The sequence below is a fragment of the Domibacillus sp. DTU_2020_1001157_1_SI_ALB_TIR_016 genome (genome assembly GCF_032341995.1).
In the GTDB taxonomy this organism is placed as follows: domain Bacteria; phylum Bacillota; class Bacilli; order Bacillales; family Domibacillaceae; genus Domibacillus; species Domibacillus indicus_A.
Map to the genome: position 1 here is coordinate 115,343 of NZ_CP135438.1, position 57,671 is coordinate 173,013.

Here is a 57,671-nt window from a genome sequence, read left to right on the forward strand (position 1 = left end):
AACCACAACCTTTTGCCCGACGTTTAAGGATGATTTTGTTCTTTCATGAATTTTATTTAAGTTAAATACATAACCTTTACCATCATATTTTTCTTTTATAAGGGAATCTATCTGTTCCTCGTTCCCCATTATTTCTTCTTTCTTTATTTCAGTAATTACCCGTATTTCATCCTCGGTTTTTTTCACGATATATCCTTCTGCCACATAGCTTTCTGGTGCCTCTGTATCTTCATTTTTAAAAAGCAGCTTTTTTAATTTTTCACTTTGTGCTTTACTTAGTTTTCCGTAGCCTTCTTCCTTGCTCTGCAGAGAGATGATTCCATCTTTCAGATAGACTTCATACTCAAATAATCGTTCAGGCATGTTTTTTTCATAGGTATAGAAAAAAGTAGCTTCTAGCTTTCTATCCGGTTGAATTTCTGCCATTGCCCCTGGCTCCCATTGGACTTCCCTAAATGCTTTTCTTATGATATCTAAATCTTTCTCTTCCGTAATAATAGCAAAGTCAGTCTTTGATTGCGGAATTGTTTCCCGTATATCTACCCTGGTAAGCTGGTCCAAATCAAATTCTTCTGGTGCTTTATTGGAGCAGCCGATTACAAAAAGTGCCATAAGGCTGATAAAAAGGCAAACGAGTCTTTGACGCAATAAATGTTCCTCCTGAAGTTTCTGGAATAATAGTGCATTTAAGTTTAACACAGGAATTTACTCACAGAAAATAGAGGACCCCATCTTTTGGCCAATCTTTTTTTATGCCCTGGATGCTAATAAGCTTACTATGTAAAATCGTGAGGCCATTTGATAGTTGACCCTTACCGGTTAAACTCTTCTTTGCGGTAAAGTATTTTTAAAAAATAAACATCGATAACTAATTATCTAACTGGCTTTTCGAAAATAAAAACCGAAATTGCCAGGTCCTCTTCTATTTTAATATCATTAAATAAATGCAGTAATTTAGATCCAACCAGCTCTTCTAAACCTTCAGGCATATTTTCTTTGTATAATTCTTGTATCATAACCGTTCGTGCATTATGAATCATTTGCTGCCCTTCTGCTGTCTTTGAAATGAATTTTTCCGATACGGTCAAATTTCCATGCATTTTGGTGACAGCCATATTTTCAACGAAATAAGTGTAAATTTTTTCTGGTCCTTTTCCGAATAAATCTTTTCTTACTTTTCGAATAATCTCATTGAAAGCGGCTTCTTTTTTCATCATCCCTCATCCCTTCTATCAACTATTATACGGTGAAAAACAAAAAAACGAAAAATAAATTCCTTGCCATCTTGTCTTTTCAACTAAGAGAGGTATAATTATCCTTATAATAATGAAAATACAATGGAATTCTTAATAATTTTTTGTTAAGGCTCTATTACATAATTTTATGGTGGAATGGCACATTAGTAGGCATATGCTAATTGGTTAATCCAGCACAATAAGCACCCTAGAGGTGTTTGCTGTGCTGGATTTTTTTATTCCCTGATAAAAAGGAGAGCACTGCAATGAATCAGGAATACATAAAAATCTATGTGGATCATCAAGAGTACCATGTACAGCCTGGTACAAGTATTTTAGAAGCCGTTAACCAGACTGGCCTTGCCCTTCCGCAAGTGTGTTACGTGCCGGAAGTAGATCCTATCCAAACCTGTGATACATGTATTGTCGAAGCGGACGGGAAATTAGTGCGTTCTTGTGCCACACCCGTATCTCATGGAATGAATATCTCGCTTTCGTCTGAGCGGGCGAAGGCTGCCCAGACAGAAGGAATGGACCGGCTGCTTGAAAACCATATGCTGTACTGTACAGTGTGTGATAACAATAATGGAAACTGCACACTGCACAATACGGTCGAAATGATGGGCATTGAGCATCAAAAATATCCCTTTACTCCAAAAGCAGACCTAACAGAAGTAGACATGACCCACCCTTTTTACCGCTATGACCCAAACCAGTGTATCGCCTGCGGCCAGTGCGTGGAAGTATGTCAAAATCTGCAAGTCAATGAAACTCTCTCGATTGACTGGGAAGCAGAACGCCCACGCGTGCTATGGGATAAGAAGGGTACGACTATTAATGATTCTTCCTGTGTAGGCTGCGGCCAATGTGTTACGGTCTGCCCTTGTAATGCGTTAATGGAAAAATCAATGCTCGGTGAAGCCGGATTTATGACAAAAATGGAACCTAGTTTATTAAATCCGATGATTGATCTTGTAAAAGATGTGGAGCCTGGATACAGCGGCATTTTTGCTGTTTCTGAAATTGAAGCAGCAATGCGTGAAACAAGAACGAAAAAAACAAAAACCGTATGCACATTTTGCGGTGTCGGCTGCTCTTTTGAAGTATGGACAAAAGGCCGGAAAATTCTTAAAGTACAGCCAACGTCCAAAGCACCTGTTAATGCCATTTCAACTTGTGTAAAAGGCAAATTCGGCTGGGATTTTGTGAACAGCGAAGAACGGATTACCACTCCTTTAATCCGCCAAGGCGATGAGTTTGTAGAAGCAACATGGGAAGAAGCATTGAATCTTGTTGCAAGCAAGCTTGGAGGTATTAAAGAGCAGTACGGCAGCGATGCCCTCGGCTTTATCTCTTCTTCTAAAATGACCAATGAAGAAAATTACTTGATGCAAAAAATGGCCCGCCAAGTATTTGAAACGAATAACGTGGATAACTGCTCACGCTACTGCCAGTCTCCTGCTTCCTGGGGATTGCAGCAAACCGGAGGCATTGGCGGTGACTCAGGCACCATTAAGGATATTGCGTCCGCCGGTCTTGTGATTTTAGTCGGCTGTGCGCCTGCTGAAGGTCACCCGGTGCTGGCGACACGCATTAAACGCGCACATAAACTGCATGGGCAAAAGTTAATTACGGTTGACCTGCGCAGACATGAAATGGCGGATCGTGCAGACCTGTTTGTTCGCCCAAAACAAGGAACGGATTATGTATGGCTTGCCGCTGTGGCAAAATATATGATCGACCACGGCTGGCATGACCAGGCGTTTGTTGACGAAAAAGTAAACTTCTTTGATGAGTACGTTAAAGGGCTGGAGCGCTTTACGCTTGAATTTGCCGAAAAAGAAACAAATATCCCAAAAGAAATACTCATTCAAATGGCTGAAATGATCCGTGATGCGGACGGAACGGCTATTTGCTGGGGTATGGGTGTCACGCAAAACGTAGCGGGCTCTTACACATCTGCCGCTATTGCAAACCTACTTCTTGTTACCGGCAATATGGCGCGTCCGGGCGCAGGCGCGTACCCGCTGCGCGGCCATAATAATGTCCAGGGCGCAGCGGATATGGGGACAATGCCAAACATCTTCCCTGGTTACCAGTCTGTGACAAACGATGAGGTCCGCGCTAAATTTGAACAAGCATATGGTGTTGCCATTTCCCCAAAACCGGGCCTTGATAATATCGAAATGCTTGCCGCGATTGATAAAGGCGATTTAAAAGGCATGTATATTGCAGGCGAAGATATGGCATGGGTAGATGCGGACTCTAACCATACACAGGATATGCTGGCGAAATTAGATTTCCTCGTTGTGCAGGAGATTTTCTTTACGACAACGGCTCAATTTGCCGATGTGATTTTGCCAGGTGCGCCGTCATTAGAAAAAGAAGGAACCTTTACAAATACAGAACGCCGTGTGCAGCGTCTGTACCAATCACTTGAGCCGCTTGGAGACAGCAAGCCGGACTGGTGGATTTTTATGCAGATGGCGAAGCGGTTTGGCTATGAATGGAACTATGCTTACCCGAGTGAAATTTTTGCGGAAATGGCAGGCTTAACACCATTTTTCAGCGAGTGTAATTACGATGTATTGGAAGGCTGGAACAGCTTTAGCTGGGGTTCTCCAGACGGAACAGATACGCCGGTTCTTTTCTTAGACGGCTTTAATTTCCCGGACAAAAAAGCGCGTTTTGCCCTATTTGATTACGTACCGCCAGTGGAATATCCGGCAGAATTTGATTTAACACTTAACAATGGCCGGCTGCTGGAACAGTTCCATGAAGGAAATATGACCAACAAATCAAACGGCATGAACAAAAAGCTGCCAACCGTTTTCGTCGAAGTTTCACCGGAACTCGCAAAAGAGCGCGGTGTAGAAAGCGGCTCACTCGTCCGCCTTGTGTCACCATACGGTTCCATTAAGCTGAATGCCCTGGTAACCGACCGTGTTCAAGGTACGGAAGTGTATGTGCCTATGCACTCGACGAGCCATGAAAATGCAGTGAACCTTCTAACCGGAAATGGATTTGATATTATCACCCATACACCGGCTTATAAGCAAACAAAGGTACGAATGGAAGTATTGAGCGTCAACGGAGAAAATCCGCTGCCGAAAACAAGCCCAAGAAACAAAAAACGCTACCCTCAAAACGGAGTGGAAGTTGAGCGCAAGTGGAAACGGCCAGGATATGTTTCACTGGTTGACTAATTAGAGGAGGCAAAAGAATGGCAAGTCCAATTCGCACACTTAAAAAGCGCAAGTGGAGTGAAGAAGAAAAAAAGCAGCAGTCACTTCATAAGCTGACAGACAGTTTAACAGAAAACGAAGAAGCCCTTCAAAAAACAATGGCTGTTGTCCGCGAGCTGCACGACAGCGGTATTCTTGAAGCGGCAGAATCCATGCTCAAAGCGAAAGAAAATATTGCAGAGGTAGCATTAGGCCAGGTAAGCCGGAAAGAAGTCACCTCCCTCATCAACAATGTAATGGCTGCGGCCGGCATTTTAACCGCCATTGATCCGGAACAAACGAAAAAGTTATTAGCAGGTATCGCCAGCGGGCTGGAAGAAGCAAAAGAAAACAACGATCAAAAAGTCCGCCTGTTTGATTTAATGAAGGCATTGAAAGACCCGGATGTGAACCGGGCGATGAATTTTGGTCTTCACTTTTTAAAAGGTTTAGGAAAAGGAATAAAAGAATAATTCATATATGGGGAAGGACATGCTCCCCCTTCCCTCTCTATATGTAAGAGCTATAAATCCAGCAGAATGCTGGAGTGTTTCGAGTACATTATACATAAAGGGATGGAATGACCGTGGCTCTAACTGAAACAAATCGGAAGATTCTCCGATTCAGCAGCGGAGAGACTGAGTATAAAGAGGATCGTATTGTCACTGAATACCCCGTAACTGTAAAAATTAATAATGAGGAATTTGTTACAATGGTCTGTACGCCAGAGCATATAGAAGATATGGTGATTGGCTATTTAGCTTCTGAAGGGGTTATCCGCAAGTACGAGGATATTCAAGAGATATGGCTGCAGGAAGAAGGATACGTTCATGTAAAAACGGCCAGAATCAATTCTTACTATCAGCAGTTTCATAATAAGCGCTATATTACCTCCTGCTGCGGGGCAAGCAGACAGGGATTTGTTTTTGTAAATGATAAGTTCACCGCAAAGAAGATAAAGAATAGGAACGTTAAAATCTCCGTAGAAGATTGTTTCCGCTTAATGAACGAAATGCAAAGCTCTGCCCAAACGTTCCAGCAGACTGGCGGCGTCCACAACGCAGCTCTCTGCGACCGTAATGGGATTGTTCTAAGCAGAATGGACATTGGGCGTCATAATGCGCTTGATAAAATTTATGGGTATTGTTTAAAAAACCGAATTACAATGCTTGATAAAATTCTTGTTTTCAGCGGCCGCCTTTCATCAGAAATATTATTAAAAGCAGCTAAAATCGGCTGTGAAGTAGTACTCACTAAATCCGCTCCAACAGAATTAGCCCTAAACCTAGCAGAGGAGCTGCAAATCACAACGGTAGGCTTTATCCGCAGCCAATCTTTAAACATCTATACCTGTCCAGAACGAATTTATAACTGTTAAAGCTTGATGTAAAAGTGCCCTGTTCCTTTTCTGCTAAAAACCGATGGACCGTTTAATGCGCGATTAAATGGTGCGTCGGTTGAATCATCAAACACTCAACTAAGCAGTGTGATATATTCCGGAATAGGACACGCTCAGCATTGAATCTCAAGGAGAGCTGCTGTTCGTTTTGTTCTCGTTTAAACGAAAATAATATCAATTAACTATATAAATTTCCTTTTAATAAACGGCTCTGTTAAATGAGAATGTTCATCTCGTTAAACTAACAGTGCCGTTTATTTTGCGTTCTTTCGTATTAAACATAAAAAGAAGGGCCTAACCTCCCCTTCTTCTGTATTTCATTATGTAAACATCACGATTATAAGGCTTAGTTACCAATGATATTCGATACTTATGGTAAGCTTGAATAAGAAAAAATATTTGAAGAGAGGAATTATATGAGTAAAATCAAAAAGCATAAGCCCAGTAAACTTAAAATGATGATGCGAGGATTATTAGTCATCCTCGGGGGATTTATCGCTGCATACGGACTAGAAACCGTATTGATCCCAAACAACGTGTCAGATGGAGGTGTAACAGGCCTTAGTATCGTCGGCTCACAATTATTTGGCTTGCCCTTAGGCATACTTATTGCGGTTCTGAACCTTCCTTTTATCTGGCTAGGATATAAACAAATTGGAAAAAGCTTTGCCATTTTTTCGGTTATCGGCATCGCTTCACTCGCGATTGGCACAATCCTCATGCACCATACACCCGCTATTATTGAAGGCGATACATTGTTAGTGACAGTCGTTGGTGGTATTATCCTTGGTTTCGGGATGGGGTTGGCCTTGCGTAATGGCGGCGCACTAGATGGAATTGATATGCTTGCTGTACTGCTTTCTCGAAAATTACCGTTCGGGACGAGTGATCTTATACTTTTCTTAAACATCTTTGTATTTATTATTGTTTCCACTGTATTCGGCCTGCAAGGAGCTATTCTTTCGGCTATTGCTTACTTTATTGCTTCTAAAGTCATACATATCGTGGAAGAAGGTTTAAGCGGCTCTAAAACCTTCCAAATTATCACCACTGAATCTGAAATAATGGTAGAGACCATACGTGACCGCTTAGGCCGAAGTGCCACGTATAAAGAAGCGTATGGCGGTTTTTCCCATGAAAAATTCAAAGAAATTACATGTGTCATTAACCGCTTAGAAGAAACCAAATTAAAGGAAATCATCAATGAAATTGATCCAGGAGCTTTTGTTACTGTGTATGATGTAGCAGAAGTGAAAGGCGGCAATTTCAAAAAGAACGATATCCATTAAATAAAAATAGCAATACTTACATGGAAAAATCAGCAATAATATTCAACAGAACCAAATAAAAAGAATAGCCCGTGATGGCTATTCTTTTTTATACCCTCGCATTTTTTCTTTTCGTTTAGCCTGAATACACCATACAATTAAATAGGTTACCCAAAAAGAGATAGTCACCATTGGAGCAACCCATTGTCTTATAGCTGAGTGAACCTCTCCACCTAAATCAAAGATTTTGATAGAGCATCCCTTATCTTGAATACGGTACAACATCAGCGGGTTAAGCTTCCTTCGGAAGCCCGAGTGCATGATGGAGACTAATGAACGAAGACAAGGTCTGGGATGTCCTTATTGCCAGCTCAGGAACTTTTGCCTGAAGTGACAACCATTTCGTTTCCGAAATGGTTTTTTGAAAAGCCCGAATGAAATAACGGGCCCCGATATTATAAGAAGCGGACAAATCCGCGTGATAGACTTTGCCCGTTGAAAACGTGGCAAGGTCTTTTTTCCGGTTCCGTTCCACTTTTCCAGAGCCATCAAATGCCAGGGCGCTGGTGTTTCGCGGATTGATCCGGGATATACGCATGCCCTGGCAGCGCGCCATTTCTTCCACTTTGTTCTGGATGCCTATTTTTCGCCATCCGTGAAGCTTGAAACGAAGTTTCCTGGCTCCATAAAATCCTTTTGGGATTTTTATTTTGCCCAGATATTCGAATACGATGACGTCACAGCCATGCTTTGCTGCAAGTTTTATAATTTCCTGGCTTGTGTGGCGGACAATATGCTGCTGGTACCCACTGATCTGCCGCCAAAAATTCGGTGCCTGAATGCGGCCGCTTGCCCGCTGGGCTTTCCGCAGCTTGTTCGTTAACGTCTGCAGACGGTCTTTTTCTTTAGGCTGGTCAATAAACTTTCGGCCTAAGACAGTGCCTCTTACATCGATAATTGAACAAACCGCAGAGTTCGTCAGTCCGAGATCTACCGCGTACACTTTTTGTTCTTGAATAGGCGTTTTTGCTAAAGTGACTTTGTTTTCATAGCTGATGGAAAGGAAGAACTTCTTTCCCCGCTTAATCAGCTTAGGGTTGTTCTCTTTCCATTCCCAGACACCCCGTTTATAAAGGTCCTGCCCTTTAAATTCGATATCTGTCCATACCCAGTCATTCTGGTAGAATACTTTGATTTGCGCAGTGGTAGCGGATGTTTTGTTGAACATATTCCCTTTATAAAAAACAGGAAATTCCTTATGTTCCGTCTGCAGGCGGGGAGGCTGTTTCCTGAATTTCTTCCCTGCGGAAAGAGCATACTTCTGCTCTTTTTCCCAGTTTTGATAGTTAGAGCGGAAGCTCTTGACTTTGCCAAAAGCGGAAGCAATGGCACTTCTGCGGAAGTAGGAAGGAAATTTGTAAAAACGTTCGTTAAATTCTTTGTATTTCGGAAGAGGGTTTGATTTGGTTGCGTGAATCAGTTTTTCTACTGCCGGCACAATTGATTTTGTTGTCAGGTCGTCGGTATGATCAAACTCTTTGTCGATCACTTGAATAATGAAAGACAGGGCGTCATTATAAATATCCAGCGTATCATTGAAGATTTCGGTCCGGTTTGTAATTTTGTGCAGCAGTGACTTCGCAACTTTCATGACCAAACCCTCCTTTCCATTTTTTAGTCCTTATGATACGTTGATCGTATCAAAATGGAAATCAATTGTAAAACAAAAAGAGAATCAATATGAGTGATTATAAATAAGCAGCGGCAATGGGTCTAATGAAAAAATATATAGAAGAGTAGGAAGAATTAAGACCTTAGCGCCTAACCCCACTAAATCGGAGATTTTGAAGGGGAATGCGGCGCTAATTTTTTGTTCAAAAAAATCACCTTTTTCAAGGTAACCATCCATCACCTCACAAAGCAAGTTTAGCTACTTTTTTCAAATCGGCACAAATTTCTGGAGTTATATATTCAGGAATTTTAATGCCCCAATGACTAGATACTTCATAAACGTACGGTGTAGTGAATTGATGATTCTTTACATTTTCCAGGTTATCGACATCTGCAAAACAATTACCAATATACATCAAATCATCTGTATATTCGTCGTTAACGGGTATTTCTTTATTATAGCCTATGTAACTGGCTAAACTCATTCCCCATCCCCTCCTTCAATCCTCTCTTAACAATACATATCGTTAGCTGAACACGGAATGGTTTCACCACTCTTCAATTATAAATAGGTGTTACTAGCGGATTTTAGTTTAAAGAAAGGCCGCTTCCAGCTTCAGAAGGACAGATAAAAGAGCGAATCCTACATTAAAGAGAGCGATCTAAAAGAATTCAATGAGCGGCACGAAAGGAAAATTTGGGAAGAACCACGCTCTCACACTACTACAATAAAAAGCCAAAGAAGCTGTGTGCCAGTGCTTTTCTTCCCCCATTCCAGAAACGCTGCTTATACATAAAGGTTTAAGGGAATGGTACTTTATGGTACCCGGAACCGTTCATACTCTCAAAGAGCTGCTTCGGTTTCCCTGTCAGTCGATATGAAGGACTGGCTGTGAAAAAAGGCGAACAGAGAGGAAAAGTATCTAGGGAATTACCTCTGACATTCTTGAAAAAGTGTATCAGCGAGAAAGAAGTCGAACTCTCTATTTTAAGTATGTTTACACCAGGTCATATCAGGAATTTATGAACTATAAATAACATAGAAAGGAGAAATTAGATGATTGAAGATAATAAAGTAGCACTGATAACCGGGGCTAACTCTGGCGTTGGGTTGGAACTGGCAAAGAAAATATTATCAAAAGGCTGGGAAGTAGCTGCCTTGATCCGATCTGACTTTCCAAGCAATGATCCACTTATCCTACAAGCGCTTAAAACGCGGCATTTAAGGATATATAAAGCTGATTTAGCCGACTTTTCCAGCCTTAGGAACGCACTTGCCCATATCAAGACCCATGAATCCCGTATCGATTTACTTTTCAACAATGCAGGGGTTTATTTTGATGAATACAAATATTCCAAACAAAAACGTGAGATGCATTTCGAGATGAATACATTGGTGCCTTATATTATAGTGATGGAACTTAAAGAACTGTTATTAAAGGGCACGATGAAAACGGTGATCAATACTTCTTCAAATACTTTACTGGTTTTAAAGAATTTGAATTTAGATACATTAATGAAACCCGGGACAACTCGTTTCAGAAAAATTATCGGTCCTTACGCACACAGTAAGCTGGCGCTCTCTCTTTGGACAAAAAGAATTGCTTCAGACCTATGGACAGAAGGAATAAAGATTCGCAGTGTGTGCCCTGGTCCAAGCAGAACGAAATTGACTAAAGCTAAAGGGCTGCCCACTTTTATGAGGCCGATCCGGAATTTGATTTTTGCGCCTACCAGCAAAGGAGCTTCCCGCTTATACGATGCTGCCTTTAACTTTAGAGACGAAGCAACTGGGATTTTCATAAATAAGGGCAAAGAAACGAAAATAAAGTTTTCAGGGCATGAAGAACTGGTGCTCACTAAACTACATGATATTTACAGAAAGGAATTTGTTGTTTAGTTTTTCACTGCACTAGTGTGACTGTTTTTGTTTGCGGCTCTGTACTGCCAAACTAAGCAGCTGTAAATAATAAAAATCATGAAAGTTTGACTCTTCTAGATAAAAAACCAGAAAATAGGATGACACGTGCAGCAAAGGACAAAAAATGAAATGAAAATACTATCATACTATCCATCAACAGAATCAATTTAAACTGTATGGAATTAGTTTTGAGAGAATACTGAACATTAAACTCGAAGAAAAGGTACTGTTGGCTTCCCTGCCCGTGGATATTAAGGATGAGCTGTGAGAAAAGGCGAACAAACTGGCAAGAGTATGCAGAACATTGCTGCGAAGATTCTTGAAGAGGGATATGAGTAAGAAAGGAATTGAAGCAGGAATTAAACTAGCCAACAGTGTGACTTTAAGAAAAAGGAGTTGATCTACTTTTCGAGTTTAAACAAAACCATAATACCTGTAAATTTTTTTATATTCTTTCTTTTTTCAACTTCTCTGTCATCCAAAATATTGTGATATTTTTTGCAAATAATGTTTTTGGGTCATCCTCAAGAGTTTTTAAAGAGGTATGTTCCATGTCAAGAATACCGTGAACCACACAAGCTTCTACAAAATTTAAATAAATATCCTATACCTCTTTCGTCCATCACAAATTCATCAAACTAGATCATAAATAGCCATGAAAGGACTTAGATTGAGAGACCCTTGATTTCAAATCATATAAAAACCACCTGCGTACAGTTTATTATTTATAAAATAAAAAGGCAGTCGAACGTTTAATTAAATAAAACCTTCAACTGCCTTATAGTATATTGGACTTTTCAGTGACCTCAGGGGCAGCGACGAGGATGTTCACCGCCGCCCCGGGGAAAGAGGAGCGCCTGAAGCAGAAATCACCAGACTTGTAAATTCCTATACAGGTTAGCAGGTAGTTAGTATGAGAAAGAAGAGAACTACAAACCGGATTTTTTACGTACCTTGATCCATTCTTTCATTTCATCCACATTCCCTCTTCTTTTAGCGTATTCTTTATATAATTTATGATTATTTTCAAAGTTGGGATTTCCTTTAGCTTCTGTTCTCGGATGCCAAAGATGGTACAGATTATATTTATTGAGTCTCTTATAAGGACCGCATAAGGTGTTCATTGCATCCCTGAATGCATTGTCCTCTCTGCCCCATCCTACAAATCTTTCATCGAATCCTCCGACCAGGTCGAAGTTTGCCCGGCTAAGCACTGCAAATGCACCTACAGGTTTGTGATCCTTCAACTCAAATCGATCCTTACATTCTACATTGACGGGCAGGGGCCACTGGGCATTGGTTTCCAAAAGTGCTTCGGTACTCGTTTGTGATAAATCCATAATTTTACTGTAAGGAATGAGCCAGGGATGTTTATCAAGCAGTTGAACCGCATCAATTAATAACTGTGGGTCGTATACGACATCTGTATCTATAATCGCAAATACATCTCTTGTCGCTATTTTAGCAGCATTATTTATAGCAAGTGATCTATTAAACAATTCACTATTGCACTCGCCGATACAAATTTCAACCTCGGGCATCATATTTCGATAAAAAGATTGTACCCATTTACATAAAACATCTCTGACCCCATGATCTGGTTTGTAAGGCATCAGCACAGATACTTTTTCTAACATCTCCATTCCTCCAGGTGTCGATCAACCAGCAGCCTGATGTGGTGCTGTGTTCGAAAACATATGATCCAATTCCGCTCCCACAATCTTTCAATGTAGTTTAAGATTGATACATTTTCTTGATGTAATCCCATTCATTTTGGATGCCCTCATGCAAGTTGGTTTTCGGGTTATATCCCAGCTTTTTGCGTGCATGGGATATATCAGCCCATGTATGGAGCGGATCACCAGGCTGCATAGGCTGGTGATCGATTTTTATTTTCTTTCCTGTGACAGCTTCTATTACAGTAAGGACTTGATTCACGGAAGACCTTTTTGCGCCGCCGATATTGAACACATTTCCATGCTCCGGGTGATTCATTGCTAGGATATTTGCTTCAACGGCATCACTTACATACGTGAAATCCCGGGTTTGCTGGCCGTCGCCAAAGAGGGAGATGGACTCGTCTCTTAGGACTGCTTTCAGGAATTTGTGAAAGGCCATGTCAGGACGCTGCCTTGGACCGTATACGGTAAAGTATCTCAGCGAAGTTGCCGGCAGCCCAAAATTCAAATGATACATACGAAGTAAATGCTCACCAGCCAATTTACTTGTACCATATGGAGAAATCGGCATTGCAGGTTTGTCTTCAGAGGTTCTGCCGTCCGTTATACCGTAAATGGAGGAAGTCGAGGCGTACACGAATTTCTTGAGGGGCAGATCCTTGCATGCTTCCAAGAGCCTCTGAGTCGTTAGGATATTTAGTTCCACGTATTGCCGAAAGTTAGCTCCCCAGCTATCGCGGACGCCTGCGATCGCTGCCTGGTGGAAGATGACTTCGATCCCCTCTAGGAGTTCTTTTAAATCAAGCTCGAGGAGATTGCCGTTGACTAACTTGAAGTTAGGATTTTGTAAAAGTTCTTTTACGTTATATTGCTGTAACCATTCCCGTTCTTTGAACAGGAACATATCAACACCCACCACATCGTGACCTTCAGCCAACAGCCGTTCACATAGGTGAGAGCCTATAAAACCAGCTGCACCCGTAACCAGTACCTTCATGCTTAATTTCCCCTCCCTAATGCTAGATAGGTTATGCCGGCTGCCTTCATTATGTTTGGGTCGTAAATATTCCGCCCATCCAACAGGATCGGGTTTTCCATAAAATCCTTTGCCTTATTCCAATCAATGCCGGTGAAGGTATCCCATGCTGTACATAGGATTGCTGCATCAGTTCTGACTAATGTCTCTTTGATTGTTTGGCAGACTTTGACTTTACTGTCATGAGGCCATGGAGTTTGCAGGTTTGATTGAATGGTAGGGTCGAGGATGCGGATCTCTTTGCATACAGGCAGAAGTTTGTTCACAATCTTAATCGCAGGAGATTCTCTTTGGTCATCCGTTTCAGGCTTAAAAGTGAGGCCGAGTATGGAGATTGTCCAGGGTTCCTTTTTAAGACTAGCAGCCAATTTTTCCAGGTATACATCAGGCATTGCTTCATTAACGGACTCTATTTCTTTCAAAATATGAGTTTTAACACCGATCAGGTCCGCTGTAGAAATCAACGCCTTTACATCCTTAGGAAAACAAGAGCCACCATAGCCAATTCCCGATTTAAGAAATTCTGGGCCTATCCGCGAATCTAGTCCGACTCCGTAAGCGACTTGAAGGATATCGGCTCCTGTCTTTTCTGCGATTTGGGCTATTTCATTGATGAAGGAGATTTTTGCTGCAAGGTAAGCATTTGAGGCGTACTTAATTAATTCAGCTGTTTCCCAATCGCATAGAACGTATTTACTGTTAAGCTGGCGATACAGCTTTTTTATAATGGTAATGGCATTCTGACTGTTTCCGCCAATGACGATCCTGTCAGGATTAAGAGTATCATAGACGGCATGGCCTTCCCGCAGAAATTCGGGATTAGAGATCACATCGAATAGGGTGTGGTCAGAGATTTTTTTTCTCAGATAATCTGATAACCAGCGATTTGTGCCAATGGGAACCGTACTTTTGGTAACAATGACCTTGTAATCATTAATGGAAGCGGCAATTGTATCGGCTACTGAACGGAGATATTTTAAATCGGCAGTACCATCTTCACGGGAAGGAGTCCCGACGGCAATAAACAAGATGTCACTTGCCTGAATCGCTTCTTTGATCTGATCGGTAAATTTTAATGTGCCCCTGATGTTTTTATCATTCAGCATTTTGTCCAGACCAGGCTCTACAAATGGGAGAATCCCGGCCGATAACTTTTTTACTTTTGCAGAGTCCACATCCGCACCGATTACGTGATGGCCTAAGGCAGCTAATACTGCAGCTGTCGTGGTTCCAACGTATCCGGAACCAATCACAGTAACTTTCATGATCCATTTCATCCCTTCAAAGTCCTCCGTCTTATGAGGACGAATTTGTCCCTTGCTCACTGCTTTCAAAAAGTTTTGTATAGAGGAGTGCGATATCCGAGGTGACCCGGTCAAAGTTATATATATTTTTGACGTCTTTTCGGCCCGCTTTCCCCATTGCGATAGCCTTATCTGGGTCATTAAGGATGTCAATCGAAGCGGCTGCGAAGGCCGCTGGATTTTTATAATCATCTATCACAATCCCATTTTTCCCATTACGCACTACCTCATGATTGCCGCCCCGGCTGGTTGTAATGACTGGCAATCCTGCCGCCATTGCTTCATAATGCACTCTTGCAAGCGGCTCCTTCCATTGTGATGGACAGATGAAAAGGTCTGCGGCTGCGTAATACTTTGGAATTTCCTCCACTGGTACATAGGAAGCGAATACGATACTATGTTCATGTTCCCTCGCTAGCTTCTTCAGTCTCTCTATATATTTGCTGGTTGATTTATCTGCATACCACTTGCTTCCAACTATCAGCAATTTTGCATGTTTGACGTTTTTCAAAATCTCGTTCATTGCACCTAAAATAAGGTGGCATCCTTTGTCCGGAACAAGGCGGCCTACAAAGAGAATGACAGGATCCTTTGAATCGAGATTATATAATGAGCGAATTTTGTTTCGCCATTTTCGTCCTCTCTTTGACCAAATGGATGAGTAATCATCCAAATCTACACCCGTGTAAAGGGGCTGGATTTTAGCGGAAGCGACCGGGAACTTTTCAGCGGTATCTTCAGCGATGAACCTGCTGACTGTAAAAATCCAATCTGCTTCCCTGAATGCTGCTTCGGCAAGAGATCTTTCTACTTTTAATGTGTTATATACAAGGTTGTGGAGTGACAGGATGATCTTTGAGCGGGGGACGGCCTCCCGAATCAATGGAATATAACCTGGCCTGTTGTAAACCTGGATCACATCAAACTGAACTTGCTTTACCCTTTCACAAACTTGCTGGAAAAACTGGTCCTTATCATAGCGTTCGAAGCAAACACCATTTGTACACTCTGTATCGGGGAGGGAAGGATCAGTGACGGAGAAAACCGTAACTTCATATGTTTTTGCAAGCAATGGCGCAATTTTGCTGATTAATAATTGGATGGCTCCGCCCTTCACAGGGGGGGCGGGGCCTCTGTCTGAACATATTAAAGCAATTTTCATCTAGAGTTACCCCCGTTGATATCAGGGTTATTTGATCCGTTTCCAGGATTTTTTGACGGGTATTGTCCCCCTTGACTTCGCCTTTTTCCATACTTTTCTTCTAATTTAGCAATCTTCTCATCATCCCATCCATAAAGCTTTAGTGTCGACTCGATAATTTCAGGATGATAGATTCTAACCCTGAGGCTGCTGCGATTATCCTCATGGAGCCAATATTCAGCTAAAGGCTCTTCCAGACAATAGCCACGATAATAGGCAGCCAACCGAAGCCACATATCCCAATCCTGTGAATACCAATATTTTTCGTTAAAAAGCCCCGTTTTTTCAAAACAGTTCTTGTGAACCAGCAAAGTAGAGGTTCTGATCGTAAATTTGCGGATAAACAAAAAATATTGTAAATGCTCTTTATTCTTACAGGTATTCGGCTTCCGTAATTTTGTGTATTCCCCTTGATCATTCACATTGTGATACCAGGTATATAAAAATTTGCAGTCAGGGTTCTTTTCGATAAATTCCATTTGTTTTTCGAGCTTCTCAGGCAGAAATCTGTCATCCGAATCACAAAAAGCGATGTATTCACCTTCCGCAAGGCGGATGCCGGTATTCCTGGCAGCTGAAGGGCCTTGATTCTCCTGCTTTATATAGCGGATCCGACCCTTATATTGCTGCAGCAGCTCTTCCGTATCATCTGTTGAACCATCGTCGACAACGATGATTTCATAATCCTTGTACGTTTGAGCAAGGACACTCTCGACTGCATGCACGGTAAACTCTCCCCGATTATAAGTGGGAATAACGACACTTATCTTGGGCAAAACTCATCACCTCTTACGTAAACTTATTTTGACAGCAGCAAGCTGTATATTCTTTCTAAATTCTCAATTTGTCTGTCTATGTTAAAGAACTGTTCAACGGTTTTTCGGCCGTGTGTACCGAACTTTTCCCAATCCTCGGCGTGCTGAACAAGATGCAGCAAGCGCTCGGCCAATGCGACGGGATCGCGTTCCGGTACGAGAAATCCAGATTTTCCATCCTCTACAAGCTCCGGTATGCCTGCATGCTTTGTCGAAAGCACAGGCATACCGCATGCCATGGCTTCTTTTAAAACATTTGGAATTCCTTCTTGGTTTCCGACGTTGTCAGTCGTACTGGCGAGGGCAAATAAATGGGCTTTTTTCATTTCTTCTACTACAGCCTGATGGGAAACTTCCCCGAGGAACTTGACGATGCCATCCAACTTCAGCCGTTCTACCTGTTTTTCAAGCGTCCGTTTTAACTGCCCATCCCCGGCAATGCGCAGCCTGATGCCCGGGTAATGCTGATGAACCCGATGAACAGCTTCAATCAGGTATTCCATTCCTTTCTTTTCAACAAGCCTCCCGACCGTCAAGACCGTGATGGTTTCGTTCTCTCGTGCTGTGCGCTTTTTGTATGAAAACTTACTTACATTGATTCCGCTGTGATGGACAAATATTTTATCCGGAGAACATCCGTATTTGATAAGGATTTCTTTCATGTTCTCTGAAGTAACTGTGAATGCATCTCCCTGTTCAAATAAATGCTGCAGCCGATCACCATATCTTCGCATGGACTTTGCATTTGTCGGGAGGTCAAAACCATGAAAAGAAGTCAACATCGGGATTCCAAGCTCCTTTTTGACTTCAAGCAAATCAGCTCCAGTTACACCAAACCTTGCGTGAATCAGACTGATTTTTTGAATGCGGAGGATGTCTATCAGATCATCATTATCCTTGTATTGGTAGATAGGCTTAAAGGGAAAGTGCTCAAGGTTGACGATCTTCTTGCAACAAACGATTGGGGAAACCGATTTGACATTTACCAATTCAGAGTAAATGAATGTTTCACTGATCGGAAGGTACCATCCTCTGACAACTGCCACACGTAACATAGTTTTTCACTGCCTTTGTCGGAGTTGTAAATTACCAGCAGGAAGCGGCACAACCTATTATTCCATGCTGCAATTACTATACTTTATGAAAGCTTTGTCTGATGTGTTCATAGGTGTACAAACTCCGATTTTTTACCGGGGAAAGAGACTGCAGATTGAAAAATTAGAAGCATGGCCGGGATGATCATGGAATATCCTCATTTTTCGCCTTTCTGGGTAAAAACCAAGTACAAAAGGATGTGCGGAACATATGATAATGGAACATCTTAGACGGCAGGAAAGGAAGGCGGAGCAGAATTGATTCATTATATTGTCGGGAAAAACCTGGGTCATTTGAATCCCTGTGTAGCCAATATTTCAAAGTTCAAGGAAATAAGCGGCGAAGAGGTGAAAATCTTTGCTTTTTCACATACACACGAATGGCTGAAGTCGAATCTCACTAATACAGAAATACATGATTCTGTACATTTTAGAAAAGGGGCAGATCAGCTTCTTAATGCCGACTTACTTATTCATGACTGGAGAGATGAAGTGAAGGAAACAAAAAAACAGCGGAAAGGCCAGGGACCCATCATAGGCGGAATTTATCATAGTGATATGAGTGTATCTGATAAAGATACAGATTGGACGAAAAAGTTTAAGGAACAAATCCGTGCGGTTTCCCAAAGATCAACAGATATCTTTTTTCACATCAATCTTACACAGCCAAAGGAAATTCCGGAATTGACTACTTTATATGTGCCAATCCCAATCATAGCCCGGGATATCACCATGCACCCGGCACAGGTGAAATCACGACTGGGGATTCCGGCAGATGAACCATTCATCCTCGTTCAAATGGGAGGAGGGATTGGAAAATTCCGCTACCGTTACATGGATGAATGGTATGAAAAAATCAATCAGTTGAAAGGAACGTACCGGATTGTTGTTGCAGGTCAGCTCGGGAGTGTGAACTTTCCATTCAATCCAAAAATAATCCAGGCACCGCTATTCGAAAACGGCCGGGAACTAGTGAATGCAGCTGATCTCGTAATAAGCAAGCCTGGAATGGGCATCTTGATGGACTGTATCTCTACAGGAACACCTTTGCTGGCATTGCCTGCAGATACAAAGGAACGAGAAGTCAAAAATATGATGCTGAAGGAGATTGCGGGGGAAGAATCTTGTGTCGCGGAGCCTGACATGCCCTTGCCGGAACTGGAAGCAAGAATAAAACAAATGATCAGCCAAAAACAGTATTACGAAGCAGCCTTTAGCAAAGTACCTCATCATGGGGCAGACATTGTAGCTCAATCGATGAAAATGCTGTCGGGGAAATCTCTGGTGGATTTGCCTGACATATATAAACAAATATTAAAACTGACGCCTTTTCAAGTAAAATAAATCTGTCCAAATTGTTTTACGTCCAATGGATTGGATAGATGAAGAATGTAATAAAATATAATAGGAAAAAACAAAAATGGTGGCTTCCTTCTCTCACAGGGGGAAACCTCCAACTATCATCGGCGCTGAAGAGCTTAACGGGCGTGACCTCTTCGCTATTGCCACAAGACTAGTATGGAACAAAATTGTTCCTTCAAAACTAGATAATCTCTGTAAAGTAACGGCATATCGATGCCATGTATTATCCAGCCTCGGGTGTGTCAGCTCGCGTTGCTTCGGCCTGTCTGATGAGGCCAAAAGCGCCTCATGCATCCATTTCTCCAGCATGTGTCGCTGATGGACATGCACCCTCGGCATTTCAGTTGATTAAGTCCTCGATCGATTAGTATTCGTCAGCCCCTTGCATCGCCGCACCTCCACTCCGAACCTATCTACCTCGTCATCTTCAAGGGACCTTGCTTTCTTGCGTAATGGGAAATCTCACATCTTGAGGGCGGCTTCATGCTTAGATGCTTTCAGCACTTATCCCGTTCACACATAGCTACCGAGCGGTGTGTCCATCTCGGTCCTCTCGTATCAAAGGCGGCTCCTCTCAAATTTCCTGCGCGCGATGGATAGAGACCGAACTTCACGACGTTCTGAACTCAGCTCGCGTACTGCTTTAATAGGCGAACAGCTCAACCCTTGGGACCGACTACAGCCCCAGGATGCGATGAGCCGACATCGAGGTGCCAAACCTCCCCATTGATGTGGACGCTTAAGGGAGATTATTGAGCGTAATGTAAAAAGCTTTTGCTCTTAAGAGCAAAAGCAAAGACTGTCTGTCGGCAAAGACGCAACATTTTCATTTAAAAATACCGCCAATGTCTAGAAGTTTTAAATGTTAGAGCTTTAAATGCAAGACTGTTAAAAGCCCCGCAAGCCTTTTCCTCATTGTATTTTACTGAGCAAAAAGATTCCCCTCGATTGGGAATATAAAGTTTTGTACCCCATTGCCATATCGTCCCTATTTTTCTTTATGATAGGAATATTTTTGCCCGATTCTACAAATTGCTCATGTACCTCATTCCTGCTCATATAGTTCATATACCGATTTGTCTCCCAGGATGCAGCGAACTGCACCTCTAATCGTATCTCCTTTTACGACTGCCCCCTGCCCTAAAATGCTATCACGAATAGATTGACGAGTATGAACAGCTGCATTCGCCAGCAAAATACTGTTTTCAATACGGCACTCTTTTACTACACAGCCATTTTGCAAAGATACGTTTGGTCCTATCACCGCATTTTCCAGTATACAGTCGTCTCCAATATGCACGTTTCCCAGAAATACACACTTTTCAACACTTGTATTTCGTCCAATGCTAACTTCTCCCTGTCCCTGTCCCTGTTCAGCCATCATCCATGTGTTCGCCTCTAGCCAGCGGCTGTGCGTCCCAACGTCAAAAATGGGTAAAAGTGTTTCACGATACGTCACCGGATAATCATGGTCGATCAGCCACTGAATAGCATCGGTAATCTCGTATTCACCACGTCCTGATGGTTGAATAGCATTGATCGCATCGAAAATAGCAGGCTGAAATACATAAGCACCCATCACTGCCAGATCACTTTTTGGTACGGAAGGTTTTTCTTCCAGTTTTAAAATACGACTCTGTTTCTTGTCGACTACCGCAACACCAAATTCCTGCGGGTTCGGTACCCGTTTTAAAAGAAGAGACGACTTTCCGTCCGCTGCTGACTGAACTAGTGCACGCAGCGGGCCGGTTAAAAGGTTGTCACCAAGAAGCAATGCGAATGTCTCTTCTCCAATAAAATCTTGTACAGAACGAAGCGCATGTGCAATACCCAGTGGCTCTCTTTGAACCAGCAACTCAATTTTCTGGTCTTTATATGCAGCGTTTATATGATCGGCAATTGCCTGCTGAGAAGGATTGATGACCAATCCAATCTCTTGTATGCCGGCCGCCTGGAACTTTTCAATTGCGTGATCGATAAGCGGGCGGTTCATTACCGGCAATAGCGGTTTTGGCAATGAAAAAGTAAATGGCTGCATCCGCGTACCATTCCCAGCGCATAGAAGTATTCCTTTCATTTAATGTTCCTTCCCCTCACAATGTAATCATAAATTTCCACCATAAACACTGTTCAACGCCGCTTCCAGAAACAATGTTTCATGGCACTTTCAGCGAGCGGAAATAAGGACGCCCTTAAGCAGCCATCTGTGAGAATTTGTTTCTATATCGTCATTAAAAGGTACTTACCGAAAACAGATCTGCTTTTTCCATAATAAGCAATGCAAGATACTTAAATATGGAGGCTAAGAACTATATAACACCCTCCTTCCTAATTTTCTAAATCCATCTGTACAGCATTTTTTTCAGGCATCAGGGCTTAAAGGTACAGTTGGAGAGCTTATGGAAGCTCTTCATACATCCTATTCTCTGCGTAAATGTTGCGTGTTTTTTTCTCAATTTCTTCCCCGCTTTTGAAATAGGCATCGAACCTATAAAATTTGGGAAGACTGGCTTTCACAGCGCCAGTACTACAATAAAAAAGCCAAAGAAGCCGCATACCAGCACTTCTTTTCTTCCTCCATTCCAGAAGCAAGACTTAGGTGCAAAGGTTTAGGGGACTGGTACTTTATTGTGCCAGGAACCGACGATATGTCCAGCTGCATGGAAGGCATCTATACACATAGATTCATACCGGACTATTCCATTGAAATGGGCAAGCGCAGTACAAATCCTGGGTATACGGTGCTGCATCTGCCGGCTGTCTATTCCCTCACTTATCAAACGATAGACCGGCTTTATTAAGCATTCTGTTAAACAAGAGTCTGTACGGGATGCTCCGCACTCCGAATTGAATCGGCAAAAGGACTACTGTCAAATTCGTTGTCTGTGGATATTAAGGAGCTGTTCAAAAAGGAGAGCAGACAGGCAAAAGTATGCAGGATATTGCTGCAGAGTCCTTGAGGAAGTATATCAGCGGGAAAGAAATTGAAGTGGGAATACAAGTAATTAACAATAGTATTTTTAGCAAAAAGGAGTTGATTTGAGAAGATCAGCTTCTTTTTGCTGTAAATCCATTATTACTTTTTTCAGCTCCTATTGCCAAAAGAATGAGCAAAAGGCATGTTATTTAGTCAATCGGTGGCGGATAAAAGCAACCAGCAGCATGACGACAGGTAAAATAATAAGGAGCGGGATTGCAGCATACATGATATATACGGTACCACCCTCTTCTGTGTGTTCAGCCATATCATCTGCCATCATTACAGAAAGAAATGCAAGAATAAGACCTGCCGGAAAAATCATTTGCTGATGGTTTTTTAAGCGGAACAAATCCACCATTCCAATGACCGAACAGTATAAGTAAATGCCTGCTTTAAAAAAAACGGTAATTAATAACGTGATCACGACAAGTGCATCCAAACGCTGGATAAATTCTAGAAAGTTAATCTTTCCTACTGTAGCCAGTAAAGGAAAAGGAGATCTTAGTACTTCACTGACACCCAGTACTGCAACGTTTAGAGCGGCGTTATAACTTAAAATAAGGCCGCTGACGATTAGCGAAGCCACTCCAATTTTTTTCACTGCATCTGCACGATTCAAATAAGGAAAAAGCATGGCAAAAACGAATGCTTCTCCAAATGGAAAAATTAAAAACATCGGACGATAAAAGGCCGTCTCTAGTATAGGCTTCCATCCATATTCTAAAACAGGCTTCAAGTTGTTAGGATCTACGGTGCCGGTTACATAAACAAAAAGATTTCCGATGATTCCTATAAAAATCAAGGAAACCCCGAGTATCTCTGCTGTTCTTGCAAATACTTCAATTCCGAGGTAAAGCACATAACATATGGTAAGCACAAAAAGCATAGCCACAACAAGTAAAGGAATCTCCGGCATTGTTGCCGTAATCAATACTTCACTGAATTCGCGCACATTTCTGGCAGCAACATATAAAAAAAAGATCGTATACAGCAATCCAACAATCCATCCTATATATGGGCCAAATATTTTTCTGGCATATGCAGTCAGCGGTAAGGAAGGGTAATAGCGGAACAGCCCATAGGAAATCAAAAATAACATAAGCCCCCCGCCCATGCCTAATAGAAGGGATAGCCAGGCATCCTTTTTTGCTGCTATCATATGGCCTACCACTACCGCAGTTCCCATTTCAAACATAAAGAGTAAGAGAAAAAATTGAATACTGCTTAATTTCGCTCTTTCCATGAAAAAAGGTCCCCTCCCCTTGCTAAAATCGTCCCTCATTCTAAGCAGAGATTTGTTCGCAGTATTCCAACATTCTTAAATTATTATTCGTACAGTTGCTGGACTTCTTCACATCTATTATTAAATGTTCAGCTAAATAAGTGCACGTATGGTATGTTTGAGAGCATGAGGCACTCAGCATTGAATTGGAAGAGGAATTGCTGTCGGTTTTCCTCTCAGTTGATATTAAGGACTGACTTAGTAAAAAAGGTGAACAGACAGGTAAGAGGATGCAGGCTATTGCCGCAGAGATTCTTGAAGAAGTACATCAACGGGAACAAAACTAAATTCCCTTGTTAAATGATAAAGAGAGCATAGTTTCTCTCTTCTTTGTTACCTATTTTAGAGCCTTAATAAAGAGTGTTATTATATTATGGGTTGCAGACAATTTCTTCACACAAAAATCCTCTCCATGAGAGAACGCTGAAGATGTCTCTATTATCATTTTTATGAAGAGGATTTTTTTATTTTTGCACCGGTATAAGCATAATATAATTTTTTAGAACCTATTACTTTTTGTCAGTATATATGTGACCTGGGATTAGTTATTAGCCTTTGGATTTAAACAGCTGAATTTGATCTAAAGCTTTTCCTATTCCCAACGCTACACAATCAAGCGGGTCCTGAGCAATAAAAACCGGGATACCTGTTTTTTTATTCAATTCATTATCTAAATTGTTTAACAAGGCTCCGCCTCCCGTTAACGTTATACCCTTGTCCATAATGTCAGCTGCCAGTTCTGGCGGCGTTTCTTCTAATGTCAGCCTAACTGTATCCACTATGGCATTCACAGAGTCGCTTAATGTATCAGAGATTTCAGAACCTGAGATTTCAATCGTCTTTGGGAGCCCAGTGACCATGTCTCGTCCCCGCACGGCTTTTCTTATTTCATCCTTTAAATCTCCAGTAGAACCAATTTCAATCTTTATACTTTCCGCTGTGCGCTCTCCTATCATCAAATTGTACCGCTTCCGGGCATAGTTAATAATTGCTTTGTCCATCTCATCCCCTGCTACTCGTATTGTGTTGCTGGTCACAATTCCACCTAAAGAAATAACTGCCGCCTCCGTTGTACCACTGCCAATATCCACCACCATGCTTCCAATTGGTTCCCAGACTGGTAAGCCTGCGCCGATGGCTGCTGCTAATGCCTCTTCTATTACATAAGCATCCCTCGCTCCTGCTTCTCTAGCTGCATCAGTAACTGCTCGCTGTTCAACCGCCGTAATGCTAGAAGGCACACAAATCATCACAAAAGGCTTGCCGCCCATCAGGCTTTTTTTGTTAGATTCCGTTAGAAAATGTTTTATCATAGCTGTCGTAAAGGCATAATCGGCAATAACCCCATCCTTTAGAGGGTGAACAACCGCCACACCTTTAGGAGCACGCCCGAGCACTTCTTTGGCGGCGTTTCCAATGCTAAGAATTTTATTAGATTCTGTTTGAATCGTTACAACAGAGGGCTCTCGAAGCATAATACCTTTTCCCTTTACATAAACAAGTGTGTTTGCTGTTCCTAAGTCAATTCCAAGGTCCTTCGATCTAAATTTAAACATATTCCCTTCTCCCTCTAAACTGAGTTCTTCTTACTGACCGTTAACTGCTGCTTTAAGGATAACCATTGGGTAACAATAATAGTAATCTACAATAACATTATCAATCATTTATCGTACTCGTTTTTCGTGATAAATATCGAATAGTGTCTGTAACCAAATTGTAAGGGATTTCAAACAACTTTGTATAGGATTCTGTCCCCTTTCTTGTAATCAAAATCCAGTCTCCTTCATCAACTTCGCTCCAAGCGTGCCTTATAGCTAAAGTATGATCAAGAATGATTTGGCTGCTCTTAATTCCGAGTCCTTAGGCCGTTAAAAAAATTTAGCGAGCTGCACGAAAAGAAGATGTGGGAATACCGGCTTTCACAACGGCAAACTTCAATAAAAAGGTCAGAGAAGTGGTATACCAGCGCTTTTCTTCTCCTTCCATTCTAGAAGCAAGACTTATGCGCAAAGGTTTAGGGGATTTAGGGGACTGGTACTTCATAGTGCCGGGAACCGATGATATATTCAGCTACATGGAAGAGATTTATACACATAGTTTAACACCGGATTATTCCATTGAAATGGGCGAGCGCAGTACAAAGCCTGGATATACAGTGTCCAATCTGCCAGCAGTTTATTCCCTTGCTTATCAAACAATAGACTTGCTTTATCAGCAGGTTCGAGTGACCAATCTATATATGAAAAGGTTAAAAGACCGGTGGATCATTCATATGAAAGACGCATGGTTAAATAAAGTTTCTGTTGAGTTAACTGACTTCATTAAGTGCTCGACTATCTTTCTTGGACATACTCACTCATACAAAAAACTATTTTCAATGTCCTTTGGGCAAACAGCTTTCTTCACAATTGTTTTCTAGTTCTTCTGTGGATGCCTGCCTTCTTTCTCTCTTCTACAAGTGTATTACTCAGGTAGATTTCCGAATAAACAAAAGTATACGTTTGTAAACGTATACTTTTGTGCATGTACACTTAAACAGATTCACACTTTCGTATATGTGTATTTTTGATCAATGTGCCCTAACTGCTTCTTGAACAAAATCACTTATAAAAAATGGTTGGGTTCCGTTCAGCCAGCCGCTCTTCATTATCACTACGAGTGTTCTGCTGAGCGGACAAAGAAAAAATGGCTGAGCCAATTGAGCGTCCAAATGCTTAATTCTTCTTTAAAGCAATTGGACGATACAGGCAAATAAAGATTTCTTTTTCCTCTAAATCATACTTACATTTCTTTTGGAGCTTTCACGCCCAACAATCGCAAGCCTTCCTTTAGTACAATCTTCACTGCAAAAACAAGTGATAATCTCGCCTGTTTTAATCCATTATTATCTAAGATGCGAACATGACTATAAAATTTATTAAATACCTGAGAGAGATCAATGACATACTTTGCAACCTGTGATGGATCATATTCTGTAAAAGCACGATTGACTACATCAGGAAACGACATTAATGCCGTAATGACAGGCCAGGCTTCCTTATCATCAACAAAAAGAGCATCATTTGTTTCTTCAAACGCTCCCTTTCTTAGAAGTGAAGCAGCACGCGCATGAGTGTATTGCACATAAGGTCCTGTTTCCCCTTCAAACTTCAGCATATCCTTCAAAGAAAATTCTATGTCATTTTGGCGATAGTGCTTCAAGTCATGAAATATGACTGCACCTGTTCCTACCTGCCGGGCAACTTCCTCTTTTGATGATAACCCCGGATTTTTTTTCATAATTTCATCTAACGCTAAATCTATTGCCTCACTCAATACATCTTCTAATAACACGACCTTTCCTTTGCGTGTTGACATTTTTTTGCCTTCTTTTAATATCATGCCAAAAGGTACGTGAACAAGATCTTCATGCCACTCATACTCCATTTTCTTTAACACCATAAATAATTGTTTGAAATGAAGAGCTTGCTCGTTCCCTACTACATAAATTGATTTTGCAAATTGATACGTTGTTTTGCGGTAAACGGCTGCCGCTAAATCACGTGTGGCGTATAAAGTAGTTCCATCTTTTTTCTTTATTAAACAAGGAGGCAGACTTTCATCGTTTAGTGAAACAACCTGTGCTCCTTCTGATTCCATCAACAAGTTGTTGTCATTAAGAAGCTGGACAATGCTTTCCATTTTATCATTGTAGAACGCTTCCCCACGATAAGAATCAAATGTAATGCCTAACAGATCATATATCTTAGAGAATTCTTTTAATGATTCTTCTCTAAACCATTTCCACAGCGCAAGAGCTTCTTCGTTAGAATCTTCTAACATTTTGAACCATTCGCGGCCTCTGTCATTTAATTCTGGGTGTCTTTCTGCTTCATCATGAAATTTAATATATAGCTTTAGAAGCTCTTTAATAGGATCTTTTTTGATTTCTTCTTCGTTTCCCCACATTTTATAAGCGACGATCAACTTTCCAAACTGAGTGCCCCAGTCGCCTAAATGATTGATTCTAACGGTGGAGAATCCATTCTTTTCTGCAATTAACGTTATAGCATTTCCAATCACCGTTGAACGTAAGTGTCCCATTGAAAAAGGTTTGGCTATATTGGGTGAAGAAAAATCGATGGTTATGGTCTCTCCATTTCCATTATTCACATTTCCATATTGATCTTTTTTGGAAAGAACATCTTTTATGACCTCTGAAGAAACCATTTTTTTATTTAAAAATACATTTACGTATCCATTCACCGCTTCTACTTTTTCAAAAATGCTCGTTTGAATTTTTTCAGAAAGCTCTAATGCTATGCTGTGGGGGGCCTTCCGAAAAATTTTCGACAACTCAAAGCATGGAAATGCCATGTCACCCATATGTTCAAATCTGGGCTTTTCGATCATGCCTTCTAACTTACTTTTCTCTAATTCACCATTTAAAGAAGAAAACAACACTTCAGCAAATTCACTTTTAAAATTCATTTTTATCCCTCCAAATAAAAAACTCCCGCCTCTTTCATAACTGAAAGAGACGAGAGTTTAGATTTATCCCGCGGTACCACTCTAATTGTTTTTATTAACATAAAAACCCCTTATTTTGATAACGGGGTTTTCCCCGGCTGTTCCTACTAAGACGTTCAGAACAGCATCTCCAAAGTGCGCTTCATTATTTGATCTGTACCAGGCTTTCACCATCCCCGGCTCGCTTTAACTTCACAAAATAACTACTCTCTTTTTCACAGATTTTACTCATCATTTAAATTAAAAAATACCATCATACTAATCTTTAAAAAAGTTACAAACAAGGAAAATTTTATTGACGACTGATTATCAGTCATTATAATCTTTATCCTAATAGTTGTAAACAAAATTTTCCAACAAAAACACTAAATAGCTGCCAGAAGAGATGGAGTTAGTTTCGTCCATAAGCTGTCTTATTAAGACACTGCCTTTAGTCCAGAGACACCTATTACGATAATGACAATACTTATGATACGCCAGAGACTTTTTGATTCGTTAAAAAAAATCATGTTGACTAAAACAGCTGCCGCAGTTCCAGTTCCAATCCATACTGCATATGCGACACTTACCTGTATATAGTGGAAAGATGAATACAGTAATACAAAGGAGGCGGCTAATCCCCCAAAGAAAAGGATGGAATTTCTAAATGATTTTTTTTCATTAAACTTATTTAATCCAATTACACCCACTACTTCGAACACAGCTGCCGAAAAAACAAACAACCAGCCCATTTATGATATAACTCCCTCATCTTTTTGATCTTCACTGTAGTTATCCGCTATCTTTAAAGAGATCACACCAGCTATTAAAATTCCTATAAATACACCCTTCGGAACACTAAATGGTTTATTAAAAATAAAAATATCCATCAAAGTGGTTCCTATCGTGCCTGCAGCTGCAAAAATGGCGTACACTGTACCAGTAGGCAGCGACTTGCACGCTACAGATAAAAAGTAAAAATCCACTATAATTGTGGCGATCACGATACTCCAATGCCACCATGTTTCTGCAACACTAAAACCATAGACCCAGCACAACTCACATAAACATGTGAGTACAACAAAAAACCAAGCATTCCTCAAAATATCTCTCCTTAAATGAGTGACTGTCATTCATTGTACCACAATAAACGTTCTTTTTCAAAGTACTCATGGTAAACTTTCTCAAAATAGAATAAACAGCAAAAGTTTTAAATTCTGCTCAAAAACAAAACGGAATTAATGATGATCATAAGTGCTGCCCCTTATTTCAGATCACCTTATAAGTATTGTTGATACTTCTTAAGCTTGTACATAACAGATGGCTGACTGATTCCTAAGTAGTCCGCCATTTCGTAGGTTGTTTTGCATTCCTTATAAGCCTTTGCAATTAACTGTATTTCTAGCGCTTCCAATGTCTCTTTTAAACTTTTCTTTTCGCCTATTTCCTGTGCAATAGATAAAGGACTTGATGTTTCTGCTTGTGTTGTCTGTCCCGAGATAGTCACTGGAAGATGTTTAGGATATATGGTCGGTTCTTCAACAACAAGCACTAACCGCTCGATTAAGTTTTCTAATTCGCGAATGTTGCCTGGCCAATTATATTGGATTAATGCTTCATAAGTGGATGAGTGTAATTTTTTGTTTTCATTGTACTTCTCATTTGATTTCTGAATGTAGTGTTGTAAGAGGACCGGGATGTCTTCTTTACGTTCATGGAGTGATGGAATGTGAATAGGCACCACATTTAAACGGTAAAACAAATCTAACCTAAATTTCCCTTCCTCTACCATCGTTTCTAATGGCTGATTTGTTGCGGTCAAAAGACGAAAATCAATATACTTTTCTTTTTTTCCACCCACACGCATCATCTTTTTTTCCTGAATCACTTTCAGTAATTTTGCCTGCATCGATAACGGCAATTCGCCGACTTCATCAAGGAAAAGCGTGCCGCCGTCTGCTTGTTCTATTAACCCTGGTTTCCCCTTTGTATGTGCACCTGTAAAAGCACCCGGCTCATAACCGAATATCTCCGATTCAAATAAGCTTTCTGGGATCGTGCTGCAATTCACTTCAATAAAAGGTTCTCTATGCCGGTCACTTTCTTTATGGAGAGCCCGGGCAAAGGTACTTTTCCCAACTCCTGAAGAACCTAGCAGAAGAATGGTTGCATCTGTTTTGGCAACGTGATAAATCGTTTTTAAAACCTGCTGCATCTCACTGCTTCTAGCAACAATAGAGTGATCCAATTCCTTTTCCCTAAGATCTTCTACCTCCGTTTGGTATCCTTGCAGTTTTCGCTGCAGCTGCTCATACTCCTCTTGCAGCTTCCAAATTTCTGTCTGGTCCTGGCTATAGCTGATCACGCGTACCAATTGTCCATCCTGATTAAAAATAGGATATCCAGTAGACATGACCACCCGCCCTGTTTTTGTATGCTGCAAAATACGCGAGAACTTCTTTTCTTTTAAAACAATCGCATTAATAGAAGGAGTCAGTAACCCTTCTTCCTCCAGTTCATACACTGATTTTCCCACATATGATCCTGATTCCATTCCGTAAATTTCCCAATGTTCTGGATGTGAGCGAAGAATAATACCATTTTCATCAGTGACGGTAATATTGTTGTTCGATGTCTCAATAATTTTACTTAACTCTAATTCTGATAGCTCTCCCATCAAGAACCCTCTTTCCTATTTAGTATCAATACATAATTAATTAAAAATTAAATCAAAAACCATCGTTAATTCAATTTTAAATCAAAATATTTATTTTTTGATTCATTTTTAAATTAAAGGACGCTGTAAAATGCGTACTTTCTTTCAATTACTTTATAAAAAAAGCTGGCATGGTAATTGCATTAATAAAAATGAGGGGCGCTTTAGAAGTATGTAGCTATTATTATGAAGCAAAAAAGGCCTTTTTGAAATCGCTTAATCTAAAAAGTTTTAAAAGCAAGAAATCAAAAGCTGAAAAAGAAAGCTGGCATGATACTTGCATAAAGTTACATGAGCGGCATTTTATTGTCACCTTAACAAGAACTTATTTTATAAAGAAAGGTTGTTTATCTATGACACAATCAGAAAAATTAGTTGAAGAATTACGAGATCTCGATAAAAAACATTTTTTTCACCCTACATCTCCTATTCAACAGCAGCAGGATCAGGGACCTGCTTTTGTGTTTACTGAAGGAAAAGGAATTTATCTTCACGATATCACAGGCAAAAAAGTCATTGATGGTATGTCATCTCTTTGGAATGTCAATATAGGCCATGGGCGCGAAGAACTGGGCAAAGCAGCGATGGAACAAATGAATAAGCTTGCCTTCAGCTCAAGTTTTGCAACGTTCAGCAACGAACCGGCTATCCGGCTGGCAGCCAAGCTCGCTCAAATTTCGCCCGGGGATTTAAGTGCTACATTTTTTACATCCGGTGGATCCGAAGCAAACGACACAGCTTATAAGCTTGCCCGCCATTACTGGCTGTTAAAAGGGCAGCCAGAAAGAAAGAAAATTATCTCCAGAACAAAATCCTATCATGGGGTATCAATGGGTGCTACAAGTGCAACAGGCTTAAAAGCTTTTCGTGATTTTACCACTTCATTGGCTCCTGATTTCTTATATGTCGATCATTTTTCAACGGAGTCTCTTCGCTCCTTAATTGAAGCTGAAGGCCCGGAAACGATTGCCGCTTTTATTGCAGAGCCTGTTCAAGGAGCGGGAGGCGTTCATGTAGCGCCGGAACATTACTTCAGTGAAGTTCGGCAAATCTGTGATGATTATGGCATTTTATTCATTACTGATGAGGTAATAACAGGGTTTGGCCGGACAGGAAAGTATTTTGGAATGGAGCATTACGGTGTGGCCCCTGACATGATGTGCTTTGCAAAAGGAGTCACAAGCGGATACGCCCAGCTCGGCGGAGTCATGATTTCCAATAAATTACACCAAGAGTTTATCGATCTCTCGGTTGGAACGCTTTTACATGGATACACATACAGCGGCCATCCGATGGCATGTGCCGTTGCTTTGAAAAACCTAGAAATTATTGAACAGGAGAACTTCATTGAAAATGCTGAACAAAGAGGCCAAGAATTAAAAGAAGGGCTTGAGTGGATTCAAAATGAAAGAAACATTATTGGCAAAGTAAAAGGATTGGGCTTGATGTGCGGCATTGAAATTGTGAAAGATACGCAAACCAATGAAGGATTTGAGGCACCTCTCTCCCCTTCTATTGTAGCAGAAGCCGCAAAACAAGGGCTTATTTGCCGATCAGTCGTTTTAGATGGCCAGGATATTGTTGTATTCTCCCCTCCTTTATCGATTACAAAAGAAGAGATCACAGACCTCATTCGCATGTTAAATGAAGCAATACGTATTGTTGAAACAGCAGCTTTTCAGAAACTGCTGCCGAATACGTAAATATTTTGATCAATAAGTCAGATGAAAGGGTGTTACGCATGAAAGAACTAGTAAAAGAGACGATAAAAAAAGATCTGTTTATAAACGGAGAATGGAAAACGGCAAACCAGTATACTCCTTTGTATTCACCATACAGCGGTGAATGTATTGCAGAAGTTCCAGCAGCAACATTAGAAGAAGTGGAATTCGCTTTACAATCCGCTTATGAAGCAAGAAATATCATAGCCTCTATGCCAAGCCACCGGCGTGCAAGCATTTTAGAGAATCTAGTTAAACTGTTGGAAGAAAAAGCAGACGAAGCTGCTCAAATCCTTGCTTTAGAAGCAGCAAAACCTATTACGACAGCGAAAGCTGAGATCGCACGTACCATCCAGACTTATAAATTCGCTGCGGAGGAAGCAAAACGAATTCATGGTGAAACCATTCCGGTTGATGCAGCACCCGGCGGCGAAGGGAGAATCGCTTATACCGTCAGAGAACCTATTGGCGTAGTAGCAGCGATCACGCCTTTCAACTTTCCAATGAACCTTGTAGCACATAAAGTTGGACCGGCAATTGCCTCGGGCAATACAGTCGTTTTAAAGCCCGCCCAGCAAACTCCCCTGTCGGCTTTTTTCCTTGCTGAACTGTTGCAGGAAGCTGGCCTGCCCGCTGGAGCATTAAATGTCGTGACAGGAAGCGGTTCATTAATCGGTGAAAAGCTTGTCACCGATGAGAGAGTGCAAAAAATTTCTTTTACAGGCAGTCCAGAAGTGGGAATCGGCATTCGAAACAAAGCAGGTTTAAAGCGGGTCACGCTTGAACTTGGCTCTAATGCCGCAGTCATCATTGATAAAGATGTGGACATTGACAGCATTATAGCAAGATGTGTTTCTGGGGCTTTTGCTTTTCAGGGCCAGGTTTGTATCTCGTTACAGAGAATATACGTACACGAAGAACTTTATTCCGCCTTTGTAGAAAAATTTGTTGCTGCCACACAAAAACTAATAATAGGTGACCCACTGGATGCTTCGACAGATGTTTCAGCATTGATTAGTTCTAAAGATGTTCAGCGTGCTCTTGGCTGGATTGAAGAAGCAAAGCAACAAGGAGCCAAACTAGCAGCAGGCGGACAGACCAAGAATAATATTTTGTACCCAACTGTACTTCTTGATGTTGATCCAACATTAAAAGTTTCCTGCCAGGAAGTATTTGCCCCTATCGTTTTGATCAATAAGTTTTCATCTGTTGATGAAGCGATAGAGCTTGTAAATGATTCAAAATATGGACTGCAAGCAGGCATTTACACGCAAAATATCCATACAGCACTTAAGGCTACACAGCAGCTTCATGTCGGAGGCGTCATCGTAAATGACATTCCAACTTTCCGATTAGACCATATGCCATACGGAGGAGTAAAAGAAAGTGGAATTGGACGCGAAGGTGTAAAATACGCCATTGAAGAAATGACCGAGCAAAAATTAATTGTATTCAATCAAACTAATTCATCTGTTTAAATAGCCAAACCTATAGATTAAACAAAAGCTTAAACAACAGGAAGGAAGACTCAACATGATTGTCGGTGTGCCAGAAGAAATGAAAAATAACGAAACCCGCGTGAAAATTGTACCAGCTGGGGCTGCTGCCTTTCAAAGAAACAACTACGAAGGCTGGGTTGAGACGTGTGCAGAGTTAGCCTGCAGATTCATGGACCAGGATTGTCTAGAGGCCGGTGCTTCTATTGTTTTTACAGCTAAAAACGCCTAATAAGCCAACACATATAAAATAAATTGAAAAACATAAAGGGAGAGAATAAATATGATTATTGGTGTGCCAAAAGAAATTAAAAACAATGAAAACCGTGTGGGGATTACGCCAGCAGGTGTTGTAGCATTTAAAAAAAGCAATCACGAAGTATGGGTTGAAACCGGCGCAGGACTCGGCAGCGGATTTACCGATCAGGACTATATGGATGCCGGCGCGTCCATTGTGTCTACCGCTGAGAAAGCCTGGTCTGCGCAAATGGTCATTAAAGTAAAAGAACCCATTGCGGAAGAATATCAGTATTTTTACGAAGGGCTGATTCTGTATACGTATCTGCACCTTGCACCGGAACCAGAATTAACAAAAGCGCTGGTTGACAACAAAGTAACAGCTATTGCGTATGAAACCATTCAGCTGGAAAATGGGGCCCTTCCTTTATTAACGCCAATGAGTGAAGTAGCAGGAAGAATGTCGATCCAGATCGGTGCTCATTTCCTTGAAAATCCGAAAGGCGGAAAAGGTGTGCTGATGGGCGGCGTACCAGGGGTATCTCCAGCAGAAGTCGTGGTCATTGGCGGAGGCATTGTCGGAACCAATGCAGCGAAAATGGCCGTTGGCCTTGGCGCGAATGTAACGATTTTGGATGTAAATACAGACCGTCTGCGCCAGCTTGATGATATGTTCCAGGGACGTCTGAAAACACTCGCTTCCAACAGCTACAACATCGCAGAATCCGTAAAAAAAGCAGACTTAGTAGTAGGTGCTGTATTGATCCCAGGTGCCCGTGCTCCTCAGTTAGTAACCGAAGAGATGATCAAAACGATGCAGCCGGGTTCTGTCGTTGTAGACGTTGCCATTGACCAGGGTGGATCTATTGAAACGATTGACCATATCACGACACACAGCGATCCAACGTATGAAAAACACGGAGTGGTGCACTATGCAGTAGCCAATATGCCAGGCGCAGTCGCCCGTACCTCTACGATGGCGCTGACTAATGTGACGATCCCTTATGGTGTTCAAATTGCTAACAAAGGCTATAAGCAAGCTGCCGCTGATAATCGCGCGCTTGCAAAAGGAATTAACGCTGTAAATGGATTTGTAACGTATAAAGCTGTGGCTGAGGCTCATAACTATTCTTATACGCCAATTGCTGAAGTCTTACATGACCAATCTGCAGAAAAAAGCTTTGCTTCATGGTATCAAGCTTAATGATGCTTTAGAAGGAGGAAATATCATGCATGAGCAAAATAAAGAACTGGAAGTGCTAAGATTTCTATTTAACAGAGACGTTAAAAAGAAAGAGATTGGCACTGACAATTTAAGTTTTCAAAAAGAGGACAGGATCCAAGAAACAGCTTATTACTTGAAATCTCTAAAAGAGCAAAATTATATAGAGATTGTCCACGATGCTTTTTCTAAAGGAGGGAGTTTCCACCCGGTTTACAATAATAATGTAACTAAGATTTGGTGGGGTAATATTCATTTAACGGATCTTGGAGAGAAATATGTATTAGAAAATGAACTTGTCTCTGAATGTGGAGAATAACGATACTAAAAAGGAACAAACACAATAAAGTGTTTGTTCCTTTTTTATGTTGCAAGTAAGGTCTTATATCTTATTTAAATGATAATGAGCGGCTAAGCAATATGTTATTTTTAAGGCAGTACCCCGCCCTCTAACTGCTCGGTATTATTTTAAATATGGTCATCTGCCTAGCTTTTTAACAGTAAAGATCTTTTGAGGAATTCGAAAAGCTCTTTTTTCGTTTCTTCTAATCCCATATTTTGATCCTTTGCTATATAGAAACGCTCTGCAGTATTCTCTACCAGGTTAATAATCATCTTCGCTGTCCACTCTACATTAAAGTTACCTATAATTTCTTTTTGTTCAATAGCATTATGTAAAATTTCTTCAAACCATTCATAATACGGTTTATAAATAGCTTCCCATGTTTCTAATGAGTAATCAAATGCAAGGCCGGAATAACATAGTACCAGCACATCTCTATATTCATCTGTAATATGGTATGTTTCACTAATAAAAACCTCTAACTTCTCCCAAAAGTCAGATGTACCAACTACTTCCTGCTTTATTTTTTTAAGCGAATGAGTCAGCAGGTTTTCAGCAATTGCTGGAATAAGCGCATTTTTAGAACGGAAATAAAGATAAAAGGTACCTTGTGCAATGCCCGCCTTTTTGACAATATCGGAGACTGTTGTTTTGTCTAGGCCCTTTTCGGAAATGACTTCTATCGCAGCCTGCAAAATTTTATCGTACTTTTCATTTAGATGAGCCATCGTTACCTCCTATAAGCGAATGAGCTTCATTCATTTTACTATATAAAATTTAACATGCGCAAACTAAGATGTTTATTAAAAAACACTTTGATTTGTATGATTATTCCTTTTTAACTGTATGCCTCCTTTCCTCATACAAAAAAGAGGGTATATACCCTCTTTTTTGTATTATCTATTCTTTTCTTTTATTTGTAACGCAGCCAGGCTCGCAAAGTCATGCACAATAGTGGCCGCTAGTAGAGCTGTGATTTGTGACTGGTCATATTGCGGCAGCACTTCCACTACATCAAATCCAATATAGTTGAACCCGGTCAGTGAGCGGATCATCTGCAGCGTTTCTCTGCTGTTAAACCCTCCGACTTCCAATGTTCCCGTTCCAGGTGCACAGGATGGGTCCACAAAATCAATGTCAAAGGTTAAAAAGACGGGAGTATCTCCGATTACTTCTCTCATCTCTTTCAGGACACTATCGAAACCTCTTTTTTGAAGTTCATTTGTGGTGATTACGTTATAACCTAAATCACGGCTTTCAGTGACATCTCCCGGGTGATTTAATGTTCCTCTAATGCCAATCTGAAATACCTTTGCAGGGTCAAGCAGCCCTTCCTCGTGAGCACGGATAAAAGGAGATCCATGCCAGTACTTTTCTTCATAATACGTGTCCCATGTATCAGTATGAGAATCAAAATGAATCATGGCGACTGGTCCATGCACTTTTGCGGCTGCACGCAGACTGGCAAGTGTAACAGAATGGTCTCCACCCAGCCCAATAGGGATTATGCCTTTCTCCATTAGTCCTCGTACTGCTTCTTCCATAAGCTCATAGCTCTTGTGAATGTTGTGCGGAATCACCGATACATCTCCGATATCAATCGCATTTGTATCTTCAAACGGGTATACTTCATGGATTGGATGATATGGAAATAGTGTCATCGACGCCTGGCGAATCGCTTGAGGAGCAAAGCGTGCCCCTACCCGGAAGGACGCTGCCGTGTCAAACGGCATGCCAAGGATAGCAAGCTTCGCGCCTTCTTTTTTTTCAGGAAGTCTGACAAAAGAACCGGTTGTACAAAATTCGGGTTTTACTTCTGGCGATAGTGGATATTTCATTTTTTATTCCTCCAATAATTTTAAATTTTGATCTGCGTACTTACTCAAACCAAAATTAAAATCATTGAAAGAAGAACTGGGATGAGAAATAACATACTATCCATCATGTAACCTCTACTTTCCAGGTAAAGCCACCCAGTACAGCGAGTCTGCAGTGTACCAGGCGGCTGGATCAATAGCTTTAAACTAAAATTCTTTTTGAATACGTCAGATAAAAACAGCTACATTTACAGTGTATCAAGAACTTTTTTGAATGTAGCCACTACCTTGTCTACTTCTTCTTTTGCGATGGTCAATGGCGGCTCAATTCGGATTGTTTTCGAGTTTACCAGAGTGCCAGCTACCAGGATTCCTTCATCAAACATTCCTTTGGACAGGGCATAGCCGACTTCATCCTTATGGAACTCAATTCCGATCATCAGGCCTTTCCCTCGGATTTCCATCACTTTGTCCCCGTGTTCTGCGGCAGCTTCTTTTAAGCCTGCCAGGAAGTAGTCCCCGATTTCCGCTGCACGTGCCGGCAGGTTTTCTTCAATTAATACATTAATCGTCGCAATAGCGGCTGCACACGCCAGCGGGTTCCCGCCAAACGTCGTTGTATGCATAAACGGATTGTCAAACAGGCTTTTAAATGTTTTCTCGTTAGCCACGATCGCTCCTGCCGGCATCACGCCTCCGCCAAAGGCTTTTGCCAGGCAGAGAATATCCGGCTCCACTTCGTACAGCTCTGCCGCAAACATTTTTCCAGTACGGCCCATTCCTGTCTGCACTTCATCAAAAATCAGAAGGGTTTCATACTCATCACACAGCTCTCTTACCTGCTTCAGGTAGCCGTCCGGCGGAAGGATAATGCCGCCTTCGCCCTGGATCGGCTCCAGGATGACCGCTGCCACATCTTCCCCTACCATTGCGCATGTCTCAAACGTTTTTCTCATCATATCAATGTCGCCGAACGGCACATGGCGGAAGCCCGGGATGAGCGGAAGAAACGGCTTGCGGAATATCCCTTTGGCTGTACCCGACAGGGAGCCAAGGCTTTTACCATGGAATGAACGGGTTGTAGAAATAAACGTTGTCCGGTCGCTGTGCATTTTTGCCAGCTTCAGGGCTGCTTCCACGCTTTCTGTTCCGCTGTTTGTGAAAAACGCGTACTTCAAATCACCCGGTGTAATATCCGCAAGGATCTTGGCCAGCATGGCACGGAGCGGATCCAGGAGATCCTGGCTGTGAAGCGCCTGGCGCTTTAATTGATCCTGTACGGCTTTGACTACTTTCGGGTTCCGGTGCCCGACATTATAGATGCCGAACCCGCCCAGGCAGTCGATGTATTCTTTCCCGTTTACGTCACGGAAGCAGGAGCCTTCATCCGACCATTCAACCGCTGCAAACTGGGTGTCAACCGTAACAGTCTTGCGGTATTCCAGGAAGCCGGGGTTGACGTGCTCGCGGAATCCGTCGACCGTTTCTTTTGTAATCCACTGGGCTTCTTCTTCAGTAATTGCTTCTTTTTCAATCAGGCTGAGCACTTTATTGATATATTCACTTACTTCTGTATATTGTTGATTTTCTTTTTTGCTAATTGTTTTTTCCATTTAAATCACTCCTGCATAATAAATTAGTTTTCAAACCACCCAATAGGCTCTACATTTAAATTGATGTTCACTTGCTTTACTTCCTGGTATTCTTCTAATCCATAGGTTCCAAGGCCTCTTCCAATCCCGCTTTGTTTATAGCCGCCCCATGGTGCTTCATTAAATGTAAAATGGTACGTATTAACCCAGGTGATACCGGCGCGAAGCTTCTTAATGACACGCAGCGCTTTTGCCCCGTCTACAGTGAAAACACTGCCAGCTAGTCCGTAGACAGAATCATTTGCCAGCTGGATTGCTTCTTGTTCATCCTTGAATTTCTGAATCACTACAACAGGACCAAAGATTTCTTCTTGAACAATTTTCATATCTGAAGTTACGTCTACAAAAACAGTAGGCTCTACAAAATAGCCTTGATCAAGTCCGTTAGCAGTGATTCGGTTTCCTCCACAAGCTAAGCGTGCTCCTTCTTGCTTCCCAACTTCAATGTAACTAAGTACTTTTTCCAAATGCTCCGAGCTGACAAGCGGCCCCATTTCAGATTGTGGATCGTGACCCGGTCCTACTTTGATTTTTTGAGCCCGTTCTACGAATCGTTCTACAAAACGATCGTAAATCGATTCTTCTACTAAAATTCTGGATCCCGCTGCACAAATTTGTCCGCTTCCAGCAAAAATGCCGAATAGCGCATAATCAACGGCTGTTTCAAAATCTGCATCTGCAAAGATAATGTTTGGAGATTTCCCGCCAAGCTCCAAGGAAACCTTTTTTACACTGTCTGCCGCTTTTCTCATAATGTTTTTGCCTGTTACTGTACCACCGGTAAAAGATATTTTGTCTACCAGAGGATTTTCAACCAATTCGTTCCCTACAACGGCTCCTGCTCCAAATACCAAGTTACATACGCCTTTTGGCAGCCCCACTTCTTCAAATATTTCAACCAGTTTTGCAGAAGTCATAGGTGTTACTTCTGAAGGCTTAAATACTACTGTATTACCGGCTGCTAAGGCAGGTGCCAGTTTCCAAACACCCATAAGTAATGGATAATTCCATGGAACAATCAGACCGCAGACTCCAACTGGCTCTTTGATCACCATCGCCTGCATATCAGCCGGAACATGGTATGTTTCTCCATCCGGTTTTGTGATAAGCCCCGCGTAGTACCGAAAGCAAGCGGCTGCATCCATTACGTCTGCATCTGCTTCCCGGAATGGCTTGCCGTTATTACTAATTTCTAAACGAGTAAGTTCTTCTTGATATTCTTCTAGTTTGTCTGCAATTTTAAATAAATAATTTGCACGTTCTGCGGCAGACAATTCTGACCAGATTCCACTGTCGAAAGCCTTTCTTGCAGCCTCAATCGCTTCTTTCATATCATTTACCGAACCTTCAGCCACATATCCAATGACCTTTCCATCTGCTGGGTTTATAACAGGCCTGCTGTCCCCTGATGTGGCATTTTTCCACTCCCCGTTAATATACATTTTGAGGTCTACTGTTTTGGTTATTTCCATGTTTTCGCCCTCCATTTAAGCGCTTTCTATTTAATATAGTTCCAGTATATCTTATTTATGAATGACTGTCATTCATTTTTATTAATAAATTTCCATTTTGTTTGAACAATTTCCTTAAAAGTTAATCCAGCCTCGAAGTCGTGATGCTTCTGCTATTTTTTTCACACCTTTTATATACGCCGCTACTTTCATATCTACACCATATGCTTCTGCAATCTGGAGTACTTCGTGAAAGCTCTCTTCCATTTTCTCCTGCAATCGCTGATCGATCAGTTTATCCGACCAGTAATAGCCTTGATTATTCTGGCACCATTCAAAGTAAGAAACGACCACACCGCCAGAATTCGCTAATATATCCGGCACGATAAAAATACCTCGTTTATTCAAGATTTTTATCGCTTCTTTGGTTGTTGGACCATTAGCCGCTTCAATAATAATTTTACATTTAAGTTGTTCAGCATTCTCCTTTGTAATAACACCTCCAATAGCAGCTGGAATCAGCACATCGCATTCTTTTTGAAAAAGCTCTTGATTTGTTATCGGTTTTCCTGAATACTGCGATACAACACCAAAAGAGTCTCTTGTTTCCATGAGCCTTGGAATATCTAAACCATCAGGATCATAAAGCGCTCCTAAAGCATCTGAAACTCCTACCACTTTTATTCCCAAGTGATATAAATATTCAGCCAGGTAGCTTCCTACGTTTCCAAACCCTTGAATGATTACTCTCATTCCTTCCAAAGGAAGTTTTTTTAATTCGCTTATCATTTGAAGATTATATAATACACCTTTTGAAGTAGCTGTTTCTCTTCCTTCAGAGCCTCCTAAAACGAGAGGTTTCCCTGTAATAAATCCTGGTGAATCAAATTCACGTATATGGTCATACTCATCTAACATCCAGGCCATGATTTGAGAGTTGGTATACATATCTGGTGCTGGAATGTCTTTTGTAGGGCCTACAATCTGGCTGATTGCACGGACATACCCTCTGCTCAACCTTTGCAGTTCATTCATGCTCATCAGCCTTGGATCACATATGATTCCACCTTTTGCGCCTCCGTAAGGAAGATTGGTGACACCACATTTTATACTCATCCATCCTGCTAGCGCTTTTACTTCTTCAGGAGTAACATCCGGATGAAATCTTATTCCGCCTTTTGTAGGCCCGGTTGCATCATTATGCTGTGCACGATACCCTTTAAAAACTTGAATTTTCCCATTATCCATTTGGACAGGAATATTTACTTCCAAAAACCTCATAGGGTTCTTTAAAAAAGAAAATACCTCATCCGGATAGTTCAGAAAACTAATCGCCTCTTTTAATGTTTCTTGAAATTCTTCTAAAGGATTGGAAGTATCTGTTTCCTTTGCCGGAGAATCCATAACGTTCATCATTTTTTCTTTCATAATAAATACCCCCTTTGATCGTATGATGCATGTTAAACTTTTTCATCGTGCTTTATGTTTCCGATAAGAGTAAGCTGTAAAATGTATTCCTTTCCCAGTGGCTTTATAAGCTGCTAAGGCACCTAAACTAATATTCAGGCACCCCCGCCTTTCATATTTTTAATAATGAAGAAGTAATTTTACTTCTTTTCATTAAGATATAAATGAATTTGATAGCCCGTATTATTGCAATGCTTACAACCATTACCGTTACATGGTGTACAAACTGGACGTTTCAACGGTCATCTTCCTTCCCCTAAGCAATATCTATGAGTTAGCACATTCAAACCAGATGTCTACTTAAATGTTTCATTAGCTGCTTTGACACTACTTATTCATTCACAGACAAGCATTTATTCTGTTATACATCCATCGTTTTACTATTTTCAATCAAAGTTGCTGGCTCAAGTTCTTCCATTTCACTAAATTCGATATTTCCCGGTTTTTTCTTAAACATTCTCGTCAAGTAAACAAGGTACAGAAAACCAACAAATGACCAGGAAATTCCGAGAATAAGAGAGTTCTGCTCAAGATTAACCCATAATACAGCAACAGTAGCAGCACCTAACAAAGGCATAACGATGTAAGTAAAAGAACCTTTAATAGACATGTGTTCTCTTTTCTTAAAAACATAATGAGCAATGACCGATAGATTTACGAAGGTAAAAGCAATTAATGCACCAAAACTAATAAAAGAAGTTGCTGTAGCCAGGCTGAAGAAAACAGCCGTAAGGGAGAAGCCCCCTACTAAAATAATGTTTAATACAGGCGTTCTCAGCTTAGGATGTACGTATCCAAAAAATTTCTCAGGCAGTATTCGATCTCTTCCCATAACATACAATAGACGGGCTACACTTGCATGAGAAGAAATTCCAGACGCTATCGTTCCTGCTATACCACCGGCAATAAACAAAAATTGAAATATAGCTCCTCCCATTGAAGCTGCAATTTCTGGCGATGAAGCTTCTGGATCTTTAAAAGCTGATACGTCTGGGAAGACTGACTGAATAAAATAGGAGGCAGTAATAAACATAATCCCTCCAATTAATGCCGTTAGAAAAATAGCACGCGGTATCATTTTTTTCGGATTAGGTGTTTCTTCAGCGAGCATAGCTACAGCGTCAAAGCCTAAGTAGGAAAAACACAGCAATGTAGCTCCGGCAATAAGAAGGGACATATCAGCACCTTCCTGATAAAACGGCCGTACAGAAAAAGCACTGCTTGCTCCGCCACCATTTAAAATGTATTTGACAGCCATCCCGATAAATAAAAGAATAATACAAGCTTGAAAGATAACTAGAAAGGTATTAAAGTTTGCGGTCGAGTTAACACTCAACAAATTTAGCAGCGTTACAACCGCCACAAACCCCACTATCCAAATCCATTCCGGTACAGCGGGAAAGATTGATGACAAATAGATTTGAAAAATAAGCGCATTTACCATGGGCAAAAACAAATAATCCATTAGAGCAGCCCAGCCTACCATAAATCCTAAATGTGGATTAATGGATTTTTGTGTATACGTATAAGCAGATCCTGCTGTTGGATAAACTTGAATCATTTTTTTATAGCTGACAGCCGTTAAAAGCATAGCAGCTAAGGCCAGGATATATGCGGTCGGAACATGCCCATTCGTCATCTCAGAGACAATCCCGAAGGTATCAAACACCACCATTGGGGTCATATAAGCAAGCCCCATTAAAATAAGATGTGATAATTTTAAGGACCTCTTTAATTCCACTCTCCCTGCCTGCATGTATCTTCCTCCTTTTTATTGCTAATATTGGGAATTAACTGAACATTTTTTTCTAACATAACGCTAGCGCTTTTATTTTATTTCATTTCATTTCATTTCATTTCACTTACGTGTGCTTATCAAGTCTATCAATGTCTAGTTTTAGCAGTACGTAACCAAATAAAATTTTATAAGGCTAATTTTATTTAAGGAGCAAACCCTTATTTTGATTTGCTCCTATAGAAAATTCTTTTAACTCTTATCCACCTGTTTGTAACCCATCAAGGACTTTCTTGAATGTAGCCACTACCCTGTCTACTTCTTCTTTTGTAATGGTCAACGGCGGCTCAATCCGGATCGTCTTCGAGTTCACCAGGGTGCCGGCTACGAGGATTCCTTCATCAAACATTCCCTTGGATAGAGCATAACCGACTTCATCCTTATGGAACTCAATCCCGATCATCAGGCCTTTCCCGCGGATTTCCATCACTTTATCCTCATGGCCTGCAGCGGCTTCTTTTAAGCCTGCCAGGAAGTAGTCCCCGATTTCCGCTGCACGTGCCGGCAGGTTTTCTTCAATTAATACATTAATCGTCGCAATAGCGGCTGCACACGCCAGCGGGTTCCCGCCAAACGTCGTTGTATGCATAAACGGATTGTCAAACAGGCTTTTAAATGTTTTCTCGTTAGCCACGATCGCTCCTGCCGGCATCACGCCTCCGCCAAAGGCTTTTGCCAGGCAGAGAATATCCGGCTCCACTTCGTACAGCTCTGCCGCAAACATTTTTCCAGTACGGCCCATCCCTGTCTGCACTTCATCAAAAATCAGGAGAGTTCCGTATTCATCACACAGCTCTCTTACCTGCTTCAGGTAGCCGTCCGGCGGAAGGATGATGCCGCCTTCTCCCTGGATCGGCTCCAGGATCACCGCTGCCACATCTTCCCCTACCATCGCACATGTTTCAAACGTTTTTCTCATCATGTCAATGTCGCCAAACAGGACATGGCGGAAGCCCGGAATGAGCGGAAGAAATGGCTTGCGGAATACGCCTTTGGCCGTTCCGGACAGGGAGCCGAGGCTTTTCCCATGGAACGAGCGGGTTGTGGAAATAAATGTTGTCCGGTCACTGTGCATTTTTGCCAGCTTCAAGGCTGCTTCCACGCTTTCTGTTCCGCTGTTTGTGAAAAATGCGTACTTCAAATCACCCGGTGTAATATCCGCAAGGATCTTGCCCAGCATGGCACGGAGCGGATCCAGGAGATCCTGGCTGTGAAGCGCCTGGCGCTTTAATTGGTCCTGTACCGCTTTGACCACTTTCGGATTCCGGTGACCGACGTTGTAAATCCCAAACCCGCCCAGGCAGTCGATATATTCTTTCCCGTTTACATCCCGGAAGCAGGAGCCTTCATCCGACCATTCAACCGCTGCGAACTGGGTGTCAACCGTAACGGTCTTCCGGTACTCCAGGAAGCCGGGGTTGACGTGCTCGCGAAATCCGTCGACCGTTTCTTTGGTAATCCACTGGGCGTCTTCTTCAGTAATGGCTTCTTTTTCAATTAGACTGAGCACCTTATGGATATATTCACTTACTTGCGTATACTTTTGATCTTTGTTTAATGTTTTTTGCATGCTAATCACTCCGATGTTTTTATAGGTAAGTTAAAAAAGTTATTCAGTTCATTACATTAATGAATGACAGTCATTCATTAAATAAAGTAACAAGTCAAATACATAAACGATAATTATAATCGTTTATGAATGACAGTCATTCATAAAAAACCAAATTATAACCAGTAATACTCGTCTTTCTTCATGAAGATCACATTCATCTCTTGCTTAATATGAGCTTATTTTACAAAGCAATCCTTTCACTGTCTTCGAATTCGTTAGATTTTCTTACACAATTTTCTTCATTCAACACTGCATCTTTCATTAAAATAAGCTGCCAATCCATGTTTTAGATTTAAAATGACTCCCCTCCCTAAAATAGTAATCGCTTTCATTTCGTTTTAAAAAACTGTTATTTTTTCAAAAGTATCTCATAGGGTAAAAAATTTTGCAATATCTTTATTGAATTTTTAACTAATTTATAGTTCAAGCTATACTCCTAGGTCGCCTTAGAGAAGTTTTTCATCCAGTTTTATTTCGATGCAGCCCTTATGCCGCAGCAAAATCTGAGCTGTACAAATAAATAAATATTTTTTTAATGATTTAACGCAGGCTAAAAAAGCCTTATACTAGCAACTTACTTTTGTAAGTAAGGGCGAGCGAAAAACTTTTATAAACGGGATTGTTTAGTTCAATCCAGTCTCCATTCTATAAAATAAAATGAAACGGCAGGTTTTCTTTCTATTCTAGATAAGAACGGTAAAATCCTGCCCCCTTGTTGTGATGACTTTTTATATAGGTTTATATCCGCTTTCCCGGGTAAGAACAGCTGGGTAAGAACTGTCTCTGCCGTTTTAGGCCGCTGGTTCTTACCTGACTATTTTCTTCCTTTAGTTTATAAAATAATCTTTAATAAATTGATAAAACCGCTTGGCTGCTGGTGAAATATACCTGCCCTCTACCCGGGCCAGCCCAATGACCCGATAGGAATTGGACGAGCGTATGCGTATGCGTGACACCCGGTTCCAGTCGATTCCTTTAAAATCCGGGATAAGTGTAACGCCCAGTCCAGCTGTCACAAACGCCACGATCGTGTGCACCTCCTCGCCTTCAAAAGTGATTTCGGGATTTATCCCTGCTTCTTGAAACAATCTGTCTGTAATTCCCCGAATGCCGTTTCCTTTTTCTAAAAGCACAAATGTTTCATCAGCGATCTCCCGTAACGTTACACTTTCGTAATGGGCCAGGCGGTGATCAGCCGGAACGATCAGAAACAATTCTTCCTTCCACAATTCGGTCCAATGGATTTGTTTAGTGTCCGGTGTTGAGGATACGAGACAAAAATCAATTTCGCCTGCTTCGAGGTGTTTAAGAAGCGAGTCGTTTCCATTTTGTTTAAAGCGGAATTTAACATTCGGGTATTCCGCCTGAAAAGACCTGACTAAGCTTGGAATCAGATACGTGCCCAGGGTAGGCATAAAGCCTAATGATATTTCTCCAAAGTCCGGGTCAAGCAGGTCCTGAATCTCCTGCTTTACCTCTTGAAATTCCTTCATAATCCGGTCCGCCCGATCCAGAAACAGCTGCCCATACTGATTTAGCTTAATGGTACGTCCCTGCCGCTCAAATAACGGAACACCGAGTTCCTCTTCAAGCTTCGCCATGGACCGGCTTAGAGCAGGCTGAGAAAGAGATAAAACCTCGGCTGCATTGGTGATGTGCTGCAAGCGTGCCACAACGCGAAAATATTCAATTTGCTGCCATTCCATCCACGTCTCACCTCTTTATTGGAGTAACAATAGTATATACCTTTTTTGCATGAATAACATGCAATTAATAAATTAGACATTATTATTCATCAGTCATATCATAAAACCTATAGAGACCGTTTAAACAAAGAAAAGGTTTTCTATTTTGCTCAATTCATGAGGTATTTTATTTGAGGGGGATCATGTATGGCAACAAGCAAGGAATTTTTCTACCGGCGGCTGCATTCATTGTTGGGCGTCATTCCGGTCGGGGTTTTTTTAATTCAGCATTTGGTGGTCAATCATTTTGCGACAAAGGGACCGGAAGCATTTAATCAGGCGTCGCATTTTATGGAAAACCTGCCATTCCGTTATGCACTTGAGGTATTTATTATTTTTCTTCCTATTTTATTTCATGCGATTTACGGATTGTATATTGCTTTTACAGCGAAGAACAATGTAAGCCGGTACGGTTATTTTCGGAACTGGATGTTTACGCTTCAGCGTGTATCAGGCGTTGTTACGCTCGTTTTTATCGCCTGGCATGTATGGGAAACAAGAATTCAAGCTTTCTTTGGGACAGAAGTAAACTACGACATGATGGCCAATATTTTAGATCATCCAGCTATGCTTGCATTCTATATTGTCGGGGTTCTTTCCACAGTCTTTCATTTCGCAAATGGTTTGTGGACATTCGGCGTAAGCTGGGGCTTGACTGTTACCCCTCGTTCTCAAAGAATTTCAACATATGTCACATTGGGTATTTTTATCGTATTATCATTGATTAGCATTCGTACCATTTTCGCTTTTGTTTAATTTGAACGCGTTAAATAAGGTGGGGTTTAGATGAATAAAGGAAAAATTATCGTCGTGGGCGGCGGTTTAGCCGGATTAATGGCGACCATTAAAATTGCAGAAGCAGGAAAACAGGTAGACTTATTTTCACTCGTTCCGGTAAAGCGCTCTCATTCTGTTTGTGCCCAGGGCGGCATTAATGGAGCAGTCAATACAAAAGGAGAAGGAGATTCTCCCTGGGAGCATTTTGACGATACAGTGTACGGCGGGGACTTTCTTGCCAACCAGCCTCCGGTCAAAGCGATGACTGAAGCAGCACCAGGTATTATCCACCTGCTGGATCGGATGGGCGTTATGTTTAACCGTACGCCGGAAGGGCTGCTGGATTTCCGCCGTTTCGGCGGCACCCAGCACCACCGTACCGCTTTTGCCGGTGCGACTACCGGCCAGCAGCTGCTTTATGCACTCGATGAGCAGGTGCGCCGTTTTGAAGTACAAGGGCTTGTTACCAAATTTGAAGGCTGGGAATTCCTTGGTGCAATTGTAGACGAAGAACAGATCTGCCGGGGAATTGTCGCTCAAAACTTAATGAGTATGGATATTCAAGCTTTCCCGGGTGATGCGGTGATTATGGCAACAGGCGGTCCCGGGATTATCTTTGGTAAATCTACAAACTCGATTATCAATACAGGCTCAGCAGCGTCAATCGTTTATCAACAGGGTGTTCATTATGCGAACGGTGAGTTTATTCAAATTCATCCGACGGCGATTCCCGGCGATGACAAACTCCGCTTAATGAGTGAATCGGCGCGCGGTGAAGGCGGACGTGTTTGGACATACAAAGACGGAAAGCCATGGTATTTCCTTGAAGAAAAGTATCCGGCATACGGAAACCTGGTACCGCGGGATATTGCCACTCGTGAAATTTTCGATGTATGTGTCAGCCAGAAGCTGGGCATTAACGGCGAAAACATGGTGTATTTAGATCTCTCTCATAAAGACCCGCATGAATTGGATATAAAGCTTGGCGGTATCATTGAAATTTATGAAAAATTCATGGGTGATGACCCGCGTAAAGTGCCGATGAAAATTTTCCCTGCCGTTCATTACTCTATGGGCGGATTGTGGGTGGATTACGACCAGCAAACCAATATTCCAGGTCTTTTTGCGGCCGGGGAGTGCGAATATTCACAGCACGGGGCCAACCGCCTGGGAGCCAACTCCCTTCTTTCCGCTATTTACGGCGGCATGGTAGCCGGCCCGAATGCAGTCCGCTATATTAACGGCCTTGAGAAGGGTGCCGATGCGGTTTCTTCCACTGTTTTCGATCAGCATGTGAAACAGGAACAAGCAAAATGGAACGATATTTTATCTATGGGTAAAGGAACAGAAAACGCCTATATTCTGCACAAAGAGCTTGGCGAGTGGATGACAGCCAATGTAACGGTCGTCCGTTATAACGATAAATTAAAAGAAACAGACAATAAAATTGTAGAGCTTCTAGAACGTTATCAACATATCGATATTAATGATACAGCCAAATGGAGCAACCAGGGAGCGGCCTTTACCCGCCAGCTTAAAAACATGCTGCACTTGGCCCGCGTAATGACGATCGGTGCACTCAACCGGAATGAAAGCCGCGGCGCTCACTACAAACCTGAGTTCCCAGAAAGAAACGATGAGGAATTTTTGAAAACAACCATGGCGGCCTTTACCGGCGAAAAAACGGCGCCAGCCTTCCATTATGAAGATGTGGATGTATCATTAATTGCTCCCCGTAAACGCGATTACTCGAAGAAAAAGGAGGAGAAGGCATGAGCGAACACAAAATGGTTTCTTTTATTATCACACGTCAAGATACCGCTGATTCCACTCCCTATGAAGAAGAATTTGAAGTTCCGTACCGTCCAAATATGAACGTAATTTCCGCTTTAATGGAAATTCGGCGGAACCCTGTCAATAAAAAAGGAGAAAAAACAACACCTATTGCATGGGATATGAACTGTTTAGAAGAAGTATGCGGTGCTTGTTCCATGTATATTAACGGCAAGCCGCGGCAGTCCTGCACAGCTCTTGTGGACAAGCTTGAGCAGCCGATTCGCCTGGCGCCGATGAGCACCTTCCCGGTTGTCCGCGACCTTCAGGTCAACCGGAACCGTATGTTTGATTCACTCAAACGGGTAAAAGCATGGGTCCCAATTGACGGCACGTATGATCTTGGTCCGGGACCGCGTATGCCTGAAAGAAAACGCCAGTGGGCTTATGAATTATCCAAATGCATGACCTGCGGCGTTTGTTTAGAGGCCTGCCCGAATGTAAACAGCAAATCCGATTTTATTGGGCCAGCCCCTCTCTCTCAGGTGCGTTTATTTAATGCCCATCCAACAGGAGCAATGCATAAAGCAGAGCGCCTTGACGCTATCATGAGCGATGGCGGACTGACAAACTGCGGGAATTCGCAAAACTGTGTGCAGTCTTGTCCGAAAGGCATTCCGTTAACAACATCGATTGCTGCCTTAAACCGGGAAGCAACATTCCAGTCGTTCCGTAATTTCTTCGGCAGTGATCAAGCCTAATTCAGAAGTTCTGCAGAAAGAGCAGAGATTCGTAAAGGATCACGATTCTTCACGAGACAGAAAGATTTCGTCTCGCCGGAACTCGTTTTATACAATAGAGAAATAAAATACACCTTTAAGCTGCAAACGGATATCCCATGATCCGCAAGCACTTAAAGGTGTTTTTTATTTAAACAAAACATAGATAAAACCCGGATAATCCCACATAAAAGGAATAAGAGCCTGCCGCAGCAGGCCCGCTTAAAATAAGCAGCTGCACAGATTAAGACATTCCCTTATGCCCTCCTACATGCCCAGCTCTCTGCAGATACGTCCCTCCCCTCATCAAGCTGTACGCATAAAAAACCGCTTTTTTCCCAAAACGATCCCGCAGCTGATCAGTTGTTTCATCTAAAATATGCCGCCTTTTGTCCAGCTTCACCGGGGTAAATAAATCGAGCTGCTCGTGCCCTGCCGCCTCCAGCCGGCTGCACACGATATGAATCTGGCGCACCGGCTGCCAGTGCCAGTGCTTTTTAAACAGCCCCACAAAATGACTGGACAGCTTTGCCGTTTGATTCGTGCTTCTCGGCAGCAGCACCTGGTGCCTGAAACCGCGGTCTTCAATATCCCGTGTGTAGGAAATGCCAAGTGCAATCCCTACTGCCGACACTCCATGCTGGCGCAGGCGCATCGCCACATCCTCTGTCATTTCCTTAATGACAATGTTGATTTCATCCGACCGGTGATAATCACGCATTAAAATCTGTCCTTTAGAAAAAGATTTCTCGCGCTGTCCTGCTTTCTCGGAAAGAATACTATAGTCTATCCCCATGCATGATAGTAAAGCTGCAATCCTAAAATGCCGAATTTCTTTTTCAGCTTCCACTTGTCTGCATGGGCAAGATCCTTTACCGATTCAATGCCTAGGTTATGAAGCGATTTTGCATATCCCGCTGAAATCCCCCACATATTTGTGATCGGATGAAATCGCCCAGACCTTTTCCGGCACATCCTCATACGCCCAGTGAGCAATCCCGTCAGCGGCCTCCTTCCCTTCATTATCAAGTGACAATTTGGCAAGCAATGGATTATCCCCGATGCCGATCGTTACTACCAGACGAAGCTCCTGCCAAATCATGCGCTGTATCGTGCGCGCAATCGTAATTTTATCTCCAAACAGCCGTCTAGATGCTGTCATATCTAGAAAGACTTCATCAATCGAATAAATATGCAAATCTTTATCCGGCACAAACCGCCGGTAAATATCAAGGATCATTTTATTTACCTGTAAATAAAGAGACATGGAAGGCTCCACAATCACTAGGCGCGGATCTTTCGGAATTTCGTAATTTCGTGCCCCTGTCCGGATGCCAAATTCTTTTTTTACCCGTGGCGAGGCAGCCAGTACGACAGAACCGGACCTGTCTTTATTGGCAATCAAAATCACATACGCATAAAGCGGATAGATTCTGCGCCGCACGGCCTCCACACTGGCAAAAAAAGACTTCACATCAATGCAGAGAATATCCCTGCGCGGCAAATCGTCATCTTCAATCAATGTCCCCATCGCCATCGACCCCTGCAGCAAAAGAAATAGACACGATTTTATCTAATCGAAACGTTGAGTTATATCCCTTTAATTTAAAGTAAGGCTGCTGGCTTGAAAGCTGACTGCACTCTGACACGATTCCGCTTACTTTGAGCAGGCTGTCATCGCCAAATGTATTCAGTTCAAACACAATTTCTTTTTCTAAATGAATGGAGGAATGAATGATCTGGTCAAATTCCTCGAGCTGCTGCTCATCAAATAAAATTTCCTTTTTAACCGGCTTGTTTTTTTCCCTGCTGATCATTTCAGCGTGTTCAGAGAGAATCAGCCCCTGCCATTTCATCATTCCGCGATCCTGGTATAATTTCTTCATCCAACATAACTCCTTTCTGCAGGAACAGTTGTTCCTATCATACATATATAGTTCATGATCAGAACAAATATTCCTGCTGGAAAATGAAATTTTTATTTATGGATCGCTAACATTGATTAAATTCTCCTATTTGTTTAGCTTGGCGGACATCAGCTTTATCCACACTCCAAACTTCCATTACCCTTTTATTGCTTGCGATTCCCTGCTCTTTCCTGCAAATAAAAAGGCACGAACCAAACGCTAATTGTGCGTTTGGTTCGTGCCTTTAAGTTGTTTAATTGTCTTTGTTGTTTTAAAAAAACCGCCTAGTATAAAGTTTTCTTTTTTTACTCATTATTCGGTTTTTTGTTTTCTGCCTCTGCTCTTGCTTCAAACTTTTCCAGCTGGCGTTTTGCAAACTCGCGTCCTCCAAGACCGAATGAAAGAGCAAATGCAACGGCAAGGCCGGCTACAACAAACAAAAAGGCGAAATTAACAATGCTTGTCGCGAAGTTAAGCTGGGCTAGTGCCATAAAGATCGCCATAATGATAATCGAATATTTCACAATGCCGCCAAACAAGCGGTTGCCTGTTGCTCTTTGGATATAGTTCCCAAGAAGAGAGGATCCAACAAAACCAAGGCCTAGAATAATTAACGCACTTAGAACAAGCGGTAAATAACTGATCACGGCTGCGCCGATGTTATGCAGTACTTCAAGGCGGAGCACATTGAGCGCTTCAACCGTAAAAAAGATAATGATGAGAACTTGAACCGTTTTTCCAATAATGGCTGCAAGATCAAAAGAAGGCATACCAGCTCTTGGAGTAGTGTTCAAATACTTTGAAACATTGTCAATGCCTGTGCCTTTTAATAGACTGCTAAGCAAGTCTCCTATAAATCTTGCAATCACAACTCCGACAGTAATTAAGATAACTGCCACAAAGATGTTAGGAATCATATTAAGCACTTGATTCAGCATCGCTGTAACAGGGCGGGTGATCGAGTCAATCCCCAGCGTTTCCAGTGCCACGGTAATAATCGGAATCAAAATTAAAATAAACACAACATTGGCTAATACATTCGCAAGGGTGTTTTTGTTTTCTGGAGAAACCGCTGTTTCACCTTGGGACTTATTCGTTAATTTATTAAACCACTTATCAATATTAAATGTACCTAAAATCATAGCCACTAAGTTTTTCACAAACTTGGCAACAAAGTAACCGAGCAGCAAAATAACAGCTGCCATCAGCAGGTTCGGCAGGAACGCCAGCATTTTATCCATCATGTTCGAAATAGGTGCTGCCACTGCGTTCATATTAAGCTGGTCCAGCACACTTGGCAGGAACAAAATAAAAACAAGATAATAAAAAATCTTCCCTATTGAATTTAGTTTGCTGTCTGCGTCCACTGCATTTTGCGCCATATGGCCTTTTACCATGGCACGCGGAACACCGACCTTTTTAAGCCCTTTCGTGAAAATGGCTCTGACGATTGTAGCGACCAGCCAGGCAACAACCAGCAAAAGGAGTGCGCCCAGCACATTTGGTAGATAGTTGACAATCGTGTACCACATGTCGCGAAAAGCAGCTGTTAGTTGATCTGTCCTCATCATTTTCCCTCCATGACATATGAGATTTAGTAAAGCACTCTTTCTATTCCCCTGTTTTATATGGGTAAACACTTGTTATTCATTTTGTTTTATCCCGTAATACGCTGGTTTTGTGAAGATATTAACTTTTAAGTAAATTAATAGATTTTTAGTAGTTATACGGTAACAGCTTATGATCATTTGGAACGATCAAAAGTGCCATGACAAAAGCAAGAAGTCTGTTTCATTGAAAAGTGATCAAGCGCAAAGACGCGCTTATGCGGACCAGCAAACAGCTGCGCATTGAAGAGAAGATCAGCAAACGTTTCATTTGACTTTGATGCAGAATGGGCTTTTGATAGAAATGAGAAAACCTTTTCTTCCCCGCCAAAAGCTAAGTGTTATAGATGAACGAAAAAAGAGGAAAATGGAGCTTAAGGGTGAATAATCCATAAAGGCGGAAGCCGATGGGAAGCTGGATAAAGCAGCGAAACTCCGACAACCGAAGAGATAGTGCTTAATGAGGAGGCAAGATCTTGAGTAGATATAAAAAACTAAGTCTGTCCGAATTTGAACAAATGGTCCATTATCCTGCGTACACACACGACCCGAAGCAGCTAAATCAATTAAAAAAAGAATTTTTACATGCATCGGTCAAAGCGTTTGGAGAAGATAAGTTTGGCCGTTTAAAAGAAGGCACACGCAAAGTGATAGAAAGAGTTTGTATGACTTCAGCTGACCGCGGTTTTTTCTACATGAAGAGAAAAGACTTTTTAAGCAGAAACCACATTTCAGATAAAACGTTTCGAAATATGATGGGCGTTCTTCGTGAATCCGGTGTGATTGTCACCATCTATCAAGGTGCAGCTGCTCATAACGGCCGTGGTGAGCCAGTTCACCTTTTTGTCGATCATCCTTACTACCCTTACTGGCGGGATTCACTCGAGTTAACCAAGTATTTATCCGACAAATAAGAAAATATCTATGGAAAAGTGAAGAAAGAAAAACAGTTGAGTGCACATCGTCTTAACTGTTTTCATAGATCCAGACTGTCGAGAAAACCCCGGCAGTCTTTTTGTTCTAACTTTCATGCCGTGTATCGTTTTTCCGGTCTATATACAGCGTTTGGTCTGGCTGCACTTCAGCATATAAGACATCTGAAAGAGAGGCAATTCCGGATTGTGTTAATTGTTTATGGAGCCATTCCTTGTTAAGGTTCAGCTTTTCTAAATTAGTTGTATTCACAACTCCGTCTGATACTACTTCGGTTATAGTAGGCAGCAGTTTCTTTTGCGGATTGATCAGATTCATATCACCTTTGGTCACGGGTTGTTTACTGTCTTTTTTCATCACAGAAAGCTCCCCTGTCGTTTCAAAAATGGCATACTCTACTTCAGTGATGGAAAAAATATCTTTTTGTCTCAGTAATGCATGCAGCCCATCTATATCCAAACTCACCTTGCGAAGCGGCTTTTCCATAATCTTGCCGTTTTTGATAATAACAAGGGGTTCTCCATTCATGAGTTTTCTTGCTTTTTTCGATTTCATCACGATCCATCCCAACAAAAGCGTCAATACACTCCATCCAATTAAGGAAATAACACCGTTTAAAATGGTTAAATTCTTATTGAAAGCAAGATTCCCCGCTACAGAGCCCATCGCAACAGCAGAAGCAAAATTGAAAAATGTGATCTCTGAAAGTTCTTTTCTTTCCATCACCCTCATGAGAATGGATAAAGTGAGAAATGCCACTACTGTTCTAATAATCGTTTCCGTAACACCCAACAATTCTCCCCCTTTTTGACGGTATTATTTCCTGAAGCGGAAGAAATATTTATCTAAAAAAGTTCAGTTATCCAAATAACTCGATTTATTATGAATCATTTGAGCCTGTATACAACTTTCCTGCGACTGTCCATTGGCCAGGGTAATTTTGTATAATGGAAACGATACGAATTAAAGGAGGCGTGCCCAATGAAAGAGGTATTTAAGGCTTTAGTGGTAGATAAACAAGACGATCAATTTTCAATCGGAATGAAAGATATTTCTTTAGAGGCTTTATCTGAAAGCGGTATTTTGATTAAAGTCCATTACTCGGGAATCAATTACAAAGATGGGTTAGCGGCTGCGCCTGATGGAAGAATTGTAAAAAATTATCCGTTTGTACCAGGCATTGACTTGGTGGGAACAGTGGTTTCTTCCGAAGATCCTCGCTTTCAAGAGGGGGATGAGGTCATTGCAACAAGTTATGAAATAGGTGTTTCTCACTTTGGCGGTTACAGTGAGTATGCTCGAATTCCTGGAGATTGGATTTTGCCCCTCCCCAAAAGCTTAACATTAAAAGAAGCGATTGTACTAGGAACAGCAGGCTTTACAGCCGCATTATCGATACAAAGACTAGAGGAAAACGGAGTTTCGCCGGATAAAGGAAAAATACTTGTAACCGGTGCCACTGGTGGAGTAGGAAGTCTTGCTGTTTCCATGCTCGCTGCAAAAGGATACGATGTGACAGCGAGCACTGGAAAATCTTCAGAACACGACTATTTATACGAGCTCGGTGCTAAAGAAGTGATCTCCCGGGAAGACGTATATAACGGAGACATTAAGCCGTTAGCTAAACAAAAATGGGCAGGTGCAATTGATCCGGTCGGAGGACATTCACTGGCCGCCATCTTAAGCCAGATTCATTACGGTGGTTCCGTAGCTGTGAGCGGATTAACGGGCGGAGGCAGCGTACCGACAAGTGTATTTCCTTTTATTCTTCGCGGGGTGAACCTGCTTGGAATTGATTCGGTGTATTGCCCAATGGATATTAGAAAAAAAGTTTGGGGGCGTATGGCTGCAGACTTAAAGACCGATAAACTATTGGATTTTATCCAACAAGAAATTTCAATGGAGCAATTGCCTGAGTATCTACCTACTATTTTACAAGGGAAAGTCCGCGGCAGAATTATTGTACATATCTAGATGAGCTCGAATGTAGAATAGAGCATTACCGCTATATATGGAAACCGTAACAATGAAGGATTAATGACGGGTACAAAACAAACCAAATTACCCGTAGCTTTGGCCTATATACCTAAATTACACACTTCCCAAAAGGAAAGCCTGCTCCTTCATAATATAGGATGCAAGTGAGGTCGAACCTTTAGCATACATTTAAATATGCTAAAGGTTCAATTTTTTAAAAAGTGATTAGTATATAAATGTAACTTCCCAAACCTAACTCTTGCTGTTTAGCAAGCCCTTTTCATCATTTAACATATTTATAAATTTTTTTAAAGACGCAGGTACATACTTATCTCTTCGATGAATGAATACGGTTTTGACTTTTCCATATGGATCCGGAATTGGATGCTGTCTAAGAGTGCCATCTTGTACATGCTTGGAAACGACACTATGGGGAAGCATACTTGCGCCCAGACCAGCAGCCACACAGCCGACGATTGCATCAAGAGTGCCAAATTCCATCGTCTTATTGGGAACTATTCCTTCCCGGTGCAACAGCTGTTCAAGCTTTGCTCGATACGAACATCCAGAACGAAATACAAGCAGCGTCTTAGTTTGAATATCTTTAATAGAAGATAAAGGAGGATGATGTGAATCTGTAATGAGCACCAATTCTTCTTCAATCACTTCTCTTTGAATAAGATCA

Annotated in this window: 49 protein-coding genes and 2 other annotated features (2 of these 51 running past the window's edge); of the genes, 18 read left to right on the forward strand and 31 right to left on the reverse strand. The window is 41.6% G+C overall.

Annotated features, from left to right (window positions below; all coding sequences use genetic code 11):
- Both RRU94_RS00515 and RRU94_RS00520 read right to left on the reverse strand, forming a co-directional pair.
- Positions 1–648: the 5' portion of a DUF3221 domain-containing protein gene (locus tag RRU94_RS00515; protein ID WP_315691335.1), read on the reverse strand. It extends 72 nt beyond the left edge of the window; only the first 648 of its 720 coding nucleotides appear in the window; its start codon is at positions 646–648; its stop codon lies off the left edge, out of view.
- A gap of 224 nt (positions 649–872) precedes the next feature.
- Positions 873–1,217 carry a Na-translocating system protein MpsC family protein gene (locus RRU94_RS00520; RefSeq protein WP_315691336.1) on the reverse strand — a complete coding sequence of 115 codons (345 nt, stop codon included), beginning with the start codon at positions 1,215–1,217 and terminating at the stop codon, positions 873–875.
- Between the two features lie 284 nt (positions 1,218–1,501).
- On the opposite strand from RRU94_RS00520, the gene fdhF reads away from it, so the two are divergent.
- The 4 genes from fdhF to RRU94_RS00540 all read left to right on the forward strand — a co-directional run bounded on the left by fdhF (position 1,502) and on the right by RRU94_RS00540 (position 7,147).
- A complete protein-coding gene (fdhF, locus tag RRU94_RS00525; protein ID WP_315691337.1) occupies positions 1,502–4,441 on the forward strand; it encodes a formate dehydrogenase subunit alpha in 2,940 nt (979 codons plus the stop codon).
- A 17-nt stretch (positions 4,442–4,458) separates the two neighbouring features.
- On the forward strand, positions 4,459–4,932 hold the full coding sequence (locus tag RRU94_RS00530; RefSeq protein WP_315691338.1) for a helical membrane plugin domain-containing protein: 474 nt from the start codon (positions 4,459–4,461) through the stop codon (positions 4,930–4,932).
- A gap of 140 nt (positions 4,933–5,072) precedes the next feature.
- Positions 5,073–5,837 (forward strand): formate dehydrogenase accessory sulfurtransferase FdhD, encoded by a 765-nt coding sequence (fdhD, locus tag RRU94_RS00535; RefSeq protein WP_410492959.1) that lies wholly within the window; start codon positions 5,073–5,075, stop codon positions 5,835–5,837.
- A gap of 437 nt (positions 5,838–6,274) precedes the next feature.
- Complete coding sequence (locus RRU94_RS00540; protein WP_315691340.1) at positions 6,275–7,147, forward strand: YitT family protein; 873 nt, start codon at positions 6,275–6,277, stop codon at positions 7,145–7,147.
- A gap of 271 nt (positions 7,148–7,418) precedes the next feature.
- Here the strand turns inward: RRU94_RS00540 and RRU94_RS00545 are convergent, their stop codons facing one another.
- Complete coding sequence (locus RRU94_RS00545) at positions 7,419–8,777, reverse strand: RNA-guided endonuclease TnpB family protein (protein ID WP_315691341.1); 1,359 nt, start codon at positions 8,775–8,777, stop codon at positions 7,419–7,421.
- A gap of 262 nt (positions 8,778–9,039) precedes the next feature.
- On the reverse strand, positions 9,040–9,282 hold the full coding sequence (locus RRU94_RS00550; protein ID WP_315691342.1) for a hypothetical protein: 243 nt from the start codon (positions 9,280–9,282) through the stop codon (positions 9,040–9,042).
- A 572-nt stretch (positions 9,283–9,854) separates the two neighbouring features.
- On the opposite strand from RRU94_RS00550, the gene RRU94_RS00555 reads away from it, so the two are divergent.
- A complete protein-coding gene (locus RRU94_RS00555; protein WP_315691343.1) occupies positions 9,855–10,697 on the forward strand; it encodes an SDR family NAD(P)-dependent oxidoreductase in 843 nt (280 codons plus the stop codon).
- A gap of 950 nt (positions 10,698–11,647) precedes the next feature.
- Here RRU94_RS00555 and RRU94_RS00560 read toward each other — a convergent pair.
- The 6 genes from RRU94_RS00560 to RRU94_RS00585 all read right to left on the reverse strand — a co-directional run bounded on the left by RRU94_RS00560 (position 11,648) and on the right by RRU94_RS00585 (position 17,808).
- Complete coding sequence (locus RRU94_RS00560; protein WP_315691344.1) at positions 11,648–12,355, reverse strand: galactosyltransferase-related protein; 708 nt, start codon at positions 12,353–12,355, stop codon at positions 11,648–11,650.
- A gap of 97 nt (positions 12,356–12,452) precedes the next feature.
- Positions 12,453–13,394, reverse strand: coding sequence for an NAD-dependent epimerase/dehydratase family protein (locus RRU94_RS00565; protein WP_315691345.1), 942 nt, complete (start codon positions 13,392–13,394; stop codon positions 12,453–12,455).
- Positions 13,395–13,396: 2 nt separating this feature from the next.
- Positions 13,397–14,710, reverse strand: a complete 1,314-nt coding sequence (locus RRU94_RS00570) for a UDP-glucose dehydrogenase family protein (RefSeq protein ID WP_315691346.1) — start codon at positions 14,708–14,710, stop codon at positions 13,397–13,399.
- A 19-nt stretch (positions 14,711–14,729) separates the two neighbouring features.
- Positions 14,730–15,899 (reverse strand): glycosyltransferase family 4 protein, encoded by a 1,170-nt coding sequence (locus tag RRU94_RS00575; protein ID WP_315691347.1) that lies wholly within the window; start codon positions 15,897–15,899, stop codon positions 14,730–14,732.
- On the reverse strand, positions 15,896–16,714 hold the full coding sequence (locus RRU94_RS00580; protein ID WP_315691348.1) for a glycosyltransferase family 2 protein: 819 nt from the start codon (positions 16,712–16,714) through the stop codon (positions 15,896–15,898). Before RRU94_RS00580 ends, RRU94_RS00575 begins: the two co-directional genes overlap by 4 nt.
- Positions 16,715–16,737: 23 nt before the next feature.
- The gene (locus RRU94_RS00585) at positions 16,738–17,808 is read right to left on the reverse strand and encodes a glycosyltransferase (RefSeq protein WP_315691349.1); all 1,071 of its coding nucleotides are present in this window, start codon (positions 17,806–17,808) and stop codon (positions 16,738–16,740) included.
- Between the two features lie 297 nt (positions 17,809–18,105).
- Here RRU94_RS00585 and RRU94_RS00590 point away from each other — a divergent pair, with 297 nt between their 5' ends.
- Positions 18,106–19,191, forward strand: a complete 1,086-nt coding sequence (locus tag RRU94_RS00590) for a glycosyltransferase (RefSeq protein WP_315691350.1) — start codon at positions 18,106–18,108, stop codon at positions 19,189–19,191.
- A gap of 374 nt (positions 19,192–19,565) precedes the next feature.
- Positions 19,566–20,045, reverse strand: a sequence feature (23S ribosomal RNA rRNA prediction is too short).
- Between the two features lie 209 nt (positions 20,046–20,254).
- Here the strand turns inward: RRU94_RS00590 and RRU94_RS00595 are convergent.
- Positions 20,255–21,286: a sugar phosphate nucleotidyltransferase gene (locus RRU94_RS00595; RefSeq protein ID WP_315691351.1), complete on the reverse strand. Its 1,032-nt coding sequence runs from the start codon at positions 21,284–21,286 to the stop codon at positions 20,255–20,257.
- A gap of 571 nt (positions 21,287–21,857) precedes the next feature.
- On the opposite strand from RRU94_RS00595, the gene RRU94_RS00600 reads away from it, so the two are divergent.
- A complete protein-coding gene (locus RRU94_RS00600) occupies positions 21,858–22,010 on the forward strand; it encodes a hypothetical protein (RefSeq protein ID WP_315691352.1) in 153 nt (50 codons plus the stop codon).
- 321 nt (positions 22,011–22,331) lie between these two features.
- Here RRU94_RS00600 and RRU94_RS00605 read toward each other — a convergent pair whose 3' ends face one another.
- Both RRU94_RS00605 and RRU94_RS00610 read right to left on the reverse strand, forming a co-directional pair.
- The gene (locus RRU94_RS00605) at positions 22,332–23,432 is read right to left on the reverse strand and encodes a GerAB/ArcD/ProY family transporter (RefSeq protein WP_315691353.1); all 1,101 of its coding nucleotides are present in this window, start codon (positions 23,430–23,432) and stop codon (positions 22,332–22,334) included.
- 587 nt (positions 23,433–24,019) lie between these two features.
- Positions 24,020–25,027: a rod shape-determining protein gene (locus tag RRU94_RS00610; protein ID WP_315691354.1), complete on the reverse strand. Its 1,008-nt coding sequence runs from the start codon at positions 25,025–25,027 to the stop codon at positions 24,020–24,022.
- Between the two features lie 446 nt (positions 25,028–25,473).
- Here RRU94_RS00610 and RRU94_RS00615 point away from each other — a divergent pair, with 446 nt between their 5' ends.
- Positions 25,474–25,890, forward strand: coding sequence for a hypothetical protein (locus tag RRU94_RS00615; protein ID WP_315691355.1), 417 nt, complete (start codon positions 25,474–25,476; stop codon positions 25,888–25,890).
- A gap of 362 nt (positions 25,891–26,252) precedes the next feature.
- Here the strand turns inward: RRU94_RS00615 and argS are convergent, their stop codons facing one another.
- From argS to RRU94_RS00635, 4 genes are all read right to left on the reverse strand, one after another.
- Positions 26,253–27,941, reverse strand: coding sequence for an arginine--tRNA ligase (gene argS, locus RRU94_RS00620; protein WP_315691356.1), 1,689 nt, complete (start codon positions 27,939–27,941; stop codon positions 26,253–26,255).
- Positions 27,942–27,983: 42 nt separating this feature from the next.
- Positions 27,984–28,208, reverse strand: a binding site (T-box leader).
- 188 nt (positions 28,209–28,396) lie between these two features.
- A complete protein-coding gene (locus RRU94_RS00625; RefSeq protein ID WP_315691357.1) occupies positions 28,397–28,711 on the reverse strand; it encodes a DMT family transporter in 315 nt (104 codons plus the stop codon).
- The gene (locus RRU94_RS00630; protein WP_315691358.1) at positions 28,712–29,062 is read right to left on the reverse strand and encodes a DMT family transporter; all 351 of its coding nucleotides are present in this window, start codon (positions 29,060–29,062) and stop codon (positions 28,712–28,714) included. It abuts the gene before it with no gap.
- Positions 29,063–29,238: 176 nt separating this feature from the next.
- Positions 29,239–30,636, reverse strand: a complete 1,398-nt coding sequence (locus RRU94_RS00635) for a sigma-54 interaction domain-containing protein (RefSeq protein WP_315691359.1) — start codon at positions 30,634–30,636, stop codon at positions 29,239–29,241.
- A 392-nt stretch (positions 30,637–31,028) separates the two neighbouring features.
- Between RRU94_RS00635 and RRU94_RS00640 the strand changes: the two genes are divergently transcribed.
- Genes RRU94_RS00640 through RRU94_RS00660 form a run of 5 tightly spaced genes read left to right on the forward strand, consistent with a single transcriptional unit; the run spans position 31,029 to position 35,670 of the window.
- Positions 31,029–32,378 (forward strand): aminotransferase family protein, encoded by a 1,350-nt coding sequence (locus tag RRU94_RS00640; RefSeq protein ID WP_315691360.1) that lies wholly within the window; start codon positions 31,029–31,031, stop codon positions 32,376–32,378.
- Positions 32,379–32,416: 38 nt separating this feature from the next.
- Entirely contained in the window at positions 32,417–33,874 is a 1,458-nt protein-coding gene (locus RRU94_RS00645; RefSeq protein WP_315691361.1) for an aldehyde dehydrogenase family protein, read from the forward strand.
- Between the two features lie 55 nt (positions 33,875–33,929).
- Positions 33,930–34,124: a hypothetical protein gene (locus RRU94_RS00650; RefSeq protein ID WP_315691362.1), complete on the forward strand. Its 195-nt coding sequence runs from the start codon at positions 33,930–33,932 to the stop codon at positions 34,122–34,124.
- A gap of 51 nt (positions 34,125–34,175) precedes the next feature.
- On the forward strand, positions 34,176–35,333 hold the full coding sequence (gene ald / locus RRU94_RS00655; RefSeq protein WP_315691363.1) for an alanine dehydrogenase: 1,158 nt from the start codon (positions 34,176–34,178) through the stop codon (positions 35,331–35,333).
- 25 nt (positions 35,334–35,358) lie between these two features.
- On the forward strand, positions 35,359–35,670 hold the full coding sequence (locus RRU94_RS00660; RefSeq protein ID WP_315691364.1) for a hypothetical protein: 312 nt from the start codon (positions 35,359–35,361) through the stop codon (positions 35,668–35,670).
- Positions 35,671–35,837: 167 nt separating this feature from the next.
- Here RRU94_RS00660 and RRU94_RS00665 read toward each other — a convergent pair whose 3' ends face one another.
- From RRU94_RS00665 to RRU94_RS00700, 8 genes are all read right to left on the reverse strand, one after another.
- On the reverse strand, positions 35,838–36,422 hold the full coding sequence (locus RRU94_RS00665; protein WP_315691365.1) for a TetR/AcrR family transcriptional regulator: 585 nt from the start codon (positions 36,420–36,422) through the stop codon (positions 35,838–35,840).
- Positions 36,423–36,590: 168 nt separating this feature from the next.
- Positions 36,591–37,532, reverse strand: coding sequence for an agmatinase (gene speB, locus RRU94_RS00670; protein ID WP_315691366.1), 942 nt, complete (start codon positions 37,530–37,532; stop codon positions 36,591–36,593).
- Between the two features lie 227 nt (positions 37,533–37,759).
- Positions 37,760–39,124: a putrescine aminotransferase gene (locus RRU94_RS00675; protein WP_315691367.1), complete on the reverse strand. Its 1,365-nt coding sequence runs from the start codon at positions 39,122–39,124 to the stop codon at positions 37,760–37,762.
- A 23-nt stretch (positions 39,125–39,147) separates the two neighbouring features.
- On the reverse strand, positions 39,148–40,635 hold the full coding sequence (locus RRU94_RS00680) for an aldehyde dehydrogenase family protein (RefSeq protein WP_315691368.1): 1,488 nt from the start codon (positions 40,633–40,635) through the stop codon (positions 39,148–39,150).
- Between the two features lie 114 nt (positions 40,636–40,749).
- Positions 40,750–42,027, reverse strand: coding sequence for a Glu/Leu/Phe/Val family dehydrogenase (locus tag RRU94_RS00685; RefSeq protein ID WP_410492960.1), 1,278 nt, complete (start codon positions 42,025–42,027; stop codon positions 40,750–40,752).
- Between the two features lie 415 nt (positions 42,028–42,442).
- Positions 42,443–43,837 carry an APC family permease gene (locus tag RRU94_RS00690; protein ID WP_315691369.1) on the reverse strand — a complete coding sequence of 465 codons (1,395 nt, stop codon included), beginning with the start codon at positions 43,835–43,837 and terminating at the stop codon, positions 42,443–42,445.
- A gap of 238 nt (positions 43,838–44,075) precedes the next feature.
- The gene (locus tag RRU94_RS00695; RefSeq protein WP_315691370.1) at positions 44,076–45,446 is read right to left on the reverse strand and encodes a putrescine aminotransferase; all 1,371 of its coding nucleotides are present in this window, start codon (positions 45,444–45,446) and stop codon (positions 44,076–44,078) included.
- An 869-nt stretch (positions 45,447–46,315) separates the two neighbouring features.
- Positions 46,316–47,194, reverse strand: a complete 879-nt coding sequence (locus RRU94_RS00700; RefSeq protein ID WP_315691371.1) for a LysR family transcriptional regulator — start codon at positions 47,192–47,194, stop codon at positions 46,316–46,318.
- 186 nt (positions 47,195–47,380) lie between these two features.
- Between RRU94_RS00700 and RRU94_RS00705 the strand changes: the two genes are divergently transcribed.
- From RRU94_RS00705 to sdhB, 3 genes are read left to right on the forward strand one after another with little or no spacing between them, the layout of a single operon-like run.
- Positions 47,381–47,989, forward strand: a complete 609-nt coding sequence (locus RRU94_RS00705) for a succinate dehydrogenase cytochrome b558 subunit (RefSeq protein ID WP_315691372.1) — start codon at positions 47,381–47,383, stop codon at positions 47,987–47,989.
- 30 nt (positions 47,990–48,019) lie between these two features.
- On the forward strand, positions 48,020–49,786 hold the full coding sequence (sdhA, locus tag RRU94_RS00710) for a succinate dehydrogenase flavoprotein subunit (RefSeq protein WP_315691373.1): 1,767 nt from the start codon (positions 48,020–48,022) through the stop codon (positions 49,784–49,786).
- Complete coding sequence (gene sdhB, locus RRU94_RS00715; RefSeq protein WP_315691374.1) at positions 49,783–50,544, forward strand: succinate dehydrogenase iron-sulfur subunit; 762 nt, start codon at positions 49,783–49,785, stop codon at positions 50,542–50,544. Before sdhA ends, sdhB begins: the two co-directional genes overlap by 4 nt.
- 262 nt (positions 50,545–50,806) lie before the next feature.
- On the opposite strand, the gene RRU94_RS00720 is transcribed toward sdhB, so the two are convergent.
- The 4 genes from RRU94_RS00720 to RRU94_RS00735 form a co-directional block, all read right to left on the reverse strand.
- Positions 50,807–51,358 carry a DinB/UmuC family translesion DNA polymerase gene (locus tag RRU94_RS00720; protein WP_315691375.1) on the reverse strand — a complete coding sequence of 184 codons (552 nt, stop codon included), beginning with the start codon at positions 51,356–51,358 and terminating at the stop codon, positions 50,807–50,809.
- A gap of 96 nt (positions 51,359–51,454) precedes the next feature.
- Positions 51,455–52,093 carry a Y-family DNA polymerase gene (locus tag RRU94_RS00725; RefSeq protein WP_315691376.1) on the reverse strand — a complete coding sequence of 213 codons (639 nt, stop codon included), beginning with the start codon at positions 52,091–52,093 and terminating at the stop codon, positions 51,455–51,457.
- Positions 52,077–52,448 (reverse strand): YolD-like family protein, encoded by a 372-nt coding sequence (locus RRU94_RS00730; protein ID WP_315691377.1) that lies wholly within the window; start codon positions 52,446–52,448, stop codon positions 52,077–52,079. Before RRU94_RS00730 ends, RRU94_RS00725 begins: the two co-directional genes overlap by 17 nt.
- A 326-nt stretch (positions 52,449–52,774) precedes the next feature.
- Positions 52,775–54,037 carry a mechanosensitive ion channel gene (locus RRU94_RS00735; protein WP_315691378.1) on the reverse strand — a complete coding sequence of 421 codons (1,263 nt, stop codon included), beginning with the start codon at positions 54,035–54,037 and terminating at the stop codon, positions 52,775–52,777.
- 515 nt (positions 54,038–54,552) lie between these two features.
- On the opposite strand from RRU94_RS00735, the gene RRU94_RS00740 reads away from it, so the two are divergent.
- On the forward strand, positions 54,553–54,990 hold the full coding sequence (locus tag RRU94_RS00740; RefSeq protein ID WP_315691379.1) for a hypothetical protein: 438 nt from the start codon (positions 54,553–54,555) through the stop codon (positions 54,988–54,990).
- Between the two features lie 106 nt (positions 54,991–55,096).
- On the opposite strand, the gene RRU94_RS00745 is transcribed toward RRU94_RS00740, so the two are convergent.
- Positions 55,097–55,801, reverse strand: coding sequence for a DUF421 domain-containing protein (locus tag RRU94_RS00745; RefSeq protein ID WP_315691380.1), 705 nt, complete (start codon positions 55,799–55,801; stop codon positions 55,097–55,099).
- 189 nt (positions 55,802–55,990) lie between these two features.
- Here RRU94_RS00745 and RRU94_RS00750 point away from each other — a divergent pair, with 189 nt between their 5' ends.
- A complete protein-coding gene (locus RRU94_RS00750) occupies positions 55,991–56,983 on the forward strand; it encodes an NADPH:quinone oxidoreductase family protein (RefSeq protein ID WP_315691381.1) in 993 nt (330 codons plus the stop codon).
- A gap of 255 nt (positions 56,984–57,238) precedes the next feature.
- Here RRU94_RS00750 and RRU94_RS00755 read toward each other — a convergent pair whose 3' ends face one another.
- A protein-coding gene (locus RRU94_RS00755; protein WP_315691382.1) for a LysR family transcriptional regulator crosses the window boundary here: on the reverse strand, positions 57,239–57,671 show its final stretch. Its footprint extends 455 nt past the window's final position; only the last 433 of its 888 coding nucleotides appear in the window; its start codon lies off the right edge, out of view; its stop codon occupies positions 57,239–57,241.

What these genes read in the sequence shown, in the direction of transcription:
- RRU94_RS00540 (WP_315691340.1), top strand. Translation starts at nt 6,275, where the DNA reads ATGAGTAAAATCAAAAAGCATAAGCCCAGTAAACTTAAAATGATGATG.
- sdhA (WP_315691373.1), top strand. Translation starts at nt 48,020, where the DNA reads ATGAATAAAGGAAAAATTATCGTCGTGGGCGGCGGTTTAGCCGGATTA.
- RRU94_RS00570 (WP_315691346.1), bottom strand. Translation starts at nt 14,710, where the DNA reads ATGAAATGGATCATGAAAGTTACTGTGATTGGTTCCGGATACGTTGGA.
- RRU94_RS00675 (WP_315691367.1), bottom strand. Translation starts at nt 39,124, where the DNA reads ATGGAAAAAACAATTAGCAAAAAAGAAAATCAACAATATACAGAAGTA.
- RRU94_RS00665 (WP_315691365.1), bottom strand. Translation starts at nt 36,422, where the DNA reads ATGGCTCATCTAAATGAAAAGTACGATAAAATTTTGCAGGCTGCGATA.
- RRU94_RS00585 (WP_315691349.1), bottom strand. Translation starts at nt 17,808, where the DNA reads ATGTTACGTGTGGCAGTTGTCAGAGGATGGTACCTTCCGATCAGTGAA.
- RRU94_RS00635 (WP_315691359.1), bottom strand. Translation starts at nt 30,636, where the DNA reads ATGGGAGAGCTATCAGAATTAGAGTTAAGTAAAATTATTGAGACATCG.
- RRU94_RS00645 (WP_315691361.1), top strand. Translation starts at nt 32,417, where the DNA reads ATGAAAGAACTAGTAAAAGAGACGATAAAAAAAGATCTGTTTATAAAC.
- sdhB (WP_315691374.1), top strand. Translation starts at nt 49,783, where the DNA reads ATGAGCGAACACAAAATGGTTTCTTTTATTATCACACGTCAAGATACC.
- RRU94_RS00725 (WP_315691376.1), bottom strand. Translation starts at nt 52,093, where the DNA reads ATGGGGACATTGATTGAAGATGACGATTTGCCGCGCAGGGATATTCTC.
- RRU94_RS00595 (WP_315691351.1), bottom strand. Translation starts at nt 21,286, where the DNA reads ATGAAAGGAATACTTCTATGCGCTGGGAATGGTACGCGGATGCAGCCA.
- argS (WP_315691356.1), bottom strand. Translation starts at nt 27,941, where the DNA reads ATGAATTTTAAAAGTGAATTTGCTGAAGTGTTGTTTTCTTCTTTAAAT.
- RRU94_RS00575 (WP_315691347.1), bottom strand. Translation starts at nt 15,899, where the DNA reads ATGAAAATTGCTTTAATATGTTCAGACAGAGGCCCCGCCCCCCCTGTG.
- RRU94_RS00720 (WP_315691375.1), bottom strand. Translation starts at nt 51,358, where the DNA reads ATGGGGATAGACTATAGTATTCTTTCCGAGAAAGCAGGACAGCGCGAG.
- RRU94_RS00600 (WP_315691352.1), top strand. Translation starts at nt 21,858, where the DNA reads ATGTCCAGCTGCATGGAAGGCATCTATACACATAGATTCATACCGGAC.
- RRU94_RS00680 (WP_315691368.1), bottom strand. Translation starts at nt 40,635, where the DNA reads ATGGAAATAACCAAAACAGTAGACCTCAAAATGTATATTAACGGGGAG.
- RRU94_RS00565 (WP_315691345.1), bottom strand. Translation starts at nt 13,394, where the DNA reads ATGAAGGTACTGGTTACGGGTGCAGCTGGTTTTATAGGCTCTCACCTA.
- speB (WP_315691366.1), bottom strand. Translation starts at nt 37,532, where the DNA reads ATGAAATATCCACTATCGCCAGAAGTAAAACCCGAATTTTGTACAACC.
- RRU94_RS00705 (WP_315691372.1), top strand. Translation starts at nt 47,381, where the DNA reads ATGGCAACAAGCAAGGAATTTTTCTACCGGCGGCTGCATTCATTGTTG.
- RRU94_RS00615 (WP_315691355.1), top strand. Translation starts at nt 25,474, where the DNA reads ATGCGCAAAGGTTTAGGGGATTTAGGGGACTGGTACTTCATAGTGCCG.
- RRU94_RS00610 (WP_315691354.1), bottom strand. Translation starts at nt 25,027, where the DNA reads ATGTTTAAATTTAGATCGAAGGACCTTGGAATTGACTTAGGAACAGCA.
- RRU94_RS00640 (WP_315691360.1), top strand. Translation starts at nt 31,029, where the DNA reads ATGACACAATCAGAAAAATTAGTTGAAGAATTACGAGATCTCGATAAA.
- RRU94_RS00520 (WP_315691336.1), bottom strand. Translation starts at nt 1,217, where the DNA reads ATGATGAAAAAAGAAGCCGCTTTCAATGAGATTATTCGAAAAGTAAGA.
- RRU94_RS00690 (WP_315691369.1), bottom strand. Translation starts at nt 43,837, where the DNA reads ATGCAGGCAGGGAGAGTGGAATTAAAGAGGTCCTTAAAATTATCACAT.
- fdhF (WP_315691337.1), top strand. Translation starts at nt 1,502, where the DNA reads ATGAATCAGGAATACATAAAAATCTATGTGGATCATCAAGAGTACCAT.
- RRU94_RS00695 (WP_315691370.1), bottom strand. Translation starts at nt 45,446, where the DNA reads ATGCAAAAAACATTAAACAAAGATCAAAAGTATACGCAAGTAAGTGAA.
- RRU94_RS00735 (WP_315691378.1), bottom strand. Translation starts at nt 54,037, where the DNA reads ATGAGGACAGATCAACTAACAGCTGCTTTTCGCGACATGTGGTACACG.
- RRU94_RS00530 (WP_315691338.1), top strand. Translation starts at nt 4,459, where the DNA reads ATGGCAAGTCCAATTCGCACACTTAAAAAGCGCAAGTGGAGTGAAGAA.
- RRU94_RS00625 (WP_315691357.1), bottom strand. Translation starts at nt 28,711, where the DNA reads ATGGGCTGGTTGTTTGTTTTTTCGGCAGCTGTGTTCGAAGTAGTGGGT.
- RRU94_RS00700 (WP_315691371.1), bottom strand. Translation starts at nt 47,194, where the DNA reads ATGGAATGGCAGCAAATTGAATATTTTCGCGTTGTGGCACGCTTGCAG.
- RRU94_RS00685 (WP_410492960.1), bottom strand. Translation starts at nt 42,027, where the DNA reads ATGAACGTTATGGATTCTCCGGCAAAGGAAACAGATACTTCCAATCCT.
- RRU94_RS00560 (WP_315691344.1), bottom strand. Translation starts at nt 12,355, where the DNA reads ATGTTAGAAAAAGTATCTGTGCTGATGCCTTACAAACCAGATCATGGG.
- RRU94_RS00550 (WP_315691342.1), bottom strand. Translation starts at nt 9,282, where the DNA reads ATGAGTTTAGCCAGTTACATAGGCTATAATAAAGAAATACCCGTTAAC.
- RRU94_RS00545 (WP_315691341.1), bottom strand. Translation starts at nt 8,777, where the DNA reads ATGAAAGTTGCGAAGTCACTGCTGCACAAAATTACAAACCGGACCGAA.
- RRU94_RS00555 (WP_315691343.1), top strand. Translation starts at nt 9,855, where the DNA reads ATGATTGAAGATAATAAAGTAGCACTGATAACCGGGGCTAACTCTGGC.
- RRU94_RS00660 (WP_315691364.1), top strand. Translation starts at nt 35,359, where the DNA reads ATGCATGAGCAAAATAAAGAACTGGAAGTGCTAAGATTTCTATTTAAC.
- RRU94_RS00605 (WP_315691353.1), bottom strand. Translation starts at nt 23,432, where the DNA reads ATGGAAAGAGCGAAATTAAGCAGTATTCAATTTTTTCTCTTACTCTTT.
- RRU94_RS00650 (WP_315691362.1), top strand. Translation starts at nt 33,930, where the DNA reads ATGATTGTCGGTGTGCCAGAAGAAATGAAAAATAACGAAACCCGCGTG.
- RRU94_RS00750 (WP_315691381.1), top strand. Translation starts at nt 55,991, where the DNA reads ATGAAAGAGGTATTTAAGGCTTTAGTGGTAGATAAACAAGACGATCAA.
- RRU94_RS00730 (WP_315691377.1), bottom strand. Translation starts at nt 52,448, where the DNA reads ATGAAGAAATTATACCAGGATCGCGGAATGATGAAATGGCAGGGGCTG.
- ald (WP_315691363.1), top strand. Translation starts at nt 34,176, where the DNA reads ATGATTATTGGTGTGCCAAAAGAAATTAAAAACAATGAAAACCGTGTG.